Genomic DNA, 57,671 nt, shown 5'->3' on the forward strand with positions numbered 1-57,671 from the left:
CTCGATCAGCTCGGCTGGTACGGCGGCCGGGCCACCCAGGCCCACCGGGCCGCCGCCGCCTGGTCCATGCTGACCGTGCTGCTGACCCTGCTGGCGCTGAGCGCTGCCTTGGCCAGGAGCACCGGTATCGCCGCCAACTGGGACCTGAGCGGCCTGCTGGCGGCCGCCGCCGCGACCGGGGTCGCCTGGATGGAGACCCGACGGCACCACCCGCTCTCGTACGCGCACGAGCTGGTGCGCGAGGCACTGGAGACGCAACGGGTCGTCCTGGCCAGGAGCGCGCCGGAGGGGCAGTGGCCCCAGACCGTGGCCGACACCGAGCAGCTGATGTCGCCGCAGCACACCGACTGGCTCGCGCGGTTCGGCGGCTGAGTCAGGCGGCCTCGGGCCGCTCGGAGAGCTCGGGATCGGGCAGACGTGGCGGCGTGGAGATCTCAGCGGCGGCGGCGCAGGACGCCAGCAACTCACGCATGGGTACCGCGGACACCACGCGGGGCCGCTTCTCGTCTCGTTCCGTGGCCGACATGGACGCCTCCTGATGAGCGGGGGCGGGCGTAGTTAGGTAGACCTAACTACAGGCTGGGTACCATGTGACCACGTTCAAGACCGCAAATGCAACATCTTGCCGACGTCTTGTCGGAACGTTCACGGAAACGGTCAGTGATCGGACCGCAGTGATCAGACCGACAGCACGGTCAGATCCACGGCGGCCCAGCGCTCGCCGAGCCCCGTCACCGTCACGTGCCGCACCTCGTCCGTCGTATCACCGACCGCCCGGTGGATGACCACGTGCAACCGGTCCTCGGTCAGCTCCTCGACCTTGCCCTCGCCCCACTCCACGACGATCACGGACTCGGGCAGCGAGACGTCGAGGTCCAGGTCCTCCATCTCGTCGAGCCCGCCGCCCAGGCGATACGCGTCGACGTGGACGAGCGGCGGACCGTCGCCCAGGGACGGGTGCACACGGGCGATCACGAAGGTCGGCGAGGTGACCGCGCCCCGCACGCCCAGGCCCTCGCCGAGGCCGCGGGTGAGAGTCGTCTTGCCGGCGCCGAGCTCGCCGTCGAGCATGACGAGGTCACCGGCGCGCAGCAGCTTGGCCAGGCGGCGGCCCAGGTCCTGCATCTGTTCGGGGGCGGTGACCGTCAGCCGGGTCTCAACCGGGTTGTGCGGTGCTGCTGGTGCTTCCATAGCCACCCACGGTAGCCCCTGCCGGGACCGCGCCCGCACGGGTGAGAAGGTCGGCGAGCCGGTCGGTGACCACTTCCGGGTGCTCCAGCATCACCAGGTGCCCGGCGTCCGGGACCAGCACCAGCTCGGCGTCCGGCAGCAGGTCGGCGATGGCCTCACTGTGCTCACTGGGTGTGACGAGATCCCCGATCCCGGCCAGCACCAGCACCGGCATGTCCGCGAAGTGGACGAGAGCCGCGGTCTTGTCGTGGTCGCTGAAGGCCGGGTAGAACTCGGCGACCACGTCGATCGGCGTGCCCTCGATCATCCGCTCGGCGAAGCGCGCGACCGCCGGGTCGACGTCCCGCGACGCGAACGAGTACCGCTTGATGATCCCGGCGAACAGATCGGCGGTCGCCCGCCGCCCCTTCTCCACCAGCGCGGCCTGCTGCCCCAGCGCCTTCAGCACTCCCGGCAGCACCCGCCGTACGGCGTTCACACCCGCGACGGGCAACCCGAAGTTGACCTCACCGAGCTTCCCGGACGACGTACCGACGAAGGCGGTGGCGACGACGCGGTCGCGGATCAGCTCGGGGTAATGGTCGGCGAGCGCCATCACGGTCATCCCGCCCATCGAATGCCCGACGAGCACGATCGGCCCGGTCGGCACCGCCGCGTCGATGACGGCCTTCAGATCCCGCCCGAGCTGCTCGATGTCGACGGGCTTCCCGTCCTGCACCTGCCGCGTCCCGCGCGCGGACCGCCCATGACTGCGCTGATCCCAGTGAACGGTCCGTACGACACCCCGAAGCGCCGCCCGCTGGTAGTGCCAGGAGTCCTGGTTCAGGCAGTACCCATGGCTGAACACGACCGTGACGGGTGCCGGCGCCTTCCGCCCGAACAGCCGCCGACGACGCGGCCCGAGCGCCGGCACGGCAGCGGGATCGACGTCGTCGACCTCGTAGTACAGCTCGGTCCCGTCATCGGCGTACGCCTTGCCCGGTGTGCCGCGCAGGGAGCCGTACGGCCCGGTCGAGTCGAGGGCGAGTCTCGCCTTCTTGCGCATGCCGCGCCCGACGGTGAGCCGCTCGATGGCGACACCCGCGGCCGCCCCCGCGGCGACCACGCCTATCGCGGCGCCGGCGATACCGGTCGCCCTGCGCCAGTTCCCGGCCGCCCCCGTGGCGGAGACGACGGCTGCGACGGCCTCCGCACTGCTCTCGCTCACGTACCGCTCCTGTTCGCTGGGTCAGGTGATGCAGATGTTGCCTGTGTGGCCTGCGCTGCACCGCTGGTGGCGCAGTCGGCTCCTGTGCGGTTACCCGCTTTGTTCCTCGTTCACATAGACGCGGGGAACGCGTGTTCCGATGCGGGTGACAATCTCGTACGCGATCGTCCCGGCGGCCTGCGCCCAGTCCTCGGCGGTGGGCTCGCCCCGGTCTCCGGGCCCGAACAGCACCGCCTCCGCGCCGACGGGCGGCTCGTCCCCGCCCAGATCGACCACGAACTGGTCCATCGCGATCCGCCCGGCCACCGTCCGCCACTTGCCCCCGACCAGCACCGGACCGCTCCCGGAGGCATGCCGCGGAACCCCGTCCGCGTACCCGACGGGCACCAGCCCGAGGGTCGTCTCGCCGGGGGTGAGGTAACGATGCCCGTAACTGACGCCGTGACCCCCCGGAACGTGCTTCACCAGCGCGAGATTCGCCGCGAGTGTCATCACGGGCCGTAGTCCGAAGTCGGCCGGGGCGCCGACCTCGGGGCTGGGCGAGATGCCGTAGAGCGCGATCCCGGTGCGGACGAGGTCGAAGTGGGCGTCAGGACGGGTGAGCGTGGCCGGCGAGTTGGCGATGTGCCGCACTTCGGGGCGGACGCCCTGTTGTTCGGCGTAGGCGACCATCTCGCGGAAGAGGTCGAGCTGGGCCTCGATGGACGGATGCCCCGGCTCGTCGGCGCAGGCGAGGTGGGACCAGAGGCCGGTGATGCGGACGAGCCCGTCGGCCTCGGCGCGCAGGGCGCCCGCGACCAGCTCGACCCAGTCGGCGCCGGGCTGACAGCCGTTGCGCCCCAGGCCGGTGTCGGCCTTGAGCTGCACGCGCGCGGGGGTATTGAGCTGCCGGGCGGCCTGCGTGACCTCCGCCAAGGCCCACATCCCGCTGACCGACACATCGATGTCGGCCCGGATGGCCTCGCCCCACGGCCCACCCGGTGTCCACAGCCAGCACATGATCCGCCCCGGCAGCCCCGCCTTCCGCAGCGCGAGGGCCTCCTCGGGCGTGGCCGTCCCCAGCCAGCCGGCCCCGGCCTGCACGGCCGCCCGGGCACACCTCACCGCCCCGTGGCCGTATGCGTCGGACTTGACGACGGCCATGAGCTGCGCCCCCGGTGCGAGGGCGCGCAGAGCCCGCACATTGGCCCGCAGGGCCCCCAGATCGATCTCGGCGCGGGCCCGCAGGGATGCGGTCGTGGCAGGTGCTGTCTCAGTCATGGCGTCCCCAGTGTCTCAGAGGGGTCGGACAGTCCCCTCGGACGGCCAGGCGGACGGCTGCGCGGACGGTTACGTTCCGGGTCTGCGTCCCCACACGTACACCCGGTCGCCCTTCTTCAGCACGCTCCACAGCTTGCGGGCGTCCGCGAGCCGCAGATTGACGCAGCCCCATGAGCCGACGGTGGTGTAGATGCTCCCGTAGACGGCGTGGAAGGCCTCGCCCCCGTCGAAGAACTGGGCATAGGGCATGGGCGAGTTGTAGAGCGTCGACCAGTGGTTCTTGTGCCGCCAGTAGATCGTGTGCCACCCGAGACGAGTCCGGTGCCCCGCCCGCCCGCTGCGCATGGGCACGGGCCCGAAGACGACCTTCTTGCCCTTCTGCACCCAGGTGAGCTGCCGGCTGAGATCGACACAGGCGACGCGGTAGGTGCGAACGGGGCATTTCTTGGCGGCGTTGGGATTCTTCCTGGCGCCGATGAGCTGCATGGTCGCCCAGGTGACCGGTCCGGCGAACCCGATCGCGGGGTTGATCTTGTGCTTGACCTGGAACGCGCGGATCGCCCGGCAGTCGGCGGCCGACTGCCGGCCGTCCACCCTCAGCTTCAGCCACCGCTCGACGCCCCGCTGATAGGGCCCGGTGTGCTTGCTGCACGCGACGTTCGCGACGGCGTCACCGAGGGGGACCAACTCGACGAGGTCGTACGTCCCCGGCACCGCGTCCCGGGGTTCGACGGCGTCCTCCGCGGCCGTGGGTGCGTACACCGTGGGCGGGAGGACCTGGTCCGGCGAGTCGATCTGCCAGAACTGGGCGGGCCCGGGGGCGATGCCCGGGACGAGCTCGGCCTCGGGGCCGGGGGCGGGGGGCGGCGGGGCGGCGGCGGTGAGGGGGAGGGCGGTCGCGGCGGTGAGCAACACCGCGACGGCTCTGTGGGCGATTCGTCTGCTGATCATGCGATCAGAAAAACGCGGCCCCATGGGCGATCGGGGACGCCGCGCGGCCGGGTCACCCTTATTGAGGAGCGGGCCTAGCCTGGTGTCAGGAGGTGGAGGACATGTTGGCAGACACACCGCTGAACGCCGTGATTCCCGCCGCTGACCTCGACAGGGCCAAGCGCTTCTACGGTGACACGCTCGGCCTCAAGCTGATCGCCGACCGGGACGGGGTCGCGCTCTTCGAGTCCGGCGGCACCCGTTTCCTCGTGTACGCGACGCCGAACGGCGGCTCGGCCGCCCACACACTGGCCGGCTGGACGGTCACCGACCTCGACACGGAGATGACGGAGCTGCGCAGCCACGGCGTCACCTTCGAGGAGTACGACCAGCCCGGCCTGAAGACGGTGAACGGCGTGGCGGAGGGCGCGGGCATGCGCGGCGCCTGGTTCAAGGACAGCGAGGGGAACATTCTCAGCGTGGTGCAGGAGACCCACTAGACACCCGGTTCCGGAAGCCTCTCCCCCCTCGATGCCGGTCAGCTCCGCACATCCCGCCAGGCTTCCGGAATCGCCTCCGCCACGTCATGCGCCCCGGCCGGCGCCCCGTCCGCCGCGAAGCGCCCGGCGAGCCCGTGCAGATAGGCGGCCGCACTCCCGGCATCCAGCGCGGACAGCCCCGCCGCCAGCAAGGATCCGGCGAGCCCGGACAGCACATCCCCGCTCCCGGCGGTGGCCAGCCAGGGAGTGCCGGTCGCGTTGACCCGCACCGGCCGCCCGGTGGGATCGGCGACGATCGTGGTCGACCCCTTGAGCAGCACGGTCGCCCGATATCTGGCCGCGAGCTCCCTCACCCACTTCAACCGCGCCCCCTCGACCTCCTCACGCGAGACTCCGAGCAGGGCGGCGGCCTCCCCGGCATGCGGGGTCATGAGAGTGGCCGCACCACGCCCTCGTACGACATCCAGGTCGGCGAGCCGCAGCCCGTCGGCGTCGATCAACACGGGTACGTCGGCTTCGAGCACCTCGGCGACGGTCCCGGCGTCGTCCCCGGCACCGGGCCCGACCACCCAGGCCTGCACCCGCCCGGCCTTCCGCGGCCCCTGATCCGACACGAGCGTCTCGGGAAACCGGGCGAGGACGGCGTCCACGGCGGGCCCGACGTACCGCACGGCACCGGCACCGCCCCTGAGCGCCCCGGAGACGGCGAGAACGGCAGCGCCCGGATACCTGGCCGACCCGGCCGCAATCCCGACCACGCCCCGCCGGTACTTGTCACTGGCGGCACCGGGCACAGGCAGCAGCGCGGCGATGTCGGCATGCTGCAGTGCCTCCAGCTCGGGCTCGGCGGGCAGTACGTCTGTCAGCCCGATGTCGACGAGCCGCACGGACCCGGCGTACTCCCGCGCGGGATCGATGAGCAGCCCCGGCTTGTGCGTACCGAAGGTGACGGTGAGATCGGCGCGGACGGCGGCGCCGTGCACCTCCCCGGTGTCGGCGTCGACGCCGCTGGGCAGATCGACGGCGACGACGGGGGCTCCGGACTGGGCGACAACCTCGGCCAACTTCGCGGCATCGGGCCGGAGCCCACCCTTGCCACCGATGCCGACGATGCCGTCGAGGACGAGGTCGGCACGGAGGATGGCTTCTTCCACGGGGGTGAAGCCGGAGGCGGTGACAGCGACGCCGTGGCCGCCGCCATCGCCATCCGCCTCACCGCCCTTGCTACCGCCATCGCCGGAGGCTGCTACGACCCGCCCGCCGGCCCGCCGCAACGCCGCGAGCCCTCCGGCATGGGCGCGTTCGGCCGAGAACAGGAGAGCGACGACCCCCGCCCCCCGTCGGGCCAGGCGTGCACCGGCGTACAGGGCATCACCCCCGTTGTCCCCACTCCCGACCAGCAGCACGACCCGCCGGCCGTACACCCGCCCCAACAACTCGGCACAGGCAGCGGCAAGCCCAGCAGCGGCCCGCTGCATCAACGCCCCTTCGGGAAGCCGCGCCATGAGCTCCCGCTCGGCGGCCCTTACGGTCTCCACGCTGTACGCAGTACGCATGCGACCGAGTCTGCCCCGGACGGGGCGAGCCTCGCACCCGGTCGACGACCACGACGAGCCGACGAACACCTCCTGGGCCACCCTCCGGGAGGCGGGCAGCTCAACGTCCACTCGGCATCAGGTGGCCCCCGTTGTTCACCCCCGTGCCTCCCTGCTCACCCCTCCGCGACCACCACAGCCGACGCCACCCCCGCGTCATGGCTCAACGACAGATGCCACGCCCGCACCCCCAACTCCGCCGCGCGCGCCGCCACAGTCCCCTTCACCCGCAGCCTCGGTTGCCCACTGTCCTCGACATAGACCTCGGCGTCGGTCCACAACAACCCGGCCGGCGCCCCCAGCGCCTTCGCCAACGCCTCCTTCGCGGCGAACCGCGCCGCAAGCGAGGCAACCCCCCGCCGCTCCCCACTCGGCAACAGCAACTCGCGCTCCACGAAAAGCCGTTCAGCCATCCCAGGCGTCCGCTTCAGCGACACCTCGAACCGCTCGATCTCGGCCACGTCGATACCGACCCCGATGATGCTCATGGCGAGCACCCTAAGTCTCCGACCGCCCCACACCCGCAGCCCCGCCCACCCCACACCCCAAGATCCGTACACTCACCCCATGCCCGAGCCACGCACAGCGCACTGGGACGGAGTCACCCGCCGGTCCTCACTCAAGGAGACCTGGGCCACCCAGCGGGACAAACTCGCCGACGCCGCCCGGGACGGCGACTGGAACACCGTCCAGCAAATGCCTGGCGGACTGGCCACACCCACACTGGATCGGATCCCAGTCATGCCTCTCCGACTCCGCACGCGCGAGACTCACCTGCATCAGTCCCGCGACAACCGGCCCATCGCTAGGCGAAATCGCCAGGTATCTCGATCTGCCCTGAACTCCGGTAAGCGTGAAGCCGTTCCTCATCGGTCTCGATGATCCGCAGGATGTAGTAGGCGTAGTAGACAAGATCAGGAGAAGCGTTGGACCACAGATCTCGATACAGCGTCCAGAGTCCCTCCCGCGCGATCTCCTGACACCTCTCCGAGGAATCGTCGTCGTCGCTGAACACCAGCCCGGCGAGCAATTCCAGACACTGGGTCCTCGCCCCCAGAGACAAGTCACCCGCCAGGGCCGCCATGAGCACCGCTGCGACGGGCACAGCCGGCTCTTGCGGGAACGACTGGATCATGGCGTGGTCGTCGATTCGGAGTGCGCTTGCCTCCTCGCGGGTCTGGGCCCCGGCCAACCGCATCAGGTCGTCGGCCAGGTGCACGGCCGACTTCCCGCATCCGCAGCGCAAGCCCGACCAGTCATACCGGCCGATCTCCAGGTCGATCAATGGCATGTGTGGTTCCACTCTTCGTCAGTTCTACAATTCGTCCCACGGACCGCCGGGTTCGTGCTGAATGCCAGGAATGAAGTATCCACGGTTGGGAAAGTCCGCCTGACATCTCACACAGACTCGCTTCAACTTGGCGACGTGCTGGCCGTCCAGACGAACCACGTTGTACGCATTGGTCAACCTCACCAGTTCCGGATCGCCACCGAGAGACCGCACCACGTTACCTTCAGCGCAGTAGCCGCACGTTGGACCGATGAAATCGGGATCAGCCACCCCACCGCCTGACGAGGCGAGTGCGATCTCCCCAGTCTCGGTGTTGTATCCCCCGACGTAGGTTCGGGAAAGCGGCTGGTTCCCGGCGGCATTCTTGATGGCAAAGTCGGGCACCATGTCCTCGGCCAGCTGGATCTGCCTTTCGTGTGTCCAACCCTCTTCCGCAGGGACGGATTTGACAGCAGGCAGTACTTTCGTGCCAGCCGCTCCGCGCGGCGTGACCTTCGCAGGCTTCGTACCAGAGGCTCCCTTAACAGGTGCGTCGGGCGCAGTTGCGGCAGCATCGGCTTCCTCCGCCCGCGACTGCGCGTTCGCCCGCTTCATCTCCACGAGGTCGCGCGCATCAAGGGCCGCTTCATTGACCGCATCGGAGCCGGCACCCGCCCTGACCGCAGCATTGCCCTCTGCGGCGACGTCCTTCGGAGAGTCCTCCCCGGCCTCTTCGCTGACCGGGTCCCCTCCCATGCCGGGGCCGCAGTCGCCCATCGTCGCCGCGCACGCCGCGACGAAACCCTCTCCCGCACCCATGATGCAGGCGGGGCTTGCCCAGAAAGCCGAGCCGAGTTCGCAGGCCGAGAACGCCGTGCCGATCCCGAAGCCCGCCACTGTCAGCCCGGCGACCTCGAGAAGCTGTCGGCCGGTCGGCGTGGGCGTCGTGTCGTGCTGGGCGTTGGAGACGTCGCAACCGAACTTGGAGGCGTGGTTGCAATCGCTGCCACCGCCGTTTCCAGTGCCGCCACTGGACGTATTGGTGTTACCGGACCCACTGGAGCCGCCGGAGCTCACGTTCCCCGGCCCGCACGCGTTCCAGCCGCCGCTGCACTGCGTGCCGTCGGGATTGATCCTGATCGTGCCGGTCGGGTCGCTGCCGGTCGCCGGATTGTCCCCGGCGTACGTGTACCCGCCCATCTGGTTCGGATCGCCCGCCTCGAACAGCGGGTCCGCTGTCAGGAACCGCCCCAGTGTCGGGTCGTAGTTCCGCGCCCCCAGCAGATCCAGTCCCGTCACCGAGTCCGTCGGCTTGCCCAGGTAGCCGTGGTTCTCGTCCGCCGACACCCACGACGACGGCTTGGTGCCGCGCGGGTTGCCGTACGGGTCGTAGTAGCGGCGGGTAACAGCCAGGGTCGAGGCGTCGACGGCCGTCGTAGCCGTGCCCTGGGACGTGGCCACCTGGTAGGTGACGGAACCCGAGCTGGAGCGGGTCACCCGAGTGCCGTCCGGGCCTGAGTAGTACCGCAGGGCGGTGCAGGTCTTGGCCCCCACGTCCAGCGTCAACTGCTCGGCACCGCCGAAGAGATAGAGGACGCGGGTCTTGTCGGTGCCGCCCGTCGACGCGGTCTGTTCGAGCAGGTTGCCGTCGGCGTCGTAGAGGTACTTGCTGGTGCGGGCCGTCGTGCCGGACGGTGTGGAGACCGTCGCCGTCCTGCCCTCTTCGTCGTACGTGAACGTCTGCGTCTGTCCCGCCGGCAGCGCGCCCGCCGTGGTCGTCGACCACGCCTGGCCCTTGCCGCCGCAGGTCGTGGCCGTCAGCTGGGTGCCCTTGGTGGCGCTGGCGCTCGGGTCGGTCAGGCACAGGGTGCTCTTGGCCGCATTGACCAGTGTGCCGGTCGACGTCACGCGCCACTTCTGGGTGGCGTCCGAGGAGCAGGTGTCGGCCACCACGCCCGTGCCGGAGGTCGTCGCGTTGCTCGCGGTGTCCAGGCAGAACCCGGCCGCCTTCACCGTGCCGTCAGTGCCGATCGTCCACTTCTGGGCCGAGGAGGACGAACTACAGGTGTTCACCTCGGCCTTGGCGCCCGAACCGGTCTCCTCCACGCACAGCTTCCCGCCGCCCGAGAGGGTGAAGCCGGTCGCCAGCTGGCCCGTCGTCTTCGTCGCCCGGCTGACCGTGTTGCCCGCGTTCTTGCCGGCGGAGTCCGTGTACGACGGGGTCTGCGTCGCCGTACCCGTGCCCGGGTTGCTGGTCGTCGTCGCGCCCGCCTGGTTCGGGCGAGCAGCAGAAACAGTCGCGTCCGCGCCCGGGTACGACGTCGACTGGGTCGTGTCGGCCGCCGCGTTGCCGGTCGCGTCGTGGTCGACCATTCCCGTGCGGTCGCCGAGCAGGTCGTAGGTGTACGTCTGCCAGTACGGCGCCGGGCCACCCACCGACTTCGTCTTCACCGGCGCCGCGCTGGTCTGCACGGACGCCGTGGTGCAGCCGCCGACCGCGCCCACCGGTGCGCTGCCGGAGTCGGTGATCCCGGCGGTGTCCGTCCAGGCGGCGGTCAGCCGCTGGAAGGAGTCGTAGGTGAAGCACTGGGTGTCGTGGGTGGTGTTGTTCTGGAGGTCGTCGGCGGCCGTGACCTCGCCGGCCTGGTTGTAGCGGTAGTTGACGACGTCCAGGGCCGTGGTCGACGTCTGCACCATGCTGCTGGTCTGCGTGGTGCGACCCGTCGTCGCGTCGTACTGGGCGAAGGTCGCCAACTCCTTGCCCGTGGGGCCGTAGTTGGCCTGGAGCACCCGCCCGAAGGCGTCGTGGACCGTGCCGTCCAGATAGGACGGCGTGTTGGCGGGGCTGATGTCCCCGCCGAAACCGTCCAGCTCGCCCTGGAGCGTGTAGCCGTAGCCGACACGCTCGGCCGGCAGACCGCCGTCCGCCTGGAACTGGGTCGTCGCCAACAGGCCGGCATTCGGCGTGTACGTCGACTTCAGGGTGTACGTGATCGTGCCGTTGTCGCCGGCCGTACCCGGGAAACCGTCTGCTGCCGGGACCGTCAGCGTCGAACCCAGCGGCTGGTAGGCCGTGTTGTAGCCGGTGACCGCCTCGGTGTAGGCGCTGCCCTTGGCGCCGCCCACATAGCGGGTCGAGGACGTCGGGTAGCCCTTGGCCAAGGTGTCGTACACCCGGGATGTCAGCTGCTTGGCCGGATCGGGGGTGGCGGACCACGCTCCCGAGTACTCCGCCGTGACCCGGTTGTCCCAGTCGTAGGCGTACGACAGCACCTGGCCACGCGGGTCCGTCGTCTGGAGCAGGTTGCCGAGCACGTCGTACTTGTCGAAGGTCGTCGTGCCGGTGTCGGGGTCGCTCTGAGAGGTCTTCTCGCCGAGTGGGTCGTAGGTGTACGACCAGGAGTTGCCCGCACTGTCGCTGACCGAGTGGACCTGGCCGGCCGGTGTGTAGGCGTAGTGGGTGGTGGCATCGGCGGCGGGCACCGCGCCCGCGGTGCCCTGCTTCCACGGCGTCGTGCTGCCATCGCCGGCAACGACGGCGAGGGTGGAGTCGTTGCGGATTTGGAGGGTGGCGCCGGTGGTCGCGGTGAGACCGGTGCTCCACTTGGAGGTGCCGGAGGCGGTGTAGACGGCAAGGTTGCCGTCGGTGCCGAACTGGGCGTAGGCGCCCGGGTTTCCGCTGGTGCCGCTGGACCAGAGGGTCTTGCCGCTGGCGAGCGCGGTGAGGACCAGGTTGCCGTCGGCCTGCATGGTCAGCCGCACGCTGCTGGAGGTCAGCGAGGTGCCGGACGGAATGATGTTGCCGCCCTTGAGGACGACCGTGGCGCCGGTGTTCTTCACCACCGACTTCACCGTCTGGCCGAGTGCGTCGGTGAATACGGCCGTTGAGGAGCCGCCGGCTGGTGGAGTGGAGTCGGTCTCGTCGGCACCGGGATAGGCGGTGCTGGTGCTCCACTGCTTGACGGCCTGGTGCCACAGGGTGCTCGCGGTGGCGCGACCCTGGCCGTCGTAGGTGGTGGTGGTCTCGGCGGGGATCTCGTTCTCGTTGGCCGCGTACAGGGTCGTGGACGGGGCGTGGTCCGGGTCCGAGTACGGGGCGTAGGAGGCGCTGGGCCAGCCGTGGGAGTCGTAGAAGGTGTCGGAGATGATCCGGCCGGAATCCGAGTCGCCGTCGGCGGTCGTCTGGACCTGGCGGGGCTGGAGCATCCCGTCGTAGATGCTGATCGACGTCGAGTACGTGCCGTCCTCGCGCAGGGTGTGCGTGGTGACGGAGGACGGGTCGCCGGGCTGGGTGATGGTGCCGCCGGGGGCGGGGACCGCGCCTGGGTTCACCGAGTACGCGAACGTCATGTCCGCGCTCTGCGTCGCCTTGTCACGTCCGGGCAGCCAGACGGCGGTACGGCGGCCGAGTGCGTCGTAGGTGATGTCGGTGACGCGGTTGTTGACGTCGACGTTCTTCAGCGGCAGGCCGCGCAGCGGATCGAGGGTGGAGGTGACCGTCCACGTCTGGTGCTGGATAGAAGTGATCTTGGTCGGGTTGGTGTTGCCACCCGAACTCGTCCACTTGGGCGTGTAGTCGGTGTGCGTGGCGTTGCCCGCGGCGTCCAGAGCGTCGGTGACGCGGCCCGCGGCGTCGTACGAAACCCCGCTGGTGGTACGCCAGTTCTCGGTGCCGTCGGCGGCGAAGCCGGTGGCGATCTGGGTGCCGGTGACGCGCGGGGCGCTGATCGTGCCGTAGCTGCCGAGGTCGGTGATGGAGCCGTTTCCGTCGTAGTAGATCTTCTTGTCGGAGAGCAGGGTGTCCTTGCCCGGCGCGGTGCCGCAGGGCCCGGAGACCGTGGTGATGCGGTCCGGGTAGGCGAGCAGCATGGGGTTGGCACCCAGCAGGGCGGGCGCAGCGTAGTCGGCCGTGGCGCACTTCTCCTGTGCGGCCACGGAGACGTCCCCGTGCGCGTCGACCGACTGCACGCGGCCCTGGTCGTCGTACGCGGTGTCGGTGCGGGTGTGCCGCCAACTGCCGTCCGCCAGCAGGGCGTAGCCGTGGGTCTGACCGGCCTTGATCCGGCGGGCGGGGAGGTCGGGCAGGGTGGCCTTGTCCGGCTTGGTCTCGCCCGGGTGGTCCTCCTGGGTCCAGGCCGTCCATGAGGTGCGGTTCGCGTGCGCGGTGGTCGTGAAGTCGAACGGGCCGTTGACGGTGGAGGCGCTCACCGTGCCGCCGGACGCGGTGTAGGTGTCCGACTGCAGTGCGGTGCCCGCGAGTTGGTCGGCGTCGTCGACCGTCTCGACGGTCTTGCCGCCGACCGTGGCGTCCAGGCTGACCGAGCGGCGGGAGCCGTCGGCCTTGTAGTCGCCGTCCATGCCCTGGAGGTAGGTGGTGGTCTGCTGGGTGACGGGCTCGGGCGCCTTGCCGGTGCGCACGGTGACCGTACGGAAGCCTCGGAACTGGTCCCAGGTGCGGTACTGGTCGTCGGTCAGGTCGGAGTCGTCCCGGTGCCAGGCGGCGCCGGAGTACGCGTAGGTGGAGACCTGGGGTTCCGAACCCGCCGGGATCTTCGAGGAGTCCGGGTTGTACTGGGCGGCGACGGTCAGGTCCGCGACGGTGACACTGTGCACCGTCGTCTTGTTGAACCAGTCGGCGATCGGCTTGGAGGCGCCGGGGACGGTCCAGTACACCGGGTAGCAGGAACCCGTGTTGGAGTCGGCCGACTTGATGTCGAGCGACTTGCCCGCGCACGGCGTCTGGTTGTACTCGACGGTGATCGACTCGCCGGTCTCCGTCTGCACGTTGGAGATGCGCGGACGGTACAGCGGTGGCGCGGACGGGGAGTCGTCGTCCACCCGGTTGTCGATCTCGGTGCCGGTGAAGGAGACCTGGTTGAGGGCGATCCCCTTGTTGCCGTTGCCGTACGTGTCCTGACCCGTGTGTCGGATGGACTGCAGCCACATCACGGCCTGCAGCGAACCCGCATCCTTGGGGTCGACGGTGGTGCCGGTGACCGGATCGACCGAGCCGCCCGCGTCGGAGTACACCTGCCCGAGGTCGTAGGAGTCGACCGGGACCAGCTTGTCGGTGTCACCGTCCTTGACATGCACCTTGGTGGTGATGCTGTCCAGCCGCGTGGTCGACCAGAAGGTCGGCGAGGACACGATGCACACGTCCGTCGGCACCTTGGTGGCGTCGTCCGGCAGCTTGGTCTTGTCGGTCGAGTCGCAGTGCAGGTCCCATGGGACGTCCGGCCAGTGCGGCGCGGTGTTGTCGTCGAGGTTGCCGGCCGAGCAGTCGGTGAAGGAGGACGTCGTCTGGCAGCGCTGCTTGGATGAGAACGTCACCTGCGCGGACGGCGTGCGGCCCGCCTGCTCGTCGTCCAGGGTGTAGCCGTACGAGATCGAGGTGAGCGTGCCGCCTCGGGTGTACGAGGTGAGCGTGCCGGTGTCGTCCTTGTCGTCGGTCGCCGCCGCCTGACCGCCGCCGAGGTCGTAGTAGCCGGTCTCGGTCGCGTAGTCGTAGCGCTGCACGAAGCCGGTCGGCGAGACGACGAAGTCCAGGTTCCAGCGCCAGCCCTCGGGCTTGTCGCAGCGGGACTTCCTGCCGTCGGTGTCGCTGTGGCACGGGTCGGAGGAGCGCGGGTGCAGCACCGGCACGCCCCACGCGGAGTGCGTGGAGTCGTCGGAGTCCCCGGAGACCGAGCCCTTGGTGCCGGGACCGGACGGCGCGTGGTCGGCGCCGAAGTAGGCGGCGGTGCCGTCGGTGGTCAGGACGCGGAAGTAGGTGCCGTCGTGCAGGCCGTTGGCGGCTCCGGACAGCTCCTGTACGACCGTCCCGTCATCGCCCTGGAGCCTGAACTCCCTGATTTCCCCCGGGGCTCCGGAGCTCGTGGTCGGGACGAGGACACCGGAGTGCGAGCCGAAGGAGACGGTCGCGTTGGCGCCGCCCCAGCACTCGTCGCCGGACCCCTTGAGGATCTTCTTGCCGTCGGAGTCGAGCAGCGAGCCGCAGGAGCGGTACGCCCGCTCGACGAACCCCGGCTGATAGCTCCAGCCGTCACCGATCCACGAGGCCTGCGAGTTGCGGGCCGAGGTCTCGCCGTCCACGGACTGCGAGTCGTACGACAGCCCCACCGAGGGGCCGGTGTCCCCGACGCCCCCCGGGACGTCGATCGGGTACGAGTACGTGTACGCGCCGGTGCCGTTGGTCTGCCAACTCCCCGCCGGGGTCAGCGAGGTGGCCGAGTAGTCGCCCTGTGAGCCCCGGCTGCCGGAGGTGACGGCGATCGCCGAATCGGCGGTGGTGGTGGCGGTGAGCTGGTTCGCGGTGGCGCGGTTGGTGGACTTCAGGGGGGTGCGGGTGCGGCACTCCGGACGTTCGGGGGTCGTCAGGGCGCAGGCCGGCAGGCGGGTGAGGGTGAGCCGGGAGCCGTAGCCGCCGCCGTAGGACTTGGCCACGGAGGAGTAGTCGACGACGACATCGATCTTGCCGGTAGGTGACTTCGCGCGGCCCAGGCCGACCAGGAGCCCGGTGTCGGCACCTGCGCGCAACGCCTGTGCGCGGGAGGCGAGTTGGACCCGTACGGAGGACTTGTCCGCGGACGCCAGCCAGACCGGGAGCGAACCCGCCTTCACCGGCCTGCGGTGGAGAGCAATCGTTCGCGAACCGGCGTGCGGCCAGGTCGGCTTGGCGGCTCTGTAGCGGGTCAGCGCACGGTAGCCGCGGGGGTGGATCGCCTTCGGACGGCTCAGGTCGTGGTCACCGACGGCCGGCGTCTGCGGCAGTGGCTTCGGCTTCCAGAAGTCGCCGTGGAAGACGTACGGCCCGACGCCGTTCTGCGCGACGGCGCCCGTCACCAACAGCGCCATCGCCACCAGCAGGGCAGAGACGAGCGTCAGCGTTCTTCGCACACCCACGTGAGAAGTACCCCCGAATGGAACGGACTTGACAGTCCGTTGACTGAAAGGTCACGTGGTCGGCGTGATCCAGCTTTGGAGGTTAGGAACGGCATTGATCGAATCTCAAGACTCTTTGCCAATGCCATGACAATCTTGTGATCGTTTTTGGCTTTTTCTGTGTACGTTCTGTGCCGGGGGAGCGAACATCACCGCCGCACGCCGTCGCCGGCGTCCTGACCCGACACCCGGCGCGACGCTCACGGGCGCGGATGGTCGCAGATCTCGCGTCTGCTCTGTCCGTCGCGTCGTCCGTTGTGCGAAGGGGTTGTTCCGTGCTGCCGTCATCCACCCGCAGACTCGCGCTGCTTCCGGTGGCCGCCGTGCTGCTGACCGCGCTGGCCGTCCCGGTCGGCGCGGTATCCGCCGACGGCCCCGCCGACACCTCCGACCCTCTGCTCGCCGCACAGGCGCAGGCGGTGGCCGACGGCACATCCGTGCCGGTCGACGCACTGACCAGCGAGACCGACACCGTGACCGCCGAGCCGGACGGTTCCTTCACCAGGACCTCGTCCGTGCTGCCGGTGCGGGTGCGCCAGGAGGGCGCCTGGGTGCCGGTGGACGCCTCGCTCACCGCCGACTCCGACGGCACGTACTCCCCCAAGGCGACACCCAGCGGCGTACGGCTGTCCGGTGGCGGCAGCGGGCCGCTGGCCACGCTCACCGATCCGGCCGGCCACAGTATGAGCCTGACCATGCCGTTCGCCCTGCCCGCACCGCAGGTCGGCGGCGACACGGCGCTGTACCCGTCGGTGCTGCCCGGCGTCGACCTGTCGGTGTCGGTGACCGACCAGGGCGGCTTCAGCGACGTGCTGATCGTGCACGACGCGAAGGCCGCGGCCGACCCACGGGTGCGGAAGCTGGCGGTCGCGACGGACACCGACGGGCTGGACCTGGCGCCCACCGTGGCGGGCGGCATGACGGCCACGGCTGCGGACGGCTCAGTGTCGTACACGAGCCCACCGCCGTTGATGTGGGATTCCGGCACGCCGGACTCGGCGGCGTCGGCGGGCTCGGAGACAGCGACGGACTCGAAGGCCGCGACCGGCTCGGCGGCCGTCGAGCCCGCGGCCTTCAGACGGGCGGTCGCCGCCGCCGACCCGGCCCCTTCGACCCCCGCCTCCTCCGCGGCCGGCCCCGGCCCCGGCGCACAGGTCGGCCAGGTCCCGATGACCACCACCGCCGCTAGCATCACCCTCGCCCCGGACACCTCGGTGCTCGACGACCCGGATACGCACTACCCGGTCTACATCGACCCCTTCGAGAACCCGGTGACCAGCAAGTCCGGCGCCTTCGACGAGGTGTACTCCAGCTCCGCCTGTGACGACGCCCCGCAGTACAACAAGCCGCAGACCAATGGCGAGGGCGTCGGCTACCAGCAGTGGGGCGGCGCCTGCGGGGTCGGCCTGGAACGGTCGTACTACGCGGTCAACACCTCCGGTCTCGACCCGTCCATGACCGTCATCAAGGCCGAGGTGAAGGTCAGCACCACCTACGCGGCCAGCGTCGACTGCTCCCACGACCAGCCGATCACCCTGCACACCACCAACCCGATCGGCGAGAACACCGACTGGAACCACCAGCCCGACACGCTGGAGGACAAGGGCTACGCGGCAGTGAAGACCACCGTCCCGAGCGGCGCGAACGGCAACAGCAACTGCTCCAACAGCACCGCCACCTTCCGCGTCGACGACCAGGTCCAGAGGATCGCCGACGGCAACAAGGGCACCTGGACCATCGGCCTGTTCGGCAACGAGTCGAAGACCGGCTCCAACCTCGACTACCTGCGCATGTCGCAGACCCTCACCCTGACGACGAACTTCGACATCCCGCCGGACGTCCCGACCAAGCTGCGCAGCACGCCCAAGCCGCTCGGCGCGGACGCCGACTGCGTCACCGGCAGCACGGCGATCGGCTGGATCGGCGCGACCACCTACAGCGACGCGGGCAGCAGCATCCGGCTGCACTCCACCGTCACCACGCACATCTCCGGCGAGCACGCCGAGGCGCACTACCACGTCTGGGACCGCACCGACCTCGACTCCGACGGCGATCCTGTGGACAAGGGCACCCCGGACAGCGGCATGGTCGCCTCCGGCCAGGACGCCGACGCGCCGATCGGCTTCACGCTCAAGGACGGTCACGAGTACGGCTGGGACGTCTACGCCCAGGACAACTCCTCCATCAAGCTGAAGTCGGCGGTCAGCGATCACTGCTGGTTCGACACCGACTTCACCCCGCCGCAGACGCCGACGGTCGCAGACAACCCGCACTTCCCGCCGGTCGGCAGCGGCGCGGGCGACACCTACGCGGGCCCCAAGGTCACCGCCGACTTCGCCGTCACCGCCGCCGACAACGCCCCGGCCGACACCTGCGACCCGGCGGGCTGCAAGGCCAGCGGCATCGACCACTTCCTCTGGCAGCTCGACAGCCAGCCCACCACCGCCACCGGCACCCCCGCCAAGGTGACGTCCACCAGCGGCGCCACCGCCTCCGGCACGGTCACGATCCCGGTCACCGACTGGGGCGTGCACACCCTGTACGTCGCCGCGGTCGACGGGGCCGGCAACCTCTCCCAGAATCCGGCGAGTTACACGTTCACGGCGCCCTGGAACCCCAAGACGAAGATCGCCCCCGGCGACGTCACGGGCGACGGCAGCCCCGACCTGCTGGCCACCACCAGCACCGGCGACCTGGAACTCGTCCCCGGCGACCGCGACCCCGCCCAGGCCCCCGCACCCGCACAGGGCGGCGCGGTCGACACCGACCCTCCCGCCATCACCGGACCGGTCATCGTCTCGACCGCCGCAGGCGCACCCACCGGCACCTGGAACGACTACCTGATCGCCCACCGCGGCAACCTGCACGGCGACACCCACGACGACCTGCTCGCCTACAACCGCAAGACCCAGCAGCTGTACGTGGTGAAGAACGATCTCGACCCGAAGGACGACGGCACCTTCCCGCGCACGCCCTGGTCCACCTTCCCCGGCTTCGTCGGCCGACGCTACGACGTCGTCACCAAGGACGACTGCGAGGCCACGGACGTCGTCCCCGCCGACCGCTGCGCCGGCGCGGGCTATGACCCCAAGACGCCCTGGGACATCTCCCAGCTGGTCGTCGACGGGGACGTGTACGGCAACGCCGACCACCCCGCCGTCATCACGGTGGAGCACAACAAGCTCTGGCTCTACCAGACCTACGGCGTCAACCACCTGGGCCACCCGCGGCTGTTGGGCGACGGCGACTGGTCCGGCCTGACCCTGATCGCCCCCGGCCGAGTCGGCGGCACCTTCTCGACGGACGACAACGGCAACGGCAAGGTCACCGGCGGCACCCCCACCCTGTGGGCCCGCGACGACACGTCCGGCACGGTCTATACGTTCCCGATCGACATCGACTCCTCGACCACCCTGCCCCAACTGCTGCACGCCCCGCTCCGCACCGCGTTCACGTCCGCCGTGAAGACGTCCTCCGGCGGCACTCTCTGCCTGGACGACGCGAACGCCCACACCGCCGACCACACAAGGATCCAGATCCACACCTGCAACGGCAGCCCCGCCCAGCAGTGGGTCCTGCACGACGACGGCTCGCTGCGCGTCCTCGGCAAGTGCCTCGACGCCACCGACGGCGGCACGGACAACGGCACGCTGCTCCAGCTCTACAAGTGCAACGGCGGCGGCTCCCAGAAGTGGACCACGGGCACGTCCGGCAGCCTGGTCAACCCGCAGTCCGGCAAGTGCGTGGACAACCCGGGCGCGGCCACGACCAACGGCACCCAGGTCCGCCTCTACACCTGCAACAACTCCGCGGCCCAGAACTGGACGACCAGCGCCACGGCGGGCTGGAACGCACACCCCGCCACGTCCCTGTCCGTAGTCCTCCGCAAGGACGACTATCCGACCGTCGCCTCCCCCGGTGACGTCAACAGCGCCACCGGCGGCCCCGACGGCAAGCCCGACCTGTACGCCACGGACGCCTCCGGCCAACTGACCGAGTACCCGGGAGCCACCCCGTCGGGCACGGCCGCCGCCTTCGCGGACCCGGTCTCGCTGGGCACGGTGACGGACACGGCGACCCATCGCTGGAACCTGGCCGACGGCACCGGAACCACAGCCGCCGACCCCACCGGCAACGCACCCGCCACCCTGGCCGGCGGCGCCTCCTGGACGACCGACACCGACCGCGGCACGGCCCTGAACCTCAACGGCAGCACCGCCTACGCCGCCACGACCGGCCCCGGCGTCGACACCGGCGGCAGCTTCACCGTCTCGGCCTGGGTCAAGCTGAACTCCCTGACAGGCGGCAACTCGACCTTCGTCTCACAGTCGGACGACCCGTCCGTCGGCGCGGCCAACGGCTTCCAGCTGTACTACTCCTCGGGCGGCGGCGTCTGGGCCTTCGGCCGCCACGACGACGACACCACCAGTACGGCCTTCACCGCGGCCTACGGCGCCAAGGCGGTGGCCGGCAAGTGGACCCACCTGGTGGGTGTCTACGACCCCGACGCGGACCTGCTTCTTCTCTACGTCAACGGCCATCTGTCCGCCACCAAGGCCTACTCCGGGGACAGTTGGAACGCCCACGGCCCGGTCCAGTTCGGCCGCCGCCTCTTCCAGGGCGCATACGGCGAGTACGCCAACGGCCGCCTGAGCGACGTCCGTCTCTACCCGACGGCCCTGCCACCGGCGGACGCGACGGCGCCGGGAGGGAGCGCGGTGCTGACGCAGCTGAACTAGGCCGCGGCCGGCTGTCCCCACGCCCGCGGAGGCTCGGGCGGCGCCGGGTCCGCGTCCCACGCCCCCACCCGAGGGGCGATACGCGACTCCAAGGACCGCACCTGCGGCACCCTCACCTTCCCCACCAGCGCCTTCGCCCCCTTCCTCGACGCCCTCAAGGCACGTCCTTGACGAACACGATCCCGTCGATGTCCGTCAAGTGGGCCGGGTCGAGCGGGGCGTAGCCGAACCAAGGGGACACGCGGGGCACAGGTCCCCCTACGGCGGCGGCCAGCCGACCCGCATCGACGACACAACGGTCCTCCGGGAGCCCGTACAGAAGCCCTTCGACCGTGTCCGGCGGCGGAACATCGACTCCCCGGTGCCGGATCGTCCCGAGGGCCGTGGCCACGAAGGCGTAGCGCTCCCCCAGCCGGGCGCTCACCAGTGCACCGGCGCTCCACCACTCCACCGGCCCCTGCCACATCCGCATCGAGCTCTTCTCGCGCTGGAGATGGGAGTTGTGGGCGTGGACCAGCACCGGGCCCCGAGCGGCGAGGGCGAGAAGGTTGTCGGCCATCATCACGTCCCGCAGCGCGCACAGCCGCCTCATACGGGCCGGCGAGGTGTCGGCCATCGCGTGGTGGTAGCGGAGCAGGCCGGTCGCCGTACGCCCGTACAGCCGCGCCCGCTCCCAGTCGTCCCGTGAGGTCGCCGCGATCAGATGCGGCGTCTGCGCATCGAGCAGGGCCACCAAGTCGTCGGTGAGCAGCCGCAGTCGACCGGCCTCGGCCGACTGGCCCACGGACTCGGACGGGTCCATCATCGCGGCGGGATGGGTCCACCCCTCGTCGGCGCCGAGCAGACGGTCGAGTGTCTCGGCATCGCACGGGAGCAGGTCCGCGTCCCCCCACGCCGAGAGGTAGCCGTGGAGTGAGGTGAGGGCCTGGTGGGGGCTCGCGGCGCCCGTGATCTCCAGCGGGCCGTCGAAGCCGACGAAGCGCAGCCGCTCCGACGCGGGCCGGTCCTCGTTGTACGCGCGCATCCAGCGCACCAGCTCGCGGTTGCCCGCAAAGGCGCCCCAGCCATGGCTGAACCCGCGCTCCATGGCCTCGTCGAGCGTGCCCGTGCCCGAGGTGACGTAGTCGTCCACGACCAGGCCCATCAGGCAGTCGCTCTCGATCGCGATCGTCCGGTGGCCCTCCTGTTCGACGAGCTGCCGGAAGAGCTCGTTGCGCAGGTCGAGCAGGGTGTCCTCGCCGTGGGTGGGCTCGCCCAGGGCGAGCAGCCGGGGCCGGGCCGGGAGCAGCCCCATGACGGCGGCGGCCTCGACGGCATGGGTGGTGTCCTTGAGGTCAGTAGCCATGCCTTCGACGGTATCGTTGAACCTTCGGTTGAAACTTTTCGGTGATATCGGCAGGGTCATGGGCTCAAACCCTCAAAATGGTCGACGCCTCAGGCCGATCGATCTGGCTCGCGGGCACGGTCTGTCCACGCAGGCGGTCAGGAACTACGAGGCCGCGGGCATCCTTCCGCCCGCCGACCGCACGCTCCACGGCTACCGCACCTACACCCCGCGGCACGCCCAGGCCCTGCGCTCTTTCCTCGCCCTGGTGCCCGGCCATGGCCACCAGACAGCGACGTCGATCATGCAAGCCGTGAACCGGGGCGCGGTCGACGAGGCGCTCCGCCTCATCGACGAGAGCCATGCCCAACTCCTCGACGACCGGCGCACTCTCCAGGCCGTGGAGCGAGCCCTCCGCGACCTGGACCCCACCAGCGTGTCCGGGCCTTCCCCCGCCGGCCGGTTCGTCGGACCGCTGGCACGGCAACTCGGCATCCGGCCCGCGACCCTGCGCACTTGGGAGCGCGCCGGGCTTGTGCATCCGCGCCGCGACCCGCAGACCGGCTATCGCGTCTACGACGAGGCCGACGTACGGGACGCCCGGCTCGCCCACCAACTCCGGCGCGGCGGCTACTTGTTGGAGCAGATCGCCCCGCTGATCGCGCGGGTGCGGGCGGCAGGCGGGCCGGAGCCGCTGGAGGCCACCCTGCGCGACTGGCACGACCGGCTGTCCACCCGCGGACGCGCGCTGCTGGCCGGGGCCGCCGAGCTGGAGGCGTACCTCACTCCCGTCCCCACCCCGATGACTGAGTCCGTCCTGCCACAGCTCCACCCCGATAACCGAGTCCCTCCTGTCATATCCCCCTGCTAGCCTGCGGAGACTCGCGCGCCTGGGGGCCAACAGCGCGCCACTCTCCGCATTCCACACGCCAGGGGGACGTCCGCATGAGTGGCACCAGCGGTAGACGCACCGCGACAAAGGACGGCGGCAGACCCGTCGAGTCACCGGCGCCGGTGACCGACCCCTTCGACGCCCTGCCCGAGCTCGCCCCGCTGCGCACCGCCGCGCAGGCCGGCGACTGGGCCGCCACCCAGGCCTTCTTCGCGTCGCTCGACTCGGCCGACAAGGTCTCCTTCGCCTCGGGTGCCCTCGCCGACGTCTGGGGGACGGAGAAGTACCTGAAGGAGGCCGCCGAGGCCCACCCCGAAGACCCGCTCCCCCGCGCCCTCCTCGCCGAGCGCTACGTCCGCCTCGGCTGGAAGGCCCGGAGCGCCGCCCTGGCCCAGCACGTCACGCGGGAGCAGTTCAAGGAGTTCCACGACTGGCTGCGCAAGGCCGAGCGCCTGCTGATCGAGGTGTGCGCGGAGCAGCCGGAGTCCGCCCCCGCCTGGGCCGCCCGTCTGCTGACCGCCCGCGGTCTGGAGCTGGGCCAGTCAGAGGCTCGGCGCCGCTACGACCGGCTGGCGGAACACCACCCTCACCACTTCCGCGCCCAGTCGCAGTTGTTGCAGCAGCTGTGCCCCAAGTGGGGCGGTTCCTGGGAGGCCGCGCACGGCTTCGCCGACGAGTCCGCGAGCGCCGCGCCGGAGGGCTCGTACGCCGGGGTCCTGGTCGCCGAGGCCCATATCGAACACTGGGGAGGTCTGACGGGCGCCGGGGCCACCGAGTACCTGCGCGACGTCTCGGTCCGCGACGACCTGCGCCGCGCCGCCGGGATCTCCGTCCTGCACCCCGGCCACCGCCCCGGCTGGCACGGGATCAACGGCCACAGCACGTTCGCCCTGGCCTTCTCCCTCGGCGGCCATCTCGGCGACGCCGCCCGGCACTTCACCGCCCTGGGCAACACGGCCTCGGAGTCCTTCTGGTCGTACCTGCCGGACTGGAAGAGCCGGTTCACCAAGTACCGCACGGCCGCGCTGGCAACGCTCTGACGGGGGGACGTACACCCATGACCACAAGCGACACGACAACCGCCGGCAGCACGGAACAGGCGCCCGCCACCGAGGAGTCGGCACCCGAAGCCACCCTCTCGGCCCTCGCCGGTCTCATCGGCCACACCACCGTCGACGGCGTCCCCACCCTCCACGCCCCCCGCCCCGGCGAGATCACCGCCGGTCTCTTCTTCCGCGTGGGCCGTGCCGACGAGACCCTGGCCACCTCCGGTCTCACCCACCTCGTCGAGCACCTCGCCCTGCACCGACTCGGCCTCTCCGACCTGCACTACAACGGCGCGACGGCGAACGCGTACACCCTCTTCCACGTCACCGGCAGCGAAGAGGAGGTCGTCACGTACCTCAACAGCGTGTGCGCGGCCCTGCGCGACCTGCCGCTGGAGCGGCTGGAGACGGAGAAGCAGATCCTGCGCACGGAGGCGGCGGGCCGCTCGCACGGCCCCAACTCCCGGATGCCGCTGTGGCGTTACGGCGCCCAGGGCTACGGCCTGTCCAGCCACGACGAACTCGGCACCCACAGCCTGACCGCCGACCAGGTCCGGCACTGGGCCGAGACCCGCTTCACCCGGGACAACGCGGTGCTGTGGCTCACGAGCGACCGGGTGCCGGAGGGCCTCGACCTCGGCCTCCCCGCCGGCCGACGCTACCCGGCGCCGGCCGTGTCCAGCGCCCTGCCCACCACCCCCGCCTACATCCGCGGCGAGGACGGCCACCTGGGCTTCACCTCCGTCCTGCGCCGCTCCACCGCGGCCGCCGTCTTCGCCGAGGTCCTGGGCCGGGCCCTCTTCCAGGACCTGCGCCAGAAGGGCGGCTACTCGTACTCGGCGGAGGCCGACTACACCCCGCGTGACGCCGGCTTCGCCACCCTGACCGCGTACGCCGACGCCCTGCCGCAGCAGCAGGACGCGGTGGTCGGCGGCTTCGTCGACGCGTTCGCGCGGCTGCGGGCGGGCCGCATCGAACAGGCCGAACTGGGCTCCGCCCGCGGCAAGTTGCTCAAGCCGTACGACACCCCCGACCTCGGCGCGGCCATGCTGCCGTCGTACGCGCTCAGCCTGCTGCTCGGCCACCGGCTCATGACGCCCGAGCAGCACAGGGCCGAGTTGCAGGCGGTCACGGTCGCGGACCTGCGCGAGGTCGCCCGCGAGGCGTGGGACGGCGGGCTGCTCCAGGTGCCGGGCGCGGACGCCGACTGGGCGGGTCTCACCCTCGCCCCGCAGCACTCGGAGACCGGTGTCTCCGGCACCCTGCACCCCTCGCTGGAGGACGAGAACGTCACGCTGGTCATCGCCGACAAGGGCGTGACCCTCTCCCTTCCGACCGGCCTGATCACCGTGCGGTACGACGCCTGTGCCGCGATGACCACCCGCCCGGACGGGGCACGCCAGCTGACCGGCCTCGACGGCTTCCGCGTGACGATCGAGCCGACCCTGTTCGGGAACGTCACGCCGGACCGGATCGCGGTGCTCGACGCAGCCGTACCCGCCGAGGCGGTGGTCCCGTTGCCGGCCCGTACGGAGGAGGAGATCCCGAAGCCGCGCGAACGCAAGGCCGCTGTGCGGGCGACCGCGCGGACGGACGGGGTCGACGCCGAGGGAGGCAGACGGAAGCAGCGGACGCCCTGGCGCTGGTCCCTCGGGCTCCTGGGCATTCTGGGTGTGGACGTGCTGTTCGGGGCGGGCGTCCTGCTCACCGCCCTCCACCTGGCCGGCTCCGCCGACCCGCAGTGGCGGCGCCTTTTCCCGGCGGTGGTGCCGGGCATCCTGCTCGTGCGCATCACCTACCGGACGTACCGCAGCTCCAGGGGCATCCTCGACTGACGCCTCCGGAAAGCGGCGTCTACTCCACCGTCACCGACTTCGCCAGGTTCCGCGGCTGGTCCACCTCGTTGCCCCGAGCCGTCGCCAGCTCGCAGGCGAACACCTGCAACGGCACCGTGGCCACCAGCGGTTGCAGCAGGGTCGGCGTGGCCGGAATCCGGATCAGGTGGTCGGCGTACGGCACCACCGCCTCGTCCCCCTCCTCCGCGATGACGATCGTCCGAGCGCCCCTCGCCCGGATCTCCTGGATGTTGGACACGATCTTGTCGTGGAGGACGGACCGCCCCCGGGGTGACGGCACGACCACCACCACCGGCAGGTCGTGGTCGATCAGCGCGATCGGGCCGTGCTTCAACTCCCCCGCCGCGAAGCCCTCGGCGTGCATGTAAGCGAGCTCCTTCAACTTCAGAGCCCCCTCCAGCGCTACGGGATACCCGACATGCCGTCCCAGGAACAGCACGGTGTCCTTGTCGGCGAGCGACCGCGCGAGCTGCCGTACCGGCTCCATGGTCTCCAGCACCCGCTCGACCTCACCGGAGATATGCGACAGGTCCCGGATGACGGCGGAGATCTCGTCGCCCCACTTGGTGCCGCGCACCTGCCCGAGATAGAGCGCGACCAGATAGCAGGCGACCAACTGCGTCAGGAACGCCTTGGTCGAGGCGACCGCCACCTCCGGTCCCGCATGCGTGTAGAGCACCGCGTCCGATTCCCTCGGGATCGTCGAACCGTTCGTATTGCAGATGGCCAGCACCTTGGACCCCTGCTCGCGCGCATGCCGCAGCGCCATCAGGGTGTCCATGGTCTCGCCGGACTGGGAGACGGCGATGACGAGCGACCGCGCGCCCAGGATCGGATCCCGGTACCGGAACTCGCTGGCCAGCTCCACCTCGCACGGGATGCGCGTCCAGTGCTCGATGGCGTACTTGGCGATCAGCCCGGCGTGGAAGGCCGTACCGCAGGCGACGATGACGACCTTGTCCACTTCCCGCAGCTCGGAAGGGGAGATCCGCACCTCGTCCAGCGTCAGCGAGCCCCCGGCGTCGATACGCCCCAGCAAGGTGTCGGCGACCGCCTTGGGCTGCTCGGCGATCTCCTTGAGCATGAAGTAGTCATAGCCCCCCTTCTCGGCCGCGGACGCGTCCCAGTCCACGTGATACGTCCGGACCTCCGCCGGCGCACCGTCGAACCCCGTCACCACGACCCCGTCGCGCCGCAGCTCCACCACCTGGTCCTGCCCCAGCTCGATCGCCGACCGCGTATGGGCGATGAACGCGGCGACATCGGACGCCAGGAAGGCCTCGCCCTCCCCGACGCCCACCACGAGCGGAGAGTTCCGCCGCGCCCCCACGACCACATCCGGCTCATCGGCGTGCACCGCGACCAGCGTGAACGCCCCCTCCAGCCGCCGGCACACGAGCCGCATGGCCTCGGCCAGATCATCCGTCGCCGAGAACTCCTCGGCCAGCAGATGCGCGACGACCTCGGTGTCGGTGTCGGAGGCCAGCTCATGCCCGCGCTCCGCCAACTCGGCCCGCAGCACGGCGAAGTTCTCGATGATCCCGTTGTGCACGACGGCGACGCGCCCGGCGTTGTCGAGGTGCGGATGCGCGTTCGCATCGGTGGGCCCGCCATGCGTCGCCCACCGCGTGTGCCCGATCCCGGTGCTCCCGGTCGGCAACGGCCGACCGACGAGCTCCTTCTCCAGATTGACGAGCTTCCCGGCCTTCTTCGCGGCCGCCAGCCCCCCGTCCGCCGGCACGGCGACCCCCGCCGAGTCGTACCCCCGGTACTCCAGCCGCTTCAGCCCGGCCATCACGACATCGAGCGCCGACTGCGACCCCACGTATCCCACGATTCCGCACATGGGCGGCAGCCTAGGCGCCGAGAGAAGCCGAAACACGGCTCAGCGTGCCCGAAATCGGAAATTCCGAGGCGGCTCATACCCTGGGGCCGTACGTGACCGACCCCACCCCCCACCCCGTTCGAACTCCGTTAACAATGGACTGTGATCTCCCCGGCCTCCTCGATGCCCCGGAGCGCCCACCGGCACAGGCCGGAGGCGACTCCCTACGTCGACCTCACCCGCACGGAGTGGAGCGCGCTGCGTGACAAGACGCCGCTCCCCCTCACCGCCGAGGAGGTCGAGAAGCTGCGTGGCCTGGGCGACGTCATCGACCTCGACGAGGTGCGGGACGTCTATCTCCCGCTCTCCCGGCTGCTCAATCTCTACGTAGGCGCCACCGACGGCCTCAGAGGGGCGCTGAACACCTTCCTGGGCGAGCAGGGCGCCCAGTCCGGCACTCCGTTCGTGATAGGCGTCGCCGGGTCGGTGGCCTGTGGGAAATCCACCGTCGCCCGACTCCTCCAGGCCATGCTGTCCCGCTGGCCCGAGCACCCGCGCGTGGAGCGGGTCACCACCGACGGCTTCCTGCTCCCGACCAAGGAGCTTCGGGCCCGCGGCCTCATGTCGCGCAAGGGCTTCCCGGAGTCCTACGACCGCCGCGCCCTCACCCGTTTCGTCGCCGACATCAAGGCCGGCAAGGACGAGGTCACCGCCCCCGTCTACTCCCACCTCATCTACGACATCGTCCCCGGCGAGAAGCTCGTCGTGCGCCGCCCGGACATCCTGATCGTCGAGGGCCTGAACGTCCTGCAGCCCGCCCTCCCCGGCCAGGACGGCCGCACCCGCGTCGGTCTCGCCGACTACTTCGACTTCAGCGTGTACATCGACGCGGGCGCCGACGACATCGAGCGCTGGTACCTCAACCGCTTCAAGAAGCTGCGCCAGACCGCCTTCCAGGACCCGGACTCGTACTTCCGCAAGTACACCCAGGTCTCCGAGGAGGAGGCCCTCGACTACGCCCGCACCCAGTGGCGCACCATCAACAAGCCGAACCTGATCGAGAACATCGCCCCCACCCGGGGCCGCGCCACCCTGGTCGTCCGCAAGGGCCCCGACCACAAGGTCCAGCGCCTGCGGCTGCGGAAACTGTGACCGCTAACCTTCCCCCATGCTGCACCTGCGCCTGATCACCCCGGCCGACAAGACGGACGGCGTGGTCCGCCTGATCGAGAAGACGGTCGGCACCACCCACGTGGTCGTCCTGCCGGGCGCCGCCCGCAACCCCGCGGGGGACGTCGTGATGTGCGACGTGGCCCGCGAGGCCGGCGACGAACTCCTCACCGGGCTGCAGGAGTTGGGCATCGAGCACAGCGGTTCGATCGCCGTCGAGAACATCGACCTGTCCCTCTCCAAGCGCGCCGACAAGGCCGAGGCGGAGGCCCCCGGCGAGGGCGCGGACGCGGTCCTGTGGGAGCACCTCACCGACGCGACCCACGAGGAGTCGACGCTCTCCATCACCTATGTCGCCTTCATCACCCTCGCCACGATGATCGCGGCCTGCGGTGTGGTCCTGGACAACGCGATCCTGATCGTGGGCGCGATGGCGGTGGGCCCGGAGTTCGGGCCGTTGGCCGGCATCTGCACCTCGGTGGTGCAGCGCCATCCGCGACTCGCGCTGCGCTCCCTGGTCGCCCTGCTGGTGGGGTTCGCGGTGGCGATCGCGGTGACGGTCGGCTTCACGTACTTCATGGACGGCGTGAACCTGTTCACCAAGGTGCAGCTGGAGGCGGCGCGGCCCAACACCAACTTCATCTACCGCCCCGACGCCTTCTCCTTCGTCGTCGCCGTGCTCGCGGGGATCGCCGGCACCCTCTCCCTGACCTCGGCGAAGTCCGGCGCGCTGGTCGGGGTGGCGATCTCCGTGACGACGGTCCCGGCGGCGGCCAACGCGGCCGTCGCCTTCGCCTACGCCGAGTACCGCCAGGCCTGGGGCTCCACCGAGCAACTCCTGCTGAACCTGCTCGGCATCGTCATCGCCGGCACCCTCACCCTCGTCACCCAGAAGCGGCTCTGGCCGACTCGGAGAGCACGCACAAGGGCGGGCACCTTTTAGGCGGACGGTGGCCCAACGCCCTCAGGAACGCGGGGCCATGTCGAAGGTGCGGCTACCGCCGCGCGGGCGCGACCAGCCACGGACCACCCGCGGCCCGCAACGCACGATCCCCCACCCGGGAGCCGGCAATGCCTAGCCCAACGCGGACTTCACCACATCCGCCAACCGCCCGGCCACCGACCGAGCCTGATCGATGTCCGCGGCCTCCACCATCACCCGCACCAACGGCTCGGTACCGGACGGCCGCAACAACACCCGCCCGGTCGACCCGAGTTCACGCTCCGCCTCGGCGACAGCGGACGCCAGCTCCGTAGACGTCCCCACCCGAGTCCGATCCACGTCCGGCACATTGATCAGCACCTGCGGCAACCGCTCCATCACCGACGCCAGTTCACGCAGTGAACGACCGGTCTCGGCGACCCGAGCCGCCAGCATCAACCCCGTCAGCGTCCCGTCCCCGGTCGTCGCGTGGTCGAGAATGATCACGTGCCCGGACTGCTCGCCGCCCAGCGCGAACCCGTGCTCCTTCATCTCCTCCAGCACATACCGGTCCCCGACCGCGGTCTGCACGAGCCGGATCCCCTCGCGCTCCATCGCCAGCTTGAAGCCCAGGTTGGACATGACGGTCGCGACGACGGTGTCGGCCCGCAGCGCGGAGCGCTCCCGCATCGACAGCGCGAGCACGGCCATGATCTGGTCGCCGTCGACCTCTTCCCCGGTGTGGTCCACGGCCAGGCAGCGGTCGGCGTCACCGTCGTGCGCGATGCCGAAGTCGGCGCCGTGCTCGATGACGGCGGCCTTGAGGAGACCGAGGTGGGTGGAGCCGCAGCCGTCGTTGATGTTGAGCCCGTCCGGATCGGCACCGATCGTGATCACCTCGGCGCCGGCCCGCGAGAACGCCTCGGGCGACACCCGCGCCGCGGCGCCGTGCGCCTCGTCGAGGACGATCTTCAGCCCGTCGAGACGGTTCGGCAGCACGGCGATCAGATGCGCCACGTACTGGTCGAACCCTTCGCCGTACGTCCGTACCCGCCCGACGCCCTCACCGGTGGGCCGCTCCCAGGGCTCACCGTGCCGGTGCGCCTCGTAGACCGCCTCGATCCTCTCCTCCAGCTCGTCGTCGAGCTTGTGGCCGCCGCGCGCGAGGAACTTGACGCCGTTGTCGGGCATGGCGTTGTGGCTGGCGGAGAGCATCACGCCGAGGTCGGCGCCGAGCACGCCGGTGAGGTACGCCACCGCCGGGGTGGGCAGCACACCGACCAGCAGGACGTCCACGCCGGCGCTCGCCAGGCCCGCCACCACGGCCGCCTCCAGGAACTCCCCGGACGCACGCGGGTCCCGTCCGACCACCGCCGTCGGCCGGTGCCCCTCGAACGTTCCCGCCTCGGCCAGCACGTGCGCCGCCGCGACCGACAGACCGAGCGCCATCTCGGCCGTCAGATCCGCGTTGGCGACGCCCCGCACGCCGTCCGTGCCGAAGAGTCGTCCCACTTGTCCTCCTGAGGAAGCGTCAGCTGTTGCGGGCGTACCGGCATGTCGGCATTCCGGCTTCCCGGTATCCGATCACACAAGCCTTTGAGCGTCTTGTGCCGTTATACGCCCACCGCGGTGATAAACGAACGCCCCGGCCGGCACTGTGGCGTGCCGCCGGGGCGTTCGGAGTACGTGCAGGCAGCTGGTGATTAGCGCTTGCTGTACTGCGGGGCCTTGCGGGCCTTCTTGAGACCGGCCTTCTTGCGCTCGACCGCACGGTCGTCGCGGCGGAGGAAGCCGGCCTTCTTGAGCGGGCCGCGGTTGTTGTCGACGTCGGCCTCGTTCAGCGCGCGGGCCACGCCGAGGCGCAGGGCACCGGCCTGACCGGAGACACCGCCACCCGCGATGCGGGCGATGACGTCGTAGCGGCCCTCGAGCTCGAGCACCTTGAAGGGCTCGTTGACTTCCTGCTGGTGCACCTTGTTCGGGAAGTAGTCCTCGAGGGTGCGACCGTTGATCTTCCACTTGCCGGTGCCCGGGACGATCCGGACGCGGGCGATGGCGTTCTTGCGGCGGCCCAGGCCGGCGGCCGGCTGCGGGTCGCCGAAGCGGGACGCGAGGGACTCGGAGGTGTACTCGCCCTCGACGGGGACGTCCGACTCCGTGGTGTAGCTGTCGATGTCAAGCTCTTCGAGCGGCTGCTCGGCAGTGGTCTCGGCCACGATGCTCCTCAGATTCTCTTCAGTCTTAGGGGGTGGCCGGACTTACTGCGCGACCTGGGTGATCTCGAACGGCACCGGCTGCTGGGCAGCGTGCGGGTGCTGGTCGCCCGAGTAGACCTTCAGCTTGGTGAGCATCTGACGGCCCAGGGTGTTCTTGGGGAGCATGCCCTTGACGGCCTTCTCGACGGCCTTCTCGGGGTTCTTGTCGAGCAGCTCGTCGTAACGGACGGAGCGCAGACCACCCGGGTAGCCGGAGTGGCGGTACGCCATCTTCTGAGTCCGCTTGTTGCCGGACAGGTGCACCTTGTCGGCGTTGATGATGATGACGAAGTCACCGGTGTCGACGTGGGGGGCGTAGATCGGCTTGTGCTTGCCCCGCAGAAGGGACGCGGCGGTCGTGGCGAGACGGCCCAGGACAACGTCCTGAGCGTCGATGACGTGCCACTGGCGCGTCACATCGCCGGGCTTGGGGCTGTACGTACGCACGGTTCGTAGCCTTCGCTTCGAGTGAATGGTCCTGAACAGGTCACCGAAACGATCACGACAGCCTGGACCACTGCGGCGACGCATACCGCGTACGTGGGGTTGCTGGTCATCGGCCCGGTGGACCGGTGTAAGGGCCCACTCCGTGAGAAGAGCCAAGCCAATACACAACGAAGAAGCAGGATACCGGTGTGCCCCCGGACGGGTCAAAACGAGGCCCGCACACCATCCCGCACAACGTCACGACAACAATACGCGGCCGAGATGTACGGCCCTGCCGGAAAGGTCCCCGCGGGCCCCGCCGGACCCTCACCGGCACCACCCGCCCCCCGTCTAAGATGCGCCCCATGAGCTTTGGGCAGCAGGGGGGACCCCAGTCCCAGTGGGATCCCTGGAAACCGCAATCCCAGCAGCCGTGGAACAGCGGCGGCGGAGACGGCCGGACCCCCGACTGGGCGGCGCTGGCCGAGGCGTCGGAGACGCGCAACAAGAGGCGCCGGCTGCTGTTCATCGGCGGCGGCGTGGTCGCCACCCTCGCGATAGCCGGCGCCGTCGCCGCGGCCGTGGTGTCCGCGAACGGCAAGAACGAGGCCTCGGGCAACCCGTCCAACCTGCCCGCGAGCGCCTCCATCCCGGGCAGCACCGCGACGGCCCCGTCCTTCGCGCCGACCAGCGCCCCGCCTCCGCTGGACCCGAAGGACTTCATCGACAGCAAGGCCAAGGACACGGCCCCGCTCAGCGCGACCACCCTCTTCCCGGGCACGCAGCTGACCATGGGCTCGACCCTCTACAAGAAGGGCGCCACGGCCGACACGAAGAGCTGCGCCTCGGCGGTCCAGGGCTCTTTCGTGAACCTTCTCACCAAGAACGGCTGCACCCGTCTGCTGCGCGTGACGTACCAGAAGGACGGCGTCGCGGTGACGGTGGGCGTGGCCGTCTTCGACACCGAGGCACAGGCCACCAGGGTCAAGGCCACGGCGGACAAGAAGGGCTTCGTCAAGCCGCTGGCGGGCGGCGGTGTGAAGGCCTTCTGCGACGCGGCGACCTGCCGTACGACGTCCAACGCCTACGGCCGCTACGCCTACTTCACCACCGGCGGCTTCCTGAACGGCAAGGACGTCACGACCAAGGACACGAAGGTGTTCTCGGCCGGCGACGACCTGCAGCTGTTCACCTTCCGCCAGATCCGCCGACGCGGAGAGGCACAGGCGTCGGCTGCGGCGGGCGAGTAGCGGGCTCGGCCGTCGTGCGGAAGACCCACGTCCGGTAGGACCAGAAGCGGAAGAGGGTCGCGATGCCGATGCCGAGGAACTTGCTGACGTTGTTGGCGAGCGTCCCGTCCCAGCCGAGTCCGTAGGTGGTCAGGTAGAGGACCGCGTTCTCGATGACCAGGCCGACCGCGCTGAAGAAGAGGAAGAGCCCCAGCTCCTTCCTCCGGCCGGCCCGGTCGTCCTGGGCGTGGTCCCGGTAGGTGAAGTACCGCAGGCCGAGGTAGTTGGTCATGATCGCCACAGCCGTCGCCAGGACGCTCGCCCGGACGGGCTGCCACCCGGTCGTGGCTCTGACGAGGTTGAAGACCCCGAGATTGACGATGAATCCCGAGGCCCCCACCAGGCCGAACTTCGCGATCTCGCGGGAGAGCTTCCCCGACCTCGGGGGAAGCGCGTGCCGTCCGCCCATGCTCCGGATCAACCCCGCCGGTTGCGCAGCCGCAGCCGCACCGGCATCACCGCCGACTCGATCTGCGTGGCGAGGTTCATCTTGGAGACACCCTCGGTGCGCTCCTCGAAGCGGATCGGGATCTCGACGGCGCTGTGCCCGGCCCGGACGGCCTTGAACTTCAGCTCGACCTGGAAGCTGTAGCCGGCACTGTCGAGGGTCGTGAGGTCGATGTCGCGCAGGGTGGCGGCCGACCACAGGTTGAAGCCCGCGGTGATGTCGCGGATCTTGGTGCCGAGCACGGTCCGGGCGTACCGGTTGGCGAAGCGGGACAGCAGGACGCGGTGCCTGCCCCACTCCTCGTCCAGCGAGCCGCCCTCGACGTACCGGCTGCCGACGACCAGGCCCACGCCGGACGCCACCGCGGTACCGAGCATGCGTGGGACCGCTTCCACCGGGTGGCTGCCGTCGGCGTCCATCTGGACGACGTACTCGGCGCCCTCGGCGAGCGCGGCGCTCATGCCCGCGATGTACGCGCGGCCGAGCCCGTCCTTCTCGGTGCGGTGCAGCACGCTCATCCGGCGCACGCCGTCGGCGTTGTACTTCTCCGCCAGCTCCTCGGCGATCCGCCCGGTGCCGTCCGGGCTGGAGTCGTCGACGATCTTCAGGTGGAGGCCGGGCAGCCCCAGCGACAGCACGGCCTCGGCCATCCGCGGCAGGTTCGCCGCCTCGTTGTAGGTGGGCATCACCACGGTGACGCGAGCACCCCCCAGGTCATACGTCATTTCTTTCCCTCCCCAAATGTGACTGCGCCCGCTGGAAGAGGTTCTTCCGGCGGTCCGGAGAATCCAGCTCAGAGGTGCACCTTGCGATGGGCGGCGTCGTCGTGGGACGTCCCCTGCGTCGCCGCTCGTGCCCTTTCGAGGAGCACCAGCTGGAGGTAGTCGAGCTTCCGGGTCTTCACGACACGGAAGTCCTTCTGGATCACGGTCGCCGTGGCCTTCGGCATCCCGCTGAACGGCTGTCCGTCGAGCGTCGTCGACACCAGCCAGAGCCGCCCGCTCTTCGCCAGGCAGCTCGCCGGCTGCGGACACTCGGACGCGTCGAACGAGCCCCGCTCCCGCGGAGTGCGGTACATCAGCACGTCCCGTGGACCGGCGGCGTCGTCGCGCAGTTCGTAGGCCATGGCCCGGCGTTCCTGCATCACTCCGCTGAAGACGATGCCGTCACCCTTGCGCTGCTGGGCCTCGATGATCTGCGCGGCACCGCGGAAGTCCGGCTCGCCCAGCGCGTTGTGCCGGGCCTCGCGGATACCCGGCAGCGACTGGAAGGCGAGTCCCGCGACCGCGGCGGCCGCCAGCACCCAGCCGAAGCCGCGCCGCGCCGCGCCGCCCGAGCCGGCCTTGGCCCCTGCCACCGGACCGGCCAGGCGTCCCACCGCGACGGCCGTGAGCAGCACCCACGCGGGCGCGGTGAACAGCAGATAGCGCGGCAGGAAGAGGTGCAGCTGGGCCGCGGTCAGATACGTGGCCACCGGCGGCAGCACGATCCACGCGGCCAGCGGCAGCGCCATCCGGCCCGCGAAACACAGACCGACCAGGCCGAGCGCCATCACGGGCACGGCCACCGCCCAGGAACCGAAGAGGTTCTTGGGGAAGTCCACCAGGTCCTGGAACCCCGGGGTGTTCCACGCGATCTGAGCGCTCTGCCCCGAGCCGGACACAGCCATCGGCATGACGAAGCACATGCCGAGGATCAGTGCCGCGGAGTAGGCCCAGGCGACGATCTTGTCGCCCGCGCGCCGCTTCTGCACGACCAACACCAGGTGGGCGCCGAGCACCGCGAGCGAGGCCAGATGACTCCAGCCGATCAGCGGCACCGACAGCGTGTAGGCGACCCACACCTTGAACGACGGCCGGTCCAGCGCCCGCGCGAGCAGCAGCGTCGACAGGAGCACCGCGGCGACCGCGAAGGGGTACGGCCGGATTTCCTGCCCGTACCGTGTGGTCAGCGGCAGGACGGCCAGGGCCAGCCCCGCGAGAACACCCACCTGCGTCGTGAACAGCCGCCTGCCGAGCAGGGCGAGCAGGCCGGCCGACGCCGCCATGGCCACCGAGCCCGGGACCCGCATCGCGGTCGGGGAGTCACCGGCCACCGCGATCCAGCCGTGCATGAACACGTAGTACGGCGTGAACACCACGTCGACGGTGCGGATCAGCATGCTCAGGTCGTGGAACGACAGGCTGGCCGCCCACCAGGTGGCGTGTTCGTCCCGCCACAGCTCGCGGTCGCCGAAGTGGCGCAGGATCAGGGCGAAGGCCAGCGCGGTGGGCAGCAGGAACGTCACGACAGCCGCGAGCCGCCCGCCCTTCGCGTCCTCGGGCGCCTCCTCGCCGGGCTCGACCGCGGCGGCCTGCTTACCGGCCTCCGGAGCCTCGGGCTCAGTGACGGCCGTCCCGGCGCCGGTATACCGGTCGGCGTCCGCGTACATTGTCGGCTCGCCGAACGGCCCGGATTCCGCGTAGGTCCCGGGAGCCGCGTTGACGCCCTGCCCAGGAGCGGCGTAGACGTCCTGACCGCCATGCGCCCACTGCCCGGCATAGGCGTCCTGGCTCGGATGCGGATCGTGGCCCCCGGAACCCTCGGCATACCCGCCGCCGTACCGGGCGAAGGCGTCGAAACTCATCTCTTCACCCAAATCCGGTACGCGCCGTCGCCCTTGCTGGTGGTGAATCGCGTGACGGCGGCCAGGCGGTAGTGAGGGTTGCCGCGCAGCGCGTCCGTCACAGCCGTGTCGACGTCGGGCGTGACCGTCCCGCGCAACACGATGACGTCGAACTTCGCGTCTTTGACGGCGGCACCGTAGGCCTCGGGGCCCGAGTGCCTTTTACCCTTCTTGTCCGTGTAGTCCATGCCGAACGTGCTCTGCCACTGCGCGTAGCCGGTGATGTCCCGCAGGTAGTAGGCGGGGACCTCGTGCTCCTCGGCCAGGTAGGTGCCCTTGCGGTCGACCATGGGGCGCAGGACGGCCGTCATCCCTCGGGAGTCCGGGAAGCTGTAGTTCTGCTGCGCCTGCACCATGCCGAACACCAGCGTCAGGACGTACAGCATGATCCCGAGCTGCGGGTGCCGGAAGTGCGGGCCGACGAGGCGTGATATGCCCAGGCCCGCCATCGGTCCGGCGAAGAGCAGGCCGAAGCCCACGTGCTTGAAGAGCGAGACCTCGGTCTGCAGGTGGACCTGGTAGGCCGGGGCGAGCAGCGCGGTACCGGAGAGCAGGACACCGAGTGCGATACGGCGGAACCGGCCGGGGCCCACCTGTTCGAGCCAGGGCATCTCACCCATGTGCGGACGGATCGCGTAGGCGAGGGAGCCGCCCACCGCCGTGAGGAACATCAGCCCGCCCCACTCGGCGCTGTGCTGCAGGAGCAGCGCCGCGGTGTCGGCCCCCTTGGCACGGTTGGTGGTGGTCTGGCTGATGCCGCCGAGCGATCCGGCGAAGAGATACCCGGCCCCCATCAGGGCGCCCATCGCCCCGCCGAGCAGTACTCCTCGCGCCAGCGCGCGCAGCCCGCGGTGGCGGTAGGCGGTCAGCACCGCCAGGACCACCAGGGTGGGCAGGTACAGGCCCGCCGCGTACTTGGTGGCGAAGGCGAGGACCGCCGGAGGCGCCGCGAGCACGACCGCCGCGATCGGCGCACGGCCGGTGCGCACCACGATCCACGCGGACAGCGCCAGGAAGAAGATCGCCGCCGCGTCGAAGGTGGCGAAGTTGCCGAGGAACACGGTGGACTGGACGACCGAGAAGAGGGCCGCCGCGCCGATCGCCGCCCGGACGTCGAACATCCGGCGGGTCATCGCGTACAGCAGGCTCGTCGCGCCGAGCATGAACACCAGGCTGACGATGCGCACCCCGGCGAGCCCGGCCACGCTGTCGACCATCGCGGCGAGCACCGGGTACAGCTTCGGATAGCCGGAGAAGTAGCCCTCGAAGTCGCCCGGCACGGGGGTGCCGTGCAGGATGTTGCCGATCTCGTAGTGGCCCGCGAGGACGTACAGCGCCTCGTCCTCGAACGCGGTGCCGCGCAAGCGCAGCGACAGCCCGACCTGGATGAGCAGGACGCACAGCAGCACCAGCCGCCCGAGCAGCCGACTGCGCCCGGTGTCCACGGCCCAGGAGGACTCCTGGATGGGCGGCAGGACGTAGCCGGGCTTCTCCGGCTCGGGCTCGGGCGCCACCGGCACCGGGGTCGGCGCCGGCTCGGTCGCGGTGTACGTGGCGTACGGGTCGTAGGGCGCGAAGGTGTCGTAGGTCCGCTGGTCGGTGTACGAGGAGGTACGGCCGTCGAAGCGCCAGCTGCCGGTGTCGGTCACGCCGCCCTGCTGTGCCTCGGGATACGCCTGGTAGGCGTACTGCTGCTCGTACGACCACGACGGGTCCTGGGACTGTACGCCGGGCCACTGCCCCTGCTGACCCTGTCCGTACGACGGGTCGTGCGCGTCGCTGCGCAGACCGGGGTCGTCCGCCCAGACGGGCGTGTGCCGGTCGGTCATGGCTTGGTCACATCGAATCCGAAGCTCGGGTCCGTGGCCTGCTCCCGGAAGGCCTTCTGGGACAGCGGCCCGCTGTTGACGCGCCAGTCGGTCTCCTTGTCGAAGTTGAACCAGACCAGCCCGACGACATCGTCGCGCTTCGCGGTCCCCTCGAAGAGGTCCTTGATGTCGGCGGGCTTGCGCTCACCGGCCTGCGCCGCCGTCTCCGCGATGATGAACGGTTTCTTCGTGAAGGACCGGATCTGGCTCATCGTCGGCCCGTAGAGCGTCTTGTACGTCGACGGCCCGGTGGCCGCGTAGTAGCCGATGACGCCGACCCAGTCCACGTAGTCGTCGCCCGGCCAGTACGGCTTGAGCTTCACCTTGGGCATCGGGTTGACGACGTTCGGGCTCCACACCCAGATGACCTGGGTGGCGCCCTCGTCGTCGAAGAGGTCGTGGATGTGCTGGTAGGCGGCGGTGAACTGCGCCGCCGCGGCCTTCTTGGTGCCCCAGGGGTACCAGGAGCCGTTCATCTCGTGCGCGAAGCTGATCGCCACCGGCAGGTTCAGCGTCTTGACGGACTTGGCGTAGGAGCGGATGTACTCGTCCTGCTTGCCGGAGGCGATGTCCTTGAGGGAGGCGTCGAAGGGCTCCCAGGCGATGAAGGCCAGGGCACCGTAGTCCCAGGATTTCTGCACCAGCCGCGTCTCGTACTGGTCGCCCCAGGCCGAGTAGAACTCGATCAGGTTGGGCTTCTTGCCGCCCCGCTTCGCGAAGTCCTCGACGGAGGTCATCTTGGCGGGGGCACCGTCGGCGGCCACACCCAGGTACTTCTTGGCGGGCTGCAACAGCGGCCGTACGTCGTACGGCGGTTCGGGCTTCGCGGACTCGGAGGCCTCGCCGGGGCTCTCGGCACCCGGCTGCTCGCCCTGGGCCCGGTCGTACTCGTCACGCCCCTTGCCGGAGAAGGTGGTACAGCCCGCCAGGAGAGCGCTTGCGAGCAACGCGGCGGCGAGCATCCGCACGAGCCGAAGCGCTCGTGCGGTTCGTAGGGGGACAGTCATGCGGTCGCTTCCTGCACGGCGCGTGCGCGCGGCTGGACGAGGGCGCGACCGACGACGATCGCGTAGAAGAGGCCTGCGGACAGCATCAGGGCGAAGTCCGGCGGATACTCGGTGAGCATCCGCCAGGCGGCGACGACCACCCACAGCACCGCGGTGCCGCCGGTCCACCCGACCATGCCGATCCACCAGCGGCGCATGCCGTTCTTCTTGGCGCCCTGCGATCCGGTCGGCTTCCAGCCCATCGGACGGCCGCGCAACACGTCCCACACGGCGAAGACGTGCGACCAGCCGTACATCACCCGCACCGCCCAGGCCTCCAGCCGGTACGGCGCGCGGTGCCAGAAGGGCAGCACCAGCGTCACGTACGCCACGCTGGGCAGCACCCACATCGCCGCCTCGGCGCGCAGCAGATCGGGGCGCAGGATCATCAGCGACAGCGGGATGATCGGCGTGAGGAAGGTCGCCAGGGCGGTCTGCAGGTAGTAGAGGAAACCCGAGATGTAGCACAGGCGGGTATGGAACTTCAGGTCCAGCTCCCAGAACCGCTTGCCGGTGAGCAGTTCCAGCGAGCCCATGCACCAGCGGTACTGCTGGTTGTGGAAGGCACCGGCGGTGTCCGGGCACACACCGGCCGACAGCGCGACGGGCACGTAGCGCAGCTTCCAGCCCAGCGCCCGCAGGTCGAACCCGGTGTACATGTCCTCGGAGTGCTCGATCAGCGTGATGCCGCCGATCTGGGCGAGGGCCGCGCGCCGGTACACCGCGCACGAGCCGACACAGATCGATCCGTCCTTGTCCTCGCGGGAGGTCTGCACGGACCGGTAGAACTGCTCCTGCACCGCTCCCGCGCCGCGCTCGATCCAGTTCTGCCGGTCGGTGATCCGGAAGAACTGCGGCGACTGCACGATCCCGATCCGCTCGTCGGCGTCCATGTGCGGCAGCAGCTCGTCGAGCAGGTCGGCGCGCGGCGCGAAGTCGGCGTCGAGGATGAGGATGTGGTCACCGTCGGTGATCCCGAAGGCGTGGTGGAGGTTGCCGGCCTTCTTGAACCAGCCGCGGTTCGGCCGCACCACGTAGAAGAAGCCGAAGTCCCGCGCCATGGCGCCGACCTCCGGGTCGTCGGCGTCGTCCAGCACGTACACCTTGACGACGCCCTGGTAGGTGCCCGCGAGCCGGTTCACGTTGACCCAGGTGTTGTGCAGCACCTCCAGCGGCTCACCGCACACCGGCAGGAAGACGTCCACGCTCGGGTGGACGGCGGGCCGCCAGTCCCGCACCAGCTGCTTGTGCGCCTTGATGTCGAAGTCCTTGCTGAGCCCGTCCAGGTACAGCGAGATCAGGTAGTCCGCGACCACGAAGGCGAGCAGTGGCATCGTCAGCCAGAACCACGGGCTGGACGCCGTGAACAGGAACTGACTCACCGCGAGACAGGCGAAGCTGATCAGCGAGCCCAGCGTCAGGACCCACAGGTGACGGCGCGTGTACGAGTACTTCTCGGCGTTGTCCGGCGGCTGTGGCAAGAGCCCATGGTTCTCCGGCTCGCGTCTGCGCCTCCGAGGGCGCTCAGGGCGCGCCTCAGCACTCACTGAACTACTCATGAACCCCCCCAGGACCTCGAACGGCCCTGTGAACCCACCCTGAGCCCAGCTGCCCCAAATTCGAACTTTCAGCCGGACCGCGAAAGCATAACCGGGTTTTCCCTTTGTGACTCAACAAACCTTGTTAAGTGAGGGTTTCATCACGGGTCACAGGGGTAACAGTGGGGCCGCACAGCAGCGGAGCCCGCCCCCGTAGTGCGCAAAAAGGTCAACTGATGGTAAGAACAACCACTCAGTCTTCACGTTTGCGCCGCGCCTGTGATCATTCCGGGCGCGAACACTAGGGGGAGGTCCCGATTTGCCCGGGTTTTCCATGCCCGCACGCGGTGGCCGCCATCGCAACCGGCGGCGCAGATGGCTGCTCGCCACAGTGGCCGTGGCCACTGCGGCGCTGATCGGCACGACGATCAGCCTGCTGGTGTCCTCGGCCCAGGCCGACCAGACCACCCAGGGCATCGACAACTTGCGCACCAACTGGGACCAGAACGAGGCCGGGCTCTCCCCGGCAGTCGTCCAGTCGTCCGCCTTCGGCCGGCTCTTCGCCACCAAACTGGACGGGCAGATATACGCCCAGCCCCTGGTGCTCGGCGACCAGGTGATCGCGGTCACCGAGAGCAACACTGTGTACGGCCTCGACCGCGCCACCGGTGCGATCGAGTGGAGCAAGAACTACGGTGCGGCGTGGCCGGCCTCGGCGATCGGCTGCGGTGACCTGGTGCCCAACGTGGGCGCGACCGCGACCCCCGTCTACGACTCCGCCACCGACTCCCTCTACTTCACCACCAAGGTCGACGACGGCACCTCCACACACCGTCACCCGACCTGGCTGATGCACGCGGTGGACCCGACCTCCGGAACCGAGCGCTCCGGGTGGCCGGTCACCATCGCCGGAAGCCCCGTCAACGACCCGAGCGTCACCTTCGACGCCTACTACCAGCAGCAGCGCCCGGGCCTGCTTCTGATGGACGGCGTCGTCTACGCGGGCTTCGGCGCCCACTGCGACGCATGGCCGTATCGCGGCTATGTCGTCGGGGTGAGCACCACCGGGCACAGCATCACCTCGATGTGGGCCACGGCGACCGGTGCCGGCACCGGTGGCGCCGGCATCTGGCAGGCGGGCGGCGGACTGGTCTCGGACGGGTCCGGCCGGATCTTCTTCAGCACCGGGAACGGCATCAGCCCGGCGCCCGGGCCGGGCAAGACCGTTCAGGGAACCCTGGCCGAGTCCGTCGTACGCCTCCAGGTCGGCGCGGACAACAGCCTCAGTACGGCCGACTTCTTCAGCCCGAGCGACGCCGCCACCCTGGACCTCAACGACCAGGACATCTCCTCGGGCGCCCCGATGGCGCTGCCGGACGGCTTCGGTACGAACGAGCACCCCCACCTGCTGGTGCAGCAGGGCAAGGACGGGCGGGTGTTCCTGCTCGACCGCGACAACCTCGGCGGCATGGGCCAGGGGGCCCAGGGCGGCGACGACGCGGTGAGCGTGTCCGGCCCCTACCAGGGCATGTGGGGGCACCCCGCGTTCTGGGGTGGCGACGGCGGCTATGTCTACGTCGTCGGCAACCAGGGTCCGCTGCGCGCTCTCAAGTACGGCGTGCGCAACGGCGGTACGCCCGCGCTCACCCTCACCGGCCAGAGCCAGGACACCTTCGGCTACACCAGCGGCTCTCCCCTGGTCACGTCCGACGGCACGGACGAGTCCAGTGGCCTGGTGTGGATGACCTCCGCGAGCAACGCCTCCGGGGCCGACGGCACCCTGCGTGCCTACAGCCCCACCCCCGACGGCAACGGCCTGCTCCAGCTGCTGTGGTCCGCGCCGATCGGCACCGCGACGAAGTTCAGCACGCCGACCGCCCAGGGCGGCAAGGTGTACGTCGGCACCCGGGACGGTGTGCTCTACGGCTTCGGCAGCCCGGCCAGGACGGCGCTGACCGCGGCCTCGCTGGACTTCGGCCAGGTCGGCGTGGGCAGCGGCAGTTCGGCCGACATGAAGCTGACCGCCACGCAGGACGTCAGCATCACCGGGCTCAAGGCCTCCGGCGCGTTCTCGGTCGACCCGTCCGCCGTACCCACCGCCGAGCAGCCCACGGCGCTGGCGGCGGACGCCACCCTGGACGTACCGATCAGCTTCGCCCCCACCACCACCGGCGGCATCAACGGCACGCTCACCGCGAACCTGTCGGACGGCCAGAAACTCGTCTTCGCCCTGCACGGTATCGGCACCAGGCCCGGCCTCGGGGCGGCACCCGCCGCCCTGGACTTCGGGGAAGTGCCCACCGGCAGCACCTCGACGCTGAACCTCCAGATCACCAACACCGGTACCGAACCCGAGACCATCGATTCGGTCGACTCGCCCGGCGGCGCCTTCGCCGCCTCGGGGCTGCCGAGCGCGGGGACGGTCGTACCGGCCGGTGGCTCGTTCGTGCTCTCGGTCACCTACACGCCGACCGCCGACCAGGTCGACAGCGACGCGCTCGTGGTCAGCAGCAGCGGCGGCGGCGCCACGCACACGCTGAGCGTGCCGGTCACGGCGACGGCCATCACGGGGCAGGGACACCTGGAGTTCTCCACGAGCTCGCTGGACTTCGGCCAGGTCCCGATCGGCAGCTCCAAGTCGCTGTCGTTCACCATCACCAACACCGGCAACATCCCGGTGACGGTGACCAAGGCCAAGGCACCGACGGGTGACTTCAACAGCCCGGTGCAGCTGTCGGAGGGCCTGATCATCGGTCCTGAGCAGACCGCGGTGCAGAGCGTGACGTTCACTCCGCGCTCGGCGGCGGATCTGAGCGCCTTCTACGAGGTCACCGGCACCGGGACCGACGCGAACGGCAACAGCCAGGGCGCCATGTACGTGCCGGTCAAGGGCACCGGTACCGGCACCGCCACAACCACCTCGGCCGCCGACGGGAAGTGGCAGACCAACGGCTCGGCGGTGCCGGCGGACGGCGGCGGGGTCCAGCTGACCCCGGCCACCAGCAACCAGGCGGGCACGGCGGTGTACACCGAGCCGCTGCGCACCGACGGTCTGCGGGCCACCTTCACCACGAAGTTCGGCCCCGGCACCGGCGGGAAGGGCATGACGCTCACCCTTCTCGACCCGGACCAGAACTCCGCCTCGGCACTGGGCGGGACCGGTGACAGCCTCGGCATCGCGGGGCGGCCGGGCACGGTGATCGCGCTCGGCACCGGCTGGAACGACACGCTCAAGGCACAGAACTTCGTGGGCGTCGGCCGCAGTTCGGCCGGCTCGTCGGCGATCGACTACCAGTCGGTGGCCCCCCTCAGCACCTCCCTGCGCCAGGGCACGCACCAGGTCGACATCCAGGTGGCCACCGGCCATGTGTACGTCTGGATCGACGGGACGCAGGTGATGGACGCGACACCGACGCTGACGTCCACCGCGCTGCTCGCCTTCTCCGGTGCCACCGGCGACAGCTCCGACGTGCAGACGGTCAGCGGCCCGGTCGTCAGCGAGGCGGCGCCCCCGGCGACGGAGCCGAAGGCGGAGACCTCGCTCCATCTCACCGCCCCGAGCACGGGTGTGCCGGGTCGGAAGTTGACCGTCGACGGCACGTTGACCTCGTCCGTGGCGCTTCCCGCAGGTCAGGTCGCGCACATCACGCGGAACGGGACGGCGCTGCTCAACGCGACGACGGCGGCGGACGGCTCCTTCACCTTCAGCGACACCCCGCCGGCTGAAGGCACGTACACCTACGCCGCGAGCTACGAGGGGGACGCAACACACGAGGCGACGAGCACGACAAGCCTCGTCCAGGTGTCCAAGCTGGCCACCACGGTCACCCTGACGGCCCCGGCCACGGCCACCCGCACGCACAAGTTGACCGTGTCCGGCACGCTCTCCGGCTCGCCCTTCGCCACCGGTGGGGTCGTCACGGTGACGAAGACCGACCTCGCACACCCGTCCGGCGTCGCACTCGCCGACGCGAAGGTCGCCGCGGACGGTTCGTTCACGTTCGCGGACACCCCGCAGATCGGCGGCGCCAACACCTACAAGGTGGCCTACGGCGGCGACACCTCACACAAGCCGGGCAACCGCAGCGCCACCGTCCAGGTGTCCCGGGTCTCGACGGACCTGACCATCGCCACCGACCACTCGACGTACTCGTACGGTCAGTCCGCGAAGGTCACCGCTCACCTCGGTACGACCTACAACAAGCGCACGGTGACGATCTACGCCCAGCCGTACGGCGGCACGTCGGTCCAGGTGAAGTCGGGCACGGTGGACTCCCACGGCAATCTGACGGGGTCCTACAAGCTCACCCGCAACACCACGTTCAGCGCGGTCTTCGCCGGCGACTACCGGTACGCCCCGAAGACCGTCGCCCGAAGCGTGCACTCCTATGTGCGGATCTCGGAGAAGCTGTCCGGCTACTACACGAGCACGAACTACGGCAGCACTCTCTACCGGGTGTACCACCACACCGCCAAGGAGCAACTCGACGCCACCGTCACACCCAACAAGGCCGGCCAGTGCATCGTCTTCCGCGTACAGCGGTACTACAGCGGCGCCTGGCACACGCAGACCACCACCCCCTGCTCCACCCTGAGCTCCACCAGCGCCGGCCGCCACCAGATGTCTCTCACCACGTCCGTCAACAGCAGGTTCCGCATCGCCGCGGAGTACATCCACAGCAGTAAGGACAACACCAACCTCAGCACCTGGGGCGCCTGGCAGTACTTCACCGTCAGGCAGTGAGCACGACTGCGACCGGCTGAACAGCCCCGCCCTCGGCCAGCGGCCCAGGGCGGGGCCTCGCTTTCCGCGCGGCAGGTCCTCGAGGCCGACCTTCCGGTCCTACGCCGGCAGCCGGTTCAGCACCCACCCCCCGCCGGCAACGACCGCCTGTTCCGCGCCTCCTTGTTCCGCGCGGCCAGCAACTCGTCGGCCGGATAGCCGACTTCCTCCAGCGTCAGCCCGTGCGGGCGTACGACGTGCACGGCGGAATCCCGCACACCGGCGGCAAGCACCTTGCCGGGCCAGTCGGTCGGGCGGTGGCCGTCGCCGACGAACAGCAGGGCGCCGATGAGCGAGCGGACCATGTTGTGGCAGAAGGCGTCGGCGCGCACGGTGGCCGTGACGATCCCGTCCTCCCCCCGCACCAGGCTCAGCTCCTGGAGCGTACGAATGGTGGTCGCCCCCTCGCGCTTCTTGCAGTACGCGGCGAATTCGTGCTCCCCGAGCAGCCGTTCGGCGGCCTCGTTCATGGCGTCGACGTCGAGGGGCCAGTCGTGCCAGAGGACGTGGTTGCGGAGGAGAGGGTCCACGCCACCCGGGTTGTCGGTGACCCGATACGCATACCGCCGCCAGATCGCCGAGAACCGGGCATTGAACCCACTGGGCGCCTCCCGCAGCGCCCACACCCGCACATCCTTCGGCAACCGCCCGGCGAGCCGCTTCAGCAGCTTCTCGTGATGCTCACGCCAGACACCCTGCGGCAGATCGACATGGGCGACCTGCCCCCGCGCATGCACCCCGGCATCGGTCCGCCCGGCGACCGTCAGCTCGTACGTCGTGCCCCCCGACCGCGTGACGGTCCGCAGAGCATCCTCGATCTCCCCCTGCACGGTCCGCTTCCCACCGGCCTGCTTGGCCCAGCCATGGAAGTCGGTGCCGTCGTAGGACAGGTCGAGACGGACGCGCACATACCCGGGTGCCGCTTCATCACTCACGTACAGATCCTCTCAGCAACACAAAAGCGGGCCCGCTCCCCAAAAGGAACGGACCCGCGATCGCGGAACGCTTACGCGTCCTTGGCGTCACCCTCAGCCGCGTCCGCGGCGGGCTCGGTGGCGTCCTCGGCCTCGTCGGCCTTGGTCACATCGACCTTGGCGTCCTCGACCTCGGCGACCGGAGCGGCCTCGGCGTCCTTGGCGGCACGCTTCGTCGCGGCCTCCGCCTCACCCGTCGCCTGCTGCGCGACCGTCAGCGCCTCGACCAGCTCGATGACAGCCATGGGCGCGTTGTCGCCACGGCGGTTACCGATCTTGGTGATACGGGTGTAGCCACCCGGACGGTTCTCGTAGCGCGGGCCGATCTCGGTGAAGAGCGTGTGGACGACGCTCTTGTCCGTGATGACCTGGAGCACCTGGCGGCGGTTGTGAAGGTCGCCCTTCTTCGCCTTGGTGACCAGACGCTCGGCGTACGGACGAAGACGGCGGGCCTTCGCCTCGGTGGTGGTGATACGACCGTGCTCGAAGAGCGCCTTCGCGAGGTTCGCGAGGAGCAGCTTCTCGTGCGCGGCGCTGCCGCCCAGACGGGCACCCTTGGTGGGCTTCGGCATTGTTCTTCTCCTGTGTGTCTGCCCCGGCCGTATCAGGTACCGGGGTCAGGAACCCGATGAGCGGATGCTCATCGGCAACGACCGGTCAGTACCGTCAGTACTGCTCGGTCTCCACGAAACCCGCGTCCGCGTCGTCGTCGGCGCCGAAGGCGTCGGCGGCGGCCGTGGGGTCGAATCCGGGCGGGCTGTCCTTCAGGGCCAGGCCCATGCCGGCCAGCTTCGCCTTGACCTCGTCGATGGACTTCGCACCGAAGTTGCGGATGTCCAGGAGGTCGGCCTCGGAGCGGGCGACGAGCTCACCCACGGAGTGGATGCCCTCACGCTTGAGGCAGTTGTAGGAGCGGACGGTGAGCTCCAGCTCCTCGATCGGCAGCGCCAGGTCGGCGGCAAGGGCGGCGTCCGTGGGGGACGGGCCCATGTCGATGCCCTCGGCGTCGATGTTCAGCTCGCGGGCGAGACCGAACAGCTCGACCAGGGTCTTACCGGCGGAGGCCATGGCGTCACGGGGACGCATGGCCTGCTTGGTCTCGACGTCGACGATCAGCTTGTCGAAGTCGGTGCGCTGCTCGACACGCGTGGCCTCGACCTTGTACGTGACCTTCAGCACGGGGCTGTAGATGGAGTCGACCGGGATACGGCCGATCTCCTGGCCCACCTGCTTGTTCTGCACGGCGGAGACGTAACCGCGGCCACGCTCGACCGTGAGCTCCATCTCCAGCTTGCCCTTGCCGTTGAGCGTGGCGAGGACCAGGTCGGGGTTGTGCACCTCGACACCGGCCGGGGGCGCGATGTCGGCGGCGGTGACCAGACCCGGGCCCTGCTTGCGCAGGTACATCACGACCGGCTCGTCCTGCTCCGAGGAGACGACCAGCTGCTTGATGTTGAGGATCAGGTCGGTGACGTCCTCCTTGACGCCCGGCACGGTGGTGAACTCGTGCAGCACGCCGTCGATCCGGATCGACGTGACAGCCGCACCGGGGATCGAGGAGAGGAGCGTACGGCGGAGCGAGTTGCCGAGGGTGTAGCCGAAGCCCGGCTCCAGCGGCTCGATCACGAACCGGGAGCGGAACTCGTCGACGACCTCTTCGGTCAGAGACGGACGCTGAGCAATCAGCACGAGGTACTACCTCCAGTGTTCGGCGCCCGCTATGTGACGCCATAGACACTACGAAGGGTACGGGCGATACGGCTTCCAACGGGGCCGCACCGCGCGACTCCGCCCATGTACGGGCCCAGCCGATACCCGGTGAACCGGTGGCACGGCTCTTTGCCAGGGCCTTTCGGCCCTTGTTGCCGGTCGGGCGCACTGACTTCACTGATCCCGCGGTCCCGCTCGTGCCGCTTGGATTCCGCCCCTGGGCCCGGTCCAGCGGTCCCGACCAGGGGCGGGGCGGGCGGGGCCGTGCAGTGCGGGACGAACGGGCGAGCGAGATCGCCATAGGGCCGGAAGGGTGAGCGGGACGATGATCACGGCGGTCGGACACGCCGACCTGGCTCCGGACACGCTGAAGCTGGTGGAGGCCGAGCTGCGGGCACGGCTGGAGCAACAGTTCGTACGAGCGCCGGGCGTGGTGCGCGCGGGTGCCGGAGTGCCACTGGCGTTCGGGCGGGCGGTGCGGGCGGCGGGGCGACCGCTGGTCGTGGTGACGCCCACGCACGGGATGGTGCCCGCGCTGCTGCCGACGCGTGACCGGACGGCGACCGGCGAGTTGCTGGTCCTCGCCGAGCAGGTGCGCCTGCTGGCATATGACCCGGCCGACCGAGACGCGTGCGTCGGCGCGGACGAACGGATGATCGCGGGATGCCGGCAGCTGCTGGCCGTGTGGGACGGCTCACCCTCCAACGGACGGGACGCCACCGCGCACCTGGTGGCGTACGCCCGCGCGCACGGCGTTCCGGTCGAGGTCATATGGCCGCAGGGCGCGGTGCGTGAGGGCATACGCGTCGCACCGGAGCCGAACAGCGACCGCGGTCCGCGCGGCGGCAGCCACTCGTCGACCACCGTGGGCCCGTGGACCGGCGCCCCCGCGCCTTCGCCCGGCTGCTGATCGTCTCCGGCGCGCTCGGACCGTGTTCTCACCCCACCGACGGACTCGGCGAGACCGTGCTGTTCGCCGGCGGGGTGAGGACGACCTGCGGCTGACCCGCGACCGGGGGCGGCGGGGTCATGTCCTGGGCCAGGAGCTTGGGTGCGGTGGTCTCCTGGAGGAGAACCCGGTCGAAGTCGACCAGGCCGGTCTTCTCCAGGACCGTGATGCGGTCCAGGACGGTGTTGTTGGCCTGGTCGGCCAGGGCGCGGACCAGCGAGTTCTTCGTGGTGGCGCGGACGCTCGCGATCGTGGAGAGGATCTGGCCTGCTGTCGCGCGCAGGATGGTGGCCATGTCGGTGCCGAACTGCTTGCGGCCGTCCGCCTTCAACGTGGCCACGAAGCCCTGCTGTTGTGGCGACGGCTGGTTGGGCAGCGTGATGTCCAACTGGCCGGCAACCCTGCGGGAGGCGGCGTCCAGCGAGGCATCCCCGTCGATCAGGTGCTCACCCGCGGTCTTGACCGCCTTCGTCGTGTCCTTGCGCAATGCCAGCCCGCGCTGCTGACCTTCTGGACTCCGAGCATGGCGGGATAGAGGAGCGACCCGAGGGTCATGGCGAGGGCACCCCCCAGAAAGAGAGTTCCCGCCGCCTTCCGTGAAACGAGCACCGTGTCTCCTGTCCGGTTCGGAACCCGCACATGACCGGAGTACGGATGCGGGGTCCCGCGGGACCTCTTGGGCCCTCAATGGGTTCGTAAAGCCGATCGGTGTTCGGCGCCCCGGCCGCGCTCGCGCCGACCACGGCGGTCACCCGCCGGCCCGAGGGAGTCCCCGACGTCGTGCACGACGAGGCGGCCCGCCCATTCGAGGAGCGGCCGGGCTCGTAAGCTGGGCTTCCGTGGAAGCACACACGCGCACCGAGCCCGTCCCCTCACCCGCCTCACCTCTGCGGGTGTTCATCCTGGACGACCACGAGGTCGTACGCCGCGGGGTGCGTGACCTGCTGGAGGCCGAGCCGGACATCGTGGTGGCCGGGGAGGCGGCCGACGCCCGGGAGGCGCTCGCCCGGGTGCCCGCGGTCCGCCCGCATGTCGCGGTGCTGGATGTGCGGCTCGGTGAGGGCGAGAGCGGGGACCATGCGGGGGTGGAGGTGTGCCGGGAGTTGCGGGCCCGGATGCCCGAGCTGGCCTGCCTGATGCTGACCTCGTTCGACGACGACGAGGCCCTGTTCGACGCGATCATGGCGGGCGCCGCCGGCTATGTGCTCAAGCGGATCGACGGCTCCGACCTGGTGGCCGCCGTGCGTACGGTGGCGAGCGGCGAGTCCCTGCTGGATCCGCGGGCGGCCGCGCGGGTGATGGCGCGGCTGCGCGATCCTCGGCCGGAGCCCGAACCGCCCGCCGTCTCACCGGAGTTGGAGCGGCTGTCGCCGCGCGAGCAGGAAATCCTGGAGCTGATCGGCGAGGGGCTGACGAACCGCCAGATCGCCGAGCGGCTGTTCCTCGCCGAGAAGACGATCAAGAACCGGGTGTCGTCCATCCTGGCCAAGCTGGGCGTGGGCCGCCGCATCCAGGCGGCGATGCTCGCCGGGAAACTGCGGGAGCAGCGGGGGCCCGAGCGGTAGACCGGCGCCCGGTCAGTCGGGGGGCAACGGCACCCGCCACACGAGCCGGGTGCCGCCCTGTGCCGGGGACTCGACGGTCAGCGTCCCGCCGTACTGCTCCGCGCGGGAGCGCAGGTTGGCCAGACCTCCGGTGTGCCGGCCGCCTGGCACACCCGTACCCGTTCCGTCGTCCGTCACCGTGAGGGTGAGGACATCCCCGGCCGGCGGCACGCTCAGGACGACGTCCGCGCGGCGGGCGCCGGCGTGCCGGGCGATGTTGCTGAGGGCTTCGGCGGTCACCGCCAGGACGTGTTCGGCCACGTCGGCGGGGACAGTGGAGTCCACCGGGCCGTCGATCCGCAGGACCGGGCTGAAGCCGAGCGACTGGGCCGCCAGCCGGGCGGTCTCGGGCATACGGCGCCGCAGCCCCGGGCCGCCGCGGTCGTCCCCGGCCGAGCGCAGCTCGAAGATGGTGGAGCGGATGATCTGGACGGTGGTGTCCAGGTCCTTCACCGCCCGAGCGACGCGCTCGGCCGCATCGGGGCGCTCGATCATGCGGGAAGCGCTCTGCAGGGTCATGCCGGTGGCGAAGAGCCGCTGGATCGCCAGGTCGTGCAGGTCGCGGGCGATGCGGTCGCGTTCATGCAGGACGGCCAGTTCCTCGGACTCGGCGCGGCGCCGGGCCAGTTCCAGGGCGATCGCGGCCTGGTCGGCGAACCGGGAGACCAGGGCCACCTCGGTGTCGTCGAAGGCCGGGCGGCCCGCGCACCGGCTCAGGCGCAGCGCGCCGCAGGCCGAGGCGTCCAGAGGCAGCGGGACCGCCACGGTGGGACCGTACGCGTCCGCGTGCCCCTTGCCGCCGAGCGGATATGCCGCTGAATCCTGCGTGGGCAGGACCGCTCCCTCGACGTTCCCCCGCTCTCTGCTTCGCTCGAGCGGGGGCACCCCCATGGCATCGCGGCCGTACGCCACCTCCACCGTGAGCCGGGCGCCGCCGCTGTCGGCCGGCAGCAGTACGGCGGCCAGGTCGGCGTCGGCCACCTCGCTCGCCCGCCGGGCGATCAGATGCAGCACCTCACGGACGGGGGTTCCGGCGAACAGGCTGCGGGTGATTTCACTGAGAGCTTCGAGCCAGCGTTCCCGGCGTCGGCTGTCGTGGTACATGCGGGCGTTGTCGACGGCGACTCCGGCCGCGTTGGCCAGGGTGGCCAGGACCGCCTCGTCGTCGGCGTCGAATCCCGCCCCTCCCCGCTTCTCGGTCAGGTACAGGTTGCCGAACACCTCGTCCCGTACACGGATGGGCACCCCCACGAACGTGCGCATCGGCGGATGGTGCTCGGGGAAGCCGTAACTGTTCGGATGCCGCGTCAGGTCCGTGAGGCGCAAGGGAACCGGGTTGCGGATCAGCTCGCCGAGGATGCCGCGCCCGCAAGGGGATTGGCCGATCCGGGCGGCGAGCTCGTCGGCGATGCCGACCGGCAGGAACTGCGACAGCCGCTGTCCGTCGCCGATCACGCCGAGGGCGCCGTACTCGGCGTCGGTGAGGGCGACCGCCGCCTCCACGATACTGCCGAGCACCTGGGGCAGTTCGAGGCCGCGGCCGATGTTCGTGACGGCGTCGAGGAGGCTGTGCATCCGGTCCGGCACGTCGAGTCGCAACCGTGACGGCGCTGAGGTCGGGCGTGGTGATTCGGGCATGTCCTGGTGCTCCTGGACGGTCGGTGTCCAGCAGCGTACGGCCGCGGTGCGGGGTGAGGTGCGCCCGTCCGCACACCGGCGCGAAGAGGGGCCGTTGGACCCTATCGACGGGCCCAGGCAGGGGCTGTTGGACCCTATCCGGGCCGGGTGCCCCACGGCTGATCATGTGGCGGCGGCCGGGAAGGGCCAGGTCCATTCCCGCACTTCTGGCACTGACCGGCCCGTCGACGACATCAGCCGATGGGGAGGACGCCGTCCGGTGGACGAGATACAACAGGTGGGGACCGCGCGACCGCGTGCCGTTGTCGCCGTGGCGGACGAGGCATCCGGACCTCCGGTACGGCCTGCGGCCCGGCCGGCGTGGACGGAGTGGCTGACGACCACCGACCACAAGAAGATCGGGACGATGTACCTGGTCACCGCGTTCGCGTTCTTCCTCGTGGGCGGCGCGCTGGCACTGCTGATGCGCGCCGAACTCGCCCGTCCCGGACTGCAGATCATGTCCACCGAGCAGTTCAACCAGGCGTTCACCATGCACGGCTCGATCATGCTGCTGATGTTCGCGATGCCCCTGTTCACCGGCTTCGCCAACTGGATCATGCCACTGCAGATCGGCGCCCCGGACGTCGCCTTCCCCCGGCTGAACATGCTGGCCTACTGGCTCTTCCTGTTCGGCTCCTCGATCGCCGCCTTCGGCTTCCTCACTCCGGGCGGCGCCGCCGACTTCGGCTGGTTCCTGTACGCCCCGCTGTCCGACGCCGTCCATTCACCGGGCCTGGGCGCCGACCTGTGGATCATGGGCGTCGCGCTGTCCGGCTTCGGCAGCATCCTCGGCGCGGTCAACTTCATCACCACCATCATCTGCATGCGGGCCCCGGGCATGACGATGTTCCGGATGCCGATCTTCACCTGGAACGTGCTGCTGACCGGCGTCCTGGTACTGATCATCTTCCCGGTGCTGGCGGCCGCGCTGTTCGCGCTGGAGTGCGACCGCAAGTTCGGCAGCCATGTCTTCGACGCGGCCAACGGCGGCGCCCTGCTGTGGCAGCACCTGTTCTGGTTCTTCGGCCATCCCGAGGTGTACGTCCTCGCCCTGCCGTTCTTCGGCATCGTCTCCGAGGTGGTGCCGGTCTTCGCCCGCAAGCCGATGTTCGGCTACATGGGCCTGATCGGAGCCACGATCGCCATCGCCGGGCTGTCGGTCACGGTGTGGGCGCACCACATGTACGTCACGGGCGGGGTCCTGCTGCCCTTCTTCTCCTTCATGACCTTCCTGATCGCGGTCCCGACCGGCGTGAAGTTCTTCAACTGGATCGGCACCATGTGGAAGGGCTCCCTGAGCTTCGAGACGCCGATGCTGTGGACCACCGGCTTCCTCATCACCTTCGTCTTCGGCGGTCTGACCGGCGTGATCCTGGCCTCGCCCCCGCTGGACTTCCATCTGTCCGACTCGTACTTCGTGGTCGCGCACTTCCACTACACGGTCTTCGGCACGGTCGTGTATGCGATGTTCGCCGGCTTCCACTTCTGGTGGCCCAAGTTCACCGGCAAGATGCTCGACGAACGCCTCGGCAAGGTCACCTTCTGGACGCTGACGGTCGGCTTCCACCTGACCTTCCTGGTCCAGCACTGGCTCGGTGTCGAGGGCATGCCCCGCCGCTACGCCGACTACCTGGCCGCCGACGGCTTCACCGCCCTCAACACCCTGTCCACCATCGGCTCGTTCCTGCTGGGGATGTCGATCCTGCCGTTCCTCTACAACGTCTGGAAGACCGCGAAATACGGCAAGCCGGTCGACGTCGACGACCCCTGGGGCTACGGCCGTTCGCTGGAGTGGGCGACCTCGTGCCCGCCACCGCGCCACAACTTCGTCTCCCTGCCCCGCATCCGCTCCGAGTCCCCGGCGTTCGACCTGCACCACCCGGAGATCGCCGCACTCGAAGAGGTGGGCTGAACCGTGTCCCAACCCGCCCTCGGGCTGGGCACCGCGCTGGTGACCGCCGCAGGCTGCGTCTGGTACCTGCCGGCCCTCGCCGACCTGCGCGCGGGAGCCGATCGACCGCGCTCGCGCCGTACCGCGGCCGCGGCCTGCCTCACCGGCTGGACGACCCTCGCGGCCATCGCCGTACTGCTCTTCGTCGGCGGGGTGTGGCAGGCGGTGTACGTCATGGCGGCAGGGGGTGCGACCGTCACGGCTGCTCTGCGGATCCGTGCCGCCGCACAACACCACCACGAGATACGGGAGATCGCCCGCCACTGGGCGGCGCTGGACCCCGGCCCGCCCCAGCACGGCCGGAGCCACGACCTGTCCCGGTACGTCTTCGCCACCCTCCTCGCCTGCGGCCTGGTCGCCGCCGTGGTCACCGCGGCCGTGGCGGTGGCTGCCGGTTCCGGGGGCGGCGGGGGCTGGGCGCCGGCCGCCCCCGCCGCCGTCGTCGGCCTGGGTCTCGCTGTCGCGAGCATGTACGCACGCACGGTCCGCGGTCGCACCACACCGGGCGGTGCGCAGCCCTCACGACAGAGGAGTGCCGGTTCCACGGGAGCGGACGGCGGCACGAGCCGGTCGGCGGGATACGGCGGCCCCCGTGTGCCATGACCGCATGCCGTCACGGGCCGAACCCTCTTGCCCGCGCCGGCCACGCCACAGGGGCGGCCGGCCAGGAAGCCGACGGCGGAGGCACGGGGCGCGTTCTGATACGCTTTTCCAGCGACGTCGGGCAAACCACAGCGCGTTTGATCAGTCACTCGGGGGCACCCCCTCGGTGGCGGTGCTGCAGCTCAACAGTCGTGGAAAGCGTTCGTTCCCGTCGAGTTCGCCGTGCGTGGCTGTAAGAATCTCGTTGGGGGCACGCGAAACCGTGTGCGACACTGGTGGTCGCCCACAAAGCTTGGTCCTGTGGAGCAGTTTGGAGTGCTCGCCACCCTGTCAAGGTGGAGGCCGCGGGTTCAAATCCCGTCAGGACCGCTGAGGCTTCCTCGGAAGCCTCGTGGCTGGGTAGCTCAGTTGGTACGAGCGATCGCCTGAAAAGCGATAGGTCGCCGGTTCGACCCCGGCCCCAGCCACCAGTACGAAGCCCCCCTCCCGGTATCTCCGGAGGGGGGCTTCGTCGTCGCTCACAGTGAGCGCGGGGAACCTGAGGGGGGTTCTTGAGACAGATCGCCAGAGGGCTGGTGACGGCCGGTGCCGTCCTGGTCGGCACGCTTGCGATGCCCGGTACGGCCCATGCCGCGGGGACGACCGTCAAAGACGCCTACAGCGACGGGCGCGACTGGTCGGTGCTCGACGTACGCCTCGAGTACAGCGGCGGAATCGACAAGATCACCGCGATGCTCCGCCCGGTCGGCAGCAGCGACACGGACCCGCCGGTGGCCACCGTCACCGACTTCACGAAGAAGTACGACATCTACTCGTGGGACGGCGTCTGGGCCTCCCAGCCCATCCACCTGGACGCCCTCGGCAAGTACACGGTCGACTTCGAGGTCACGGACAGCTCGGGCGAGACCACCGTCCAGAAGAACGCGGGCACGCTGAACTACGCGAAGCAACCCGTCTTCAGCGACTTCACCGTCACGCCCACCGAGCCGGACTTCGAGCACAGGACGGCCACCGCCACCGGCGACCTGGTCCTCCGCGACCCCCGCACCCGGGAGACGGTGCCGCTGGCCGGTACCGATGTGGACGTCCAGTTCGACAACGGCGCCAAGGACACACCCGTCGTCACCGACGACGTCGGCCATTTCTCCGCCTCCCGCGAGACGACGGGCGGCTGGGCCATCGCCAGGTACAGCGGCGACCTCGGCTACGTCACCAGTGACTCGGCCGACGTCTGGCCGCAGGCCGCGCCGACCCGGTTCGTCCTCGACCAGAGCGACTTCCACGTCACCACCGGCGACAAGATCACTGTCGCCGGCACGCTCCAGTACCAGTACGACGGTGAGTGGCGGCCGCTGACCGGCACCCCGGTGGAGATGAACGAAAAGGACTCCAGCACCTACAGCCCCGTCGACACGACGACCGACGCGAACGGCCGTTTCTCCTTCGGGCTGTCCGCGTCCATCGCCAAGAGCGTCTACGAGATCTCCGTCCCGACGAGCCCGTTCAACCCCTACATCGTGCACACGACCGCCGACGTCACCGTCGCGGCCACGGCGACGACGAAGTTCAGTTCGTTCACGGCGTCACTGGACAAGTACGCCCAGGTGACGATCAACGGCACCCTCGACGTGACCGGCCGCGGCGGCCCCGACTCGGCCAACGTCGACATCCAGTACTCGGCCGACGGCAAGACGGGCTGGACCACCCAGACGACCCTCAAGGTCGCCTTCGGCAATGACTTCACTGACAGGCTGCCGGGCTACACCGACGGCTACTGGCGGCTGAGCTACGCCGGCTCCACCACCAAGGACATCAAGGGCACCGTCAGCAACAGCCTCCGCCGCAACCGCGCCCTCACCCGGGTCAAGGACGCCAACGCGTCCCCCGAGCCCGTGTACAAGGGCAGGACGATCACCGTCAAGGGCGTGCTCCAGGAACACAAGGTCGGCGCCACCAGCTGGAACGCCTACGGCGGCAAGAAGGTGCAGATCCTCTTCCGGCCCAAGGGGACGTCGACCTGGTACCTGATGGCCACGGTCACCACGAAGACGAACGGCTCCTTCAGCAAGGGTTTCACGGCCAAGCAGGACGGCACCTGGGTGCCCGTCTTCCTCTACCCCGACAGCAAGCACTTCGTGGGTGAGGGCCGGGAGGACTACGTCGACGTGCGGTGACAGCCGTACAAGACACCCGTACGAATACGCCGACCGGCTT

General features: G+C 70.0%; 41 protein-coding genes, 2 tRNA genes and 1 pseudogene (2 of these 44 cut by a window edge). 19 read left to right on the top strand and 25 right to left on the bottom strand.

What is annotated here, in order from left to right:
• Positions 1-372: the 3' portion of a DUF4231 domain-containing protein gene (locus ACWC09_RS09150; protein WP_450849957.1), read on the top strand. The gene continues 537 nt to the left of window position 1, outside the view; 372 of the gene's 909 nt are visible here — the last part of the coding sequence; the start codon falls outside the window, past its left edge; its stop codon occupies positions 370-372.
• Between the two features lies 1 nt (position 373).
• Here the strand turns inward: ACWC09_RS09150 and ACWC09_RS09155 are convergent, their stop codons facing one another.
• From ACWC09_RS09155 to ACWC09_RS09175, 5 genes are all read right to left on the bottom strand, one after another.
• On the bottom strand, positions 374-526 hold the full coding sequence (locus tag ACWC09_RS09155; protein ID WP_450849902.1) for a hypothetical protein: 153 nt from the start codon (positions 524-526) through the stop codon (positions 374-376).
• 152 nt (positions 527-678) lie between these two features.
• Positions 679-1,191: a tRNA (adenosine(37)-N6)-threonylcarbamoyltransferase complex ATPase subunit type 1 TsaE gene (gene tsaE / locus ACWC09_RS09160; protein WP_450849903.1), complete on the bottom strand. Its 513-nt coding sequence runs from the start codon at positions 1,189-1,191 to the stop codon at positions 679-681.
• The gene (locus ACWC09_RS09165) at positions 1,157-2,398 is read right to left on the bottom strand and encodes an alpha/beta fold hydrolase (protein WP_450849904.1); all 1,242 of its coding nucleotides are present in this window, start codon (positions 2,396-2,398) and stop codon (positions 1,157-1,159) included. The genes tsaE and ACWC09_RS09165 overlap by 35 nt, the downstream gene beginning before the upstream one ends.
• A 90-nt stretch (positions 2,399-2,488) precedes the next feature.
• Positions 2,489-3,658 carry an alanine racemase gene (gene alr / locus ACWC09_RS09170; RefSeq protein WP_450849905.1) on the bottom strand — a complete coding sequence of 390 codons (1,170 nt, stop codon included), beginning with the start codon at positions 3,656-3,658 and terminating at the stop codon, positions 2,489-2,491.
• A gap of 69 nt (positions 3,659-3,727) precedes the next feature.
• Entirely contained in the window at positions 3,728-4,609 is an 882-nt protein-coding gene (locus ACWC09_RS09175; RefSeq protein WP_450849906.1) for a L,D-transpeptidase family protein, read from the bottom strand.
• Between the two features lie 101 nt (positions 4,610-4,710).
• On the opposite strand from ACWC09_RS09175, the gene ACWC09_RS09180 reads away from it, so the two are divergent.
• Positions 4,711-5,088, top strand: coding sequence for a VOC family protein (locus ACWC09_RS09180; RefSeq protein WP_450849907.1), 378 nt, complete (start codon positions 4,711-4,713; stop codon positions 5,086-5,088).
• A 38-nt stretch (positions 5,089-5,126) separates the two neighbouring features.
• On the opposite strand, the gene ACWC09_RS09185 is transcribed toward ACWC09_RS09180, so the two are convergent.
• The 4 genes from ACWC09_RS09185 to ACWC09_RS09200 form a co-directional block, all read right to left on the bottom strand.
• A complete protein-coding gene (locus tag ACWC09_RS09185) occupies positions 5,127-6,644 on the bottom strand; it encodes an NAD(P)H-hydrate dehydratase (RefSeq protein ID WP_450849908.1) in 1,518 nt (505 codons plus the stop codon).
• A gap of 155 nt (positions 6,645-6,799) precedes the next feature.
• The gene (locus ACWC09_RS09190) at positions 6,800-7,171 is read right to left on the bottom strand and encodes a holo-ACP synthase (RefSeq protein WP_450849909.1); all 372 of its coding nucleotides are present in this window, start codon (positions 7,169-7,171) and stop codon (positions 6,800-6,802) included.
• Between the two features lie 317 nt (positions 7,172-7,488).
• Positions 7,489-7,974 carry a hypothetical protein gene (locus ACWC09_RS09195; protein WP_450849910.1) on the bottom strand — a complete coding sequence of 162 codons (486 nt, stop codon included), beginning with the start codon at positions 7,972-7,974 and terminating at the stop codon, positions 7,489-7,491.
• A 24-nt stretch (positions 7,975-7,998) separates the two neighbouring features.
• The gene (locus tag ACWC09_RS09200) at positions 7,999-15,855 is read right to left on the bottom strand and encodes a ricin-type beta-trefoil lectin domain protein (RefSeq protein ID WP_450849911.1); all 7,857 of its coding nucleotides are present in this window, start codon (positions 15,853-15,855) and stop codon (positions 7,999-8,001) included.
• A 314-nt stretch (positions 15,856-16,169) separates the two neighbouring features.
• On the opposite strand from ACWC09_RS09200, the gene ACWC09_RS09205 reads away from it, so the two are divergent.
• On the top strand, positions 16,170-20,633 hold the full coding sequence (locus ACWC09_RS09205; RefSeq protein WP_450849912.1) for a LamG-like jellyroll fold domain-containing protein: 4,464 nt from the start codon (positions 16,170-16,172) through the stop codon (positions 20,631-20,633).
• A 78-nt stretch (positions 20,634-20,711) separates the two neighbouring features.
• Positions 20,712-20,804 (top strand): DUF397 domain-containing protein, encoded by a 93-nt coding sequence (locus tag ACWC09_RS09210; protein ID WP_450849958.1) that lies wholly within the window; start codon positions 20,712-20,714, stop codon positions 20,802-20,804.
• Here ACWC09_RS09210 and ACWC09_RS09215 read toward each other — a convergent pair.
• Complete coding sequence (locus tag ACWC09_RS09215) at positions 20,788-21,978, bottom strand: erythromycin esterase family protein (RefSeq protein ID WP_450849913.1); 1,191 nt, start codon at positions 21,976-21,978, stop codon at positions 20,788-20,790. The two genes, ACWC09_RS09210 and ACWC09_RS09215, sit on opposite strands and share 17 nt — an antisense overlap.
• 58 nt (positions 21,979-22,036) lie before the next feature.
• Here ACWC09_RS09215 and ACWC09_RS09220 point away from each other — a divergent pair, with 58 nt between their 5' ends.
• The 3 genes from ACWC09_RS09220 to ACWC09_RS09230 all read left to right on the top strand — a co-directional run bounded on the left by ACWC09_RS09220 (position 22,037) and on the right by ACWC09_RS09230 (position 25,730).
• Positions 22,037-22,828: a TioE family transcriptional regulator gene (locus ACWC09_RS09220; protein ID WP_450849914.1), complete on the top strand. Its 792-nt coding sequence runs from the start codon at positions 22,037-22,039 to the stop codon at positions 22,826-22,828.
• Between the two features lie 74 nt (positions 22,829-22,902).
• Entirely contained in the window at positions 22,903-23,889 is a 987-nt protein-coding gene (locus tag ACWC09_RS09225) for a hypothetical protein (RefSeq protein WP_450849915.1), read from the top strand.
• A gap of 17 nt (positions 23,890-23,906) precedes the next feature.
• Positions 23,907-25,730 carry an insulinase family protein gene (locus ACWC09_RS09230; protein ID WP_450849916.1) on the top strand — a complete coding sequence of 608 codons (1,824 nt, stop codon included), beginning with the start codon at positions 23,907-23,909 and terminating at the stop codon, positions 25,728-25,730.
• A gap of 19 nt (positions 25,731-25,749) precedes the next feature.
• Here ACWC09_RS09230 and glmS read toward each other — a convergent pair whose 3' ends face one another.
• Complete coding sequence (gene glmS, locus ACWC09_RS09235; RefSeq protein ID WP_450849917.1) at positions 25,750-27,597, bottom strand: glutamine--fructose-6-phosphate transaminase (isomerizing); 1,848 nt, start codon at positions 27,595-27,597, stop codon at positions 25,750-25,752.
• 162 nt (positions 27,598-27,759) lie between these two features.
• On the opposite strand from glmS, the gene coaA reads away from it, so the two are divergent.
• Together coaA and ACWC09_RS09245 are read left to right on the top strand one after the other, a co-directional pair.
• Positions 27,760-28,728, top strand: coding sequence for a type I pantothenate kinase (gene coaA / locus ACWC09_RS09240; protein WP_450849959.1), 969 nt, complete (start codon positions 27,760-27,762; stop codon positions 28,726-28,728).
• 16 nt (positions 28,729-28,744) lie between these two features.
• Positions 28,745-29,689, top strand: a complete 945-nt coding sequence (locus tag ACWC09_RS09245) for a DUF389 domain-containing protein (RefSeq protein ID WP_450849918.1) — start codon at positions 28,745-28,747, stop codon at positions 29,687-29,689.
• A 132-nt stretch (positions 29,690-29,821) separates the two neighbouring features.
• On the opposite strand, the gene glmM is transcribed toward ACWC09_RS09245, so the two are convergent.
• From glmM to rplM, 3 genes are all read right to left on the bottom strand, one after another.
• Positions 29,822-31,180 carry a phosphoglucosamine mutase gene (glmM, locus tag ACWC09_RS09250; RefSeq protein WP_450849919.1) on the bottom strand — a complete coding sequence of 453 codons (1,359 nt, stop codon included), beginning with the start codon at positions 31,178-31,180 and terminating at the stop codon, positions 29,822-29,824.
• Positions 31,181-31,371: 191 nt separating this feature from the next.
• On the bottom strand, positions 31,372-31,884 hold the full coding sequence (rpsI, locus tag ACWC09_RS09255) for a 30S ribosomal protein S9 (protein WP_123974782.1): 513 nt from the start codon (positions 31,882-31,884) through the stop codon (positions 31,372-31,374).
• Between the two features lie 42 nt (positions 31,885-31,926).
• Positions 31,927-32,370, bottom strand: a complete 444-nt coding sequence (gene rplM / locus ACWC09_RS09260; protein ID WP_266683878.1) for a 50S ribosomal protein L13 — start codon at positions 32,368-32,370, stop codon at positions 31,927-31,929.
• Positions 32,371-32,714: 344 nt separating this feature from the next.
• On the opposite strand from rplM, the gene ACWC09_RS09265 reads away from it, so the two are divergent.
• Positions 32,715-33,599, top strand: a complete 885-nt coding sequence (locus tag ACWC09_RS09265; RefSeq protein WP_450849920.1) for a hypothetical protein — start codon at positions 32,715-32,717, stop codon at positions 33,597-33,599.
• Here the strand turns inward: ACWC09_RS09265 and ACWC09_RS09270 are convergent.
• The 6 genes from ACWC09_RS09270 to ACWC09_RS09295 form a co-directional block, all read right to left on the bottom strand.
• Positions 33,538-34,047 carry a GtrA family protein gene (locus tag ACWC09_RS09270; RefSeq protein WP_450849921.1) on the bottom strand — a complete coding sequence of 170 codons (510 nt, stop codon included), beginning with the start codon at positions 34,045-34,047 and terminating at the stop codon, positions 33,538-33,540. The genes ACWC09_RS09265 and ACWC09_RS09270 overlap by 62 nt on opposite strands.
• Positions 34,048-34,055: 8 nt before the next feature.
• Positions 34,056-34,811, bottom strand: a complete 756-nt coding sequence (locus tag ACWC09_RS09275; RefSeq protein ID WP_450849922.1) for a polyprenol monophosphomannose synthase — start codon at positions 34,809-34,811, stop codon at positions 34,056-34,058.
• A gap of 68 nt (positions 34,812-34,879) precedes the next feature.
• Positions 34,880-36,712 (bottom strand): glycosyltransferase family 39 protein, encoded by a 1,833-nt coding sequence (locus ACWC09_RS09280; protein ID WP_450849923.1) that lies wholly within the window; start codon positions 36,710-36,712, stop codon positions 34,880-34,882.
• Positions 36,709-38,580 carry an ArnT family glycosyltransferase gene (locus ACWC09_RS09285; protein ID WP_450849924.1) on the bottom strand — a complete coding sequence of 624 codons (1,872 nt, stop codon included), beginning with the start codon at positions 38,578-38,580 and terminating at the stop codon, positions 36,709-36,711. The genes ACWC09_RS09280 and ACWC09_RS09285 overlap by 4 nt, the downstream gene beginning before the upstream one ends.
• Positions 38,577-39,626: a glycoside hydrolase family 26 protein gene (locus tag ACWC09_RS09290; RefSeq protein WP_450849925.1), complete on the bottom strand. Its 1,050-nt coding sequence runs from the start codon at positions 39,624-39,626 to the stop codon at positions 38,577-38,579. The genes ACWC09_RS09285 and ACWC09_RS09290 overlap by 4 nt, the downstream gene beginning before the upstream one ends.
• The gene (locus tag ACWC09_RS09295) at positions 39,623-41,224 is read right to left on the bottom strand and encodes a glycosyltransferase family 2 protein (RefSeq protein WP_450849926.1); all 1,602 of its coding nucleotides are present in this window, start codon (positions 41,222-41,224) and stop codon (positions 39,623-39,625) included. Before ACWC09_RS09295 ends, ACWC09_RS09290 begins: the two co-directional genes overlap by 4 nt.
• 313 nt (positions 41,225-41,537) lie before the next feature.
• On the opposite strand from ACWC09_RS09295, the gene ACWC09_RS09300 reads away from it, so the two are divergent.
• Complete coding sequence (locus ACWC09_RS09300; RefSeq protein WP_450849927.1) at positions 41,538-45,947, top strand: Ig-like domain-containing protein; 4,410 nt, start codon at positions 41,538-41,540, stop codon at positions 45,945-45,947.
• Between the two features lie 116 nt (positions 45,948-46,063).
• Here the strand turns inward: ACWC09_RS09300 and truA are convergent, their stop codons facing one another.
• The 3 genes from truA to ACWC09_RS09315 form a co-directional block, all read right to left on the bottom strand.
• Complete coding sequence (gene truA / locus ACWC09_RS09305; protein WP_450849928.1) at positions 46,064-46,921, bottom strand: tRNA pseudouridine(38-40) synthase TruA; 858 nt, start codon at positions 46,919-46,921, stop codon at positions 46,064-46,066.
• 71 nt (positions 46,922-46,992) lie between these two features.
• A complete protein-coding gene (gene rplQ / locus ACWC09_RS09310; protein ID WP_450849929.1) occupies positions 46,993-47,532 on the bottom strand; it encodes a 50S ribosomal protein L17 in 540 nt (179 codons plus the stop codon).
• A gap of 94 nt (positions 47,533-47,626) precedes the next feature.
• Complete coding sequence (locus tag ACWC09_RS09315; RefSeq protein ID WP_450849930.1) at positions 47,627-48,649, bottom strand: DNA-directed RNA polymerase subunit alpha; 1,023 nt, start codon at positions 48,647-48,649, stop codon at positions 47,627-47,629.
• 346 nt (positions 48,650-48,995) lie between these two features.
• Between ACWC09_RS09315 and ACWC09_RS09320 the strand changes: the two genes are divergently transcribed.
• Positions 48,996-49,580, top strand: a complete 585-nt coding sequence (locus ACWC09_RS09320) for a hypothetical protein (protein WP_450849960.1) — start codon at positions 48,996-48,998, stop codon at positions 49,578-49,580.
• Positions 49,581-49,608: 28 nt separating this feature from the next.
• On the opposite strand, the pseudogene ACWC09_RS09325 reads toward ACWC09_RS09320, so the two are convergent.
• Positions 49,609-50,228 (bottom strand): annotated as a pseudogene (locus ACWC09_RS09325) (DUF4142 domain-containing protein).
• A gap of 230 nt (positions 50,229-50,458) precedes the next feature.
• On the opposite strand from ACWC09_RS09325, the gene ACWC09_RS09330 reads away from it, so the two are divergent.
• Positions 50,459-51,184 carry a response regulator gene (locus ACWC09_RS09330; protein ID WP_450849931.1) on the top strand — a complete coding sequence of 242 codons (726 nt, stop codon included), beginning with the start codon at positions 50,459-50,461 and terminating at the stop codon, positions 51,182-51,184.
• Positions 51,185-51,196: 12 nt separating this feature from the next.
• Here the strand turns inward: ACWC09_RS09330 and ACWC09_RS09335 are convergent, their stop codons facing one another.
• Complete coding sequence (locus ACWC09_RS09335; RefSeq protein WP_450849961.1) at positions 51,197-52,798, bottom strand: sensor histidine kinase; 1,602 nt, start codon at positions 52,796-52,798, stop codon at positions 51,197-51,199.
• A gap of 322 nt (positions 52,799-53,120) precedes the next feature.
• Between ACWC09_RS09335 and ctaD the strand changes: the two genes are divergently transcribed.
• The 6 genes from ctaD to ACWC09_RS09365 all read left to right on the top strand — a co-directional run.
• Positions 53,121-54,815, top strand: coding sequence for an aa3-type cytochrome oxidase subunit I (ctaD, locus tag ACWC09_RS09340; RefSeq protein ID WP_450849932.1), 1,695 nt, complete (start codon positions 53,121-53,123; stop codon positions 54,813-54,815).
• A gap of 3 nt (positions 54,816-54,818) precedes the next feature.
• Entirely contained in the window at positions 54,819-55,457 is a 639-nt protein-coding gene (locus ACWC09_RS09345; protein ID WP_450849933.1) for a hypothetical protein, read from the top strand.
• A gap of 294 nt (positions 55,458-55,751) precedes the next feature.
• A tRNA-Asp gene (locus ACWC09_RS09350) sits at positions 55,752-55,826 on the top strand.
• A 24-nt stretch (positions 55,827-55,850) separates the two neighbouring features.
• A tRNA-Phe gene (locus ACWC09_RS09355) sits at positions 55,851-55,927 on the top strand.
• A gap of 81 nt (positions 55,928-56,008) precedes the next feature.
• The gene (locus ACWC09_RS09360; protein WP_450849934.1) at positions 56,009-57,631 is read left to right on the top strand and encodes a hypothetical protein; all 1,623 of its coding nucleotides are present in this window, start codon (positions 56,009-56,011) and stop codon (positions 57,629-57,631) included.
• A 38-nt stretch (positions 57,632-57,669) separates the two neighbouring features.
• Positions 57,670-57,671, top strand: a 2-nt sliver of a protein-coding gene (locus ACWC09_RS09365) for a hypothetical protein (protein ID WP_450849935.1). The gene runs 385 nt beyond the window's last position; only 2 of the gene's 387 nt are visible here; the start codon is cut by the window's right edge — 2 of its three bases fall inside, at positions 57,670-57,671; its stop codon lies off the right edge, out of view.

This window comes from Streptomyces sp. NPDC001617, assembly GCF_053596855.1.

Excerpts from the sequence above, each read along its gene's own strand:
- glmS (WP_450849917.1), bottom strand. The coding sequence starts at position 27,597 with ATGTGCGGAATCGTGGGATACGTGGGGTCGCAGTCGGCGCTCGATGTC.
- ACWC09_RS09220 (WP_450849914.1), top strand. The coding sequence starts at position 22,037 with ATGGGCTCAAACCCTCAAAATGGTCGACGCCTCAGGCCGATCGATCTG.
- ACWC09_RS09290 (WP_450849925.1), bottom strand. The coding sequence starts at position 39,626 with ATGACTGTCCCCCTACGAACCGCACGAGCGCTTCGGCTCGTGCGGATG.
- ACWC09_RS09230 (WP_450849916.1), top strand. The coding sequence starts at position 23,907 with ATGACCACAAGCGACACGACAACCGCCGGCAGCACGGAACAGGCGCCC.
- ACWC09_RS09265 (WP_450849920.1), top strand. The coding sequence starts at position 32,715 with ATGAGCTTTGGGCAGCAGGGGGGACCCCAGTCCCAGTGGGATCCCTGG.
- coaA (WP_450849959.1), top strand. The coding sequence starts at position 27,760 with ATGCCCCGGAGCGCCCACCGGCACAGGCCGGAGGCGACTCCCTACGTC.
- ACWC09_RS09295 (WP_450849926.1), bottom strand. The coding sequence starts at position 41,224 with ATGAGTAGTTCAGTGAGTGCTGAGGCGCGCCCTGAGCGCCCTCGGAGG.
- ACWC09_RS09185 (WP_450849908.1), bottom strand. The coding sequence starts at position 6,644 with ATGCGTACTGCGTACAGCGTGGAGACCGTAAGGGCCGCCGAGCGGGAG.
- ACWC09_RS09175 (WP_450849906.1), bottom strand. The coding sequence starts at position 4,609 with ATGATCAGCAGACGAATCGCCCACAGAGCCGTCGCGGTGTTGCTCACC.
- rplQ (WP_450849929.1), bottom strand. The coding sequence starts at position 47,532 with ATGCCGAAGCCCACCAAGGGTGCCCGTCTGGGCGGCAGCGCCGCGCAC.
- alr (WP_450849905.1), bottom strand. The coding sequence starts at position 3,658 with ATGACTGAGACAGCACCTGCCACGACCGCATCCCTGCGGGCCCGCGCC.
- tsaE (WP_450849903.1), bottom strand. The coding sequence starts at position 1,191 with ATGGAAGCACCAGCAGCACCGCACAACCCGGTTGAGACCCGGCTGACG.
- ACWC09_RS09285 (WP_450849924.1), bottom strand. The coding sequence starts at position 38,580 with ATGACCGACCGGCACACGCCCGTCTGGGCGGACGACCCCGGTCTGCGC.
- ACWC09_RS09300 (WP_450849927.1), top strand. The coding sequence starts at position 41,538 with ATGCCCGCACGCGGTGGCCGCCATCGCAACCGGCGGCGCAGATGGCTG.
- ACWC09_RS09335 (WP_450849961.1), bottom strand. The coding sequence starts at position 52,798 with ATGCACAGCCTCCTCGACGCCGTCACGAACATCGGCCGCGGCCTCGAA.
- ACWC09_RS09180 (WP_450849907.1), top strand. The coding sequence starts at position 4,711 with ATGTTGGCAGACACACCGCTGAACGCCGTGATTCCCGCCGCTGACCTC.
- ACWC09_RS09275 (WP_450849922.1), bottom strand. The coding sequence starts at position 34,811 with ATGACGTATGACCTGGGGGGTGCTCGCGTCACCGTGGTGATGCCCACC.
- ACWC09_RS09225 (WP_450849915.1), top strand. The coding sequence starts at position 22,903 with ATGAGTGGCACCAGCGGTAGACGCACCGCGACAAAGGACGGCGGCAGA.
- ACWC09_RS09245 (WP_450849918.1), top strand. The coding sequence starts at position 28,745 with ATGCTGCACCTGCGCCTGATCACCCCGGCCGACAAGACGGACGGCGTG.
- ACWC09_RS09155 (WP_450849902.1), bottom strand. The coding sequence starts at position 526 with ATGTCGGCCACGGAACGAGACGAGAAGCGGCCCCGCGTGGTGTCCGCG.
- ACWC09_RS09195 (WP_450849910.1), bottom strand. The coding sequence starts at position 7,974 with ATGCCATTGATCGACCTGGAGATCGGCCGGTATGACTGGTCGGGCTTG.
- ACWC09_RS09320 (WP_450849960.1), top strand. The coding sequence starts at position 48,996 with ATGATCACGGCGGTCGGACACGCCGACCTGGCTCCGGACACGCTGAAG.
- ACWC09_RS09215 (WP_450849913.1), bottom strand. The coding sequence starts at position 21,978 with ATGGCTACTGACCTCAAGGACACCACCCATGCCGTCGAGGCCGCCGCC.
- ACWC09_RS09190 (WP_450849909.1), bottom strand. The coding sequence starts at position 7,171 with ATGAGCATCATCGGGGTCGGTATCGACGTGGCCGAGATCGAGCGGTTC.
- ACWC09_RS09270 (WP_450849921.1), bottom strand. The coding sequence starts at position 34,047 with ATGGGCGGACGGCACGCGCTTCCCCCGAGGTCGGGGAAGCTCTCCCGC.
- ACWC09_RS09280 (WP_450849923.1), bottom strand. The coding sequence starts at position 36,712 with ATGAGTTTCGACGCCTTCGCCCGGTACGGCGGCGGGTATGCCGAGGGT.